The organism is Bradyrhizobium sp. BRP56 (genome assembly GCF_020194035.1).
Classification (GTDB): domain Bacteria; phylum Pseudomonadota; class Alphaproteobacteria; order Rhizobiales; family Xanthobacteraceae; genus Bradyrhizobium; species Bradyrhizobium australafricanum.
In genome coordinates this window covers 1-54,597 of sequence record NZ_JADYVV010000009.1, presented here as the reverse complement: position 1 = coordinate 54,597, position 54,597 = coordinate 1, and the positions used below count along the sequence as shown (strand labels likewise).

57 protein-coding genes, 1 tRNA gene and 1 pseudogene (1 of these 59 only partly in view) are annotated in these 54,597 nt (G+C 64.7%); 26 read left to right on the top strand and 33 right to left on the bottom strand.

From position 1 onward, the window contains the following. From I6F38_RS08850 to sfnG, 3 genes and pseudogenes are all read right to left on the bottom strand, one after another. Positions 1-830: the 5' portion of a branched-chain amino acid ABC transporter permease gene (locus I6F38_RS08850; RefSeq protein ID WP_018273351.1), read on the bottom strand. 61 nt of this gene lie to the left of the window's left edge; 830 of the gene's 891 nt are visible here — the first part of the coding sequence; it begins with the start codon at positions 828-830; its stop codon lies off the left edge, out of view. Beyond that, a pseudogene (locus tag I6F38_RS08845) lies at positions 830-1,742 on the bottom strand (ABC transporter ATP-binding protein). The gene I6F38_RS08850 and the pseudogene I6F38_RS08845 overlap by 1 nt, the downstream one beginning before the upstream one ends. Positions 1,743-1,764: 22 nt before the next feature. Beyond that, positions 1,765-2,865, bottom strand: a complete 1,101-nt coding sequence (sfnG, locus tag I6F38_RS08840; RefSeq protein WP_225160042.1) for a dimethylsulfone monooxygenase SfnG — start codon at positions 2,863-2,865, stop codon at positions 1,765-1,767. A 117-nt stretch (positions 2,866-2,982) separates the two neighbouring features. On the opposite strand from sfnG, the gene I6F38_RS08835 reads away from it, so the two are divergent. Both I6F38_RS08835 and I6F38_RS08830 read left to right on the top strand, forming a co-directional pair. After that, positions 2,983-3,381, top strand: coding sequence for a hypothetical protein (locus tag I6F38_RS08835; protein WP_143279022.1), 399 nt, complete (start codon positions 2,983-2,985; stop codon positions 3,379-3,381). 1,057 nt (positions 3,382-4,438) lie between these two features. After that, complete coding sequence (locus I6F38_RS08830) at positions 4,439-5,695, top strand: tyrosine-type recombinase/integrase (RefSeq protein ID WP_097672841.1); 1,257 nt, start codon at positions 4,439-4,441, stop codon at positions 5,693-5,695. Positions 5,696-5,993: 298 nt separating this feature from the next. On the opposite strand, the gene I6F38_RS08825 is transcribed toward I6F38_RS08830, so the two are convergent. Beyond that, positions 5,994-6,070: transfer RNA gene (locus I6F38_RS08825), tRNA-Pro, on the bottom strand. Positions 6,071-6,175: 105 nt separating this feature from the next. Here I6F38_RS08825 and I6F38_RS08820 point away from each other — a divergent pair. The 4 genes from I6F38_RS08820 to I6F38_RS08805 all read left to right on the top strand — a co-directional run bounded on the left by I6F38_RS08820 (position 6,176) and on the right by I6F38_RS08805 (position 9,762). Further along, positions 6,176-7,135, top strand: coding sequence for an L-threonylcarbamoyladenylate synthase (locus I6F38_RS08820; protein ID WP_225160041.1), 960 nt, complete (start codon positions 6,176-6,178; stop codon positions 7,133-7,135). A 134-nt stretch (positions 7,136-7,269) separates the two neighbouring features. Then, positions 7,270-8,697: an FAD-binding oxidoreductase gene (locus I6F38_RS08815; protein WP_225160040.1), complete on the top strand. Its 1,428-nt coding sequence runs from the start codon at positions 7,270-7,272 to the stop codon at positions 8,695-8,697. A gap of 14 nt (positions 8,698-8,711) precedes the next feature. Next, entirely contained in the window at positions 8,712-9,161 is a 450-nt protein-coding gene (locus I6F38_RS08810) for a GNAT family acetyltransferase (protein WP_225160039.1), read from the top strand. Positions 9,162-9,180: 19 nt separating this feature from the next. Then, entirely contained in the window at positions 9,181-9,762 is a 582-nt protein-coding gene (locus I6F38_RS08805) for an NUDIX domain-containing protein (RefSeq protein ID WP_225160038.1), read from the top strand. Between the two features lie 197 nt (positions 9,763-9,959). On the opposite strand, the gene I6F38_RS08800 is transcribed toward I6F38_RS08805, so the two are convergent. Continuing rightward, entirely contained in the window at positions 9,960-10,400 is a 441-nt protein-coding gene (locus I6F38_RS08800) for a hypothetical protein (RefSeq protein WP_225160036.1), read from the bottom strand. Positions 10,401-10,673: 273 nt separating this feature from the next. Here I6F38_RS08800 and I6F38_RS08795 point away from each other — a divergent pair, with 273 nt between their 5' ends. Then, positions 10,674-10,928: a hypothetical protein gene (locus I6F38_RS08795; protein WP_225160034.1), complete on the top strand. Its 255-nt coding sequence runs from the start codon at positions 10,674-10,676 to the stop codon at positions 10,926-10,928. Between the two features lie 88 nt (positions 10,929-11,016). On the opposite strand, the gene I6F38_RS08790 is transcribed toward I6F38_RS08795, so the two are convergent. Next, on the bottom strand, positions 11,017-11,490 hold the full coding sequence (locus I6F38_RS08790; protein WP_225160033.1) for a hypothetical protein: 474 nt from the start codon (positions 11,488-11,490) through the stop codon (positions 11,017-11,019). A gap of 127 nt (positions 11,491-11,617) precedes the next feature. Between I6F38_RS08790 and I6F38_RS08785 the strand changes: the two genes are divergently transcribed. Continuing rightward, positions 11,618-12,385, top strand: a complete 768-nt coding sequence (locus I6F38_RS08785; protein WP_225160032.1) for an SDR family oxidoreductase — start codon at positions 11,618-11,620, stop codon at positions 12,383-12,385. A gap of 169 nt (positions 12,386-12,554) precedes the next feature. After that, a complete protein-coding gene (locus I6F38_RS08780) occupies positions 12,555-12,815 on the top strand; it encodes a helix-turn-helix domain-containing protein (RefSeq protein ID WP_016840962.1) in 261 nt (86 codons plus the stop codon). A 112-nt stretch (positions 12,816-12,927) separates the two neighbouring features. Here I6F38_RS08780 and I6F38_RS08775 read toward each other — a convergent pair whose 3' ends face one another. Next, positions 12,928-13,923, bottom strand: a complete 996-nt coding sequence (locus I6F38_RS08775) for a hypothetical protein (protein WP_225160031.1) — start codon at positions 13,921-13,923, stop codon at positions 12,928-12,930. 130 nt (positions 13,924-14,053) lie between these two features. On the opposite strand from I6F38_RS08775, the gene I6F38_RS08770 reads away from it, so the two are divergent. After that, positions 14,054-14,581 carry a collagen-like protein gene (locus tag I6F38_RS08770; protein ID WP_057019139.1) on the top strand — a complete coding sequence of 176 codons (528 nt, stop codon included), beginning with the start codon at positions 14,054-14,056 and terminating at the stop codon, positions 14,579-14,581. A gap of 56 nt (positions 14,582-14,637) precedes the next feature. Here the strand turns inward: I6F38_RS08770 and I6F38_RS08765 are convergent, their stop codons facing one another. Both I6F38_RS08765 and I6F38_RS08760 read right to left on the bottom strand, forming a co-directional pair. Beyond that, positions 14,638-14,862, bottom strand: coding sequence for a hypothetical protein (locus tag I6F38_RS08765; protein WP_092087309.1), 225 nt, complete (start codon positions 14,860-14,862; stop codon positions 14,638-14,640). Between the two features lie 85 nt (positions 14,863-14,947). Next, a complete protein-coding gene (locus tag I6F38_RS08760) occupies positions 14,948-15,214 on the bottom strand; it encodes a DUF2277 domain-containing protein (RefSeq protein WP_225160030.1) in 267 nt (88 codons plus the stop codon). A gap of 119 nt (positions 15,215-15,333) precedes the next feature. Here I6F38_RS08760 and I6F38_RS08755 point away from each other — a divergent pair, with 119 nt between their 5' ends. Further along, complete coding sequence (locus I6F38_RS08755; RefSeq protein WP_016840968.1) at positions 15,334-15,579, top strand: DUF2188 domain-containing protein; 246 nt, start codon at positions 15,334-15,336, stop codon at positions 15,577-15,579. 15 nt (positions 15,580-15,594) lie between these two features. Here I6F38_RS08755 and I6F38_RS08750 read toward each other — a convergent pair whose 3' ends face one another. Continuing rightward, positions 15,595-16,284 carry a metalloregulator ArsR/SmtB family transcription factor gene (locus I6F38_RS08750; protein WP_225160029.1) on the bottom strand — a complete coding sequence of 230 codons (690 nt, stop codon included), beginning with the start codon at positions 16,282-16,284 and terminating at the stop codon, positions 15,595-15,597. A gap of 139 nt (positions 16,285-16,423) precedes the next feature. On the opposite strand from I6F38_RS08750, the gene I6F38_RS08745 reads away from it, so the two are divergent. The 5 genes from I6F38_RS08745 (at position 16,424) to I6F38_RS08725 (ending at position 19,460) form a co-directional block, all read left to right on the top strand. Next, positions 16,424-16,825 carry a nuclear transport factor 2 family protein gene (locus I6F38_RS08745; RefSeq protein WP_225160028.1) on the top strand — a complete coding sequence of 134 codons (402 nt, stop codon included), beginning with the start codon at positions 16,424-16,426 and terminating at the stop codon, positions 16,823-16,825. A 111-nt stretch (positions 16,826-16,936) separates the two neighbouring features. Further along, complete coding sequence (locus I6F38_RS08740; RefSeq protein WP_225160122.1) at positions 16,937-17,992, top strand: alpha/beta fold hydrolase; 1,056 nt, start codon at positions 16,937-16,939, stop codon at positions 17,990-17,992. 17 nt (positions 17,993-18,009) lie between these two features. Beyond that, the gene (locus I6F38_RS08735) at positions 18,010-18,357 is read left to right on the top strand and encodes an MmcQ/YjbR family DNA-binding protein (protein ID WP_225160121.1); all 348 of its coding nucleotides are present in this window, start codon (positions 18,010-18,012) and stop codon (positions 18,355-18,357) included. Positions 18,358-18,508: 151 nt separating this feature from the next. Continuing rightward, on the top strand, positions 18,509-18,862 hold the full coding sequence (locus tag I6F38_RS08730) for a hypothetical protein (protein WP_225160027.1): 354 nt from the start codon (positions 18,509-18,511) through the stop codon (positions 18,860-18,862). A gap of 187 nt (positions 18,863-19,049) precedes the next feature. Then, positions 19,050-19,460, top strand: coding sequence for a hypothetical protein (locus I6F38_RS08725; RefSeq protein ID WP_225160025.1), 411 nt, complete (start codon positions 19,050-19,052; stop codon positions 19,458-19,460). A 97-nt stretch (positions 19,461-19,557) separates the two neighbouring features. Here I6F38_RS08725 and bfr read toward each other — a convergent pair whose 3' ends face one another. The 3 genes from bfr to I6F38_RS08710 form a co-directional block, all read right to left on the bottom strand. After that, a complete protein-coding gene (gene bfr / locus I6F38_RS08720) occupies positions 19,558-20,046 on the bottom strand; it encodes a bacterioferritin (RefSeq protein WP_026193251.1) in 489 nt (162 codons plus the stop codon). Positions 20,047-20,236: 190 nt separating this feature from the next. Beyond that, positions 20,237-20,509, bottom strand: coding sequence for a (2Fe-2S)-binding protein (locus I6F38_RS08715; RefSeq protein ID WP_016843730.1), 273 nt, complete (start codon positions 20,507-20,509; stop codon positions 20,237-20,239). A gap of 143 nt (positions 20,510-20,652) precedes the next feature. After that, positions 20,653-20,814 carry a hypothetical protein gene (locus I6F38_RS08710; RefSeq protein WP_225160023.1) on the bottom strand — a complete coding sequence of 54 codons (162 nt, stop codon included), beginning with the start codon at positions 20,812-20,814 and terminating at the stop codon, positions 20,653-20,655. Positions 20,815-20,899: 85 nt separating this feature from the next. Here I6F38_RS08710 and I6F38_RS08705 point away from each other — a divergent pair, with 85 nt between their 5' ends. Next, a complete protein-coding gene (locus I6F38_RS08705) occupies positions 20,900-21,205 on the top strand; it encodes a hypothetical protein (RefSeq protein ID WP_016843729.1) in 306 nt (101 codons plus the stop codon). Between the two features lie 236 nt (positions 21,206-21,441). Beyond that, entirely contained in the window at positions 21,442-21,726 is a 285-nt protein-coding gene (locus I6F38_RS08700; protein WP_016843728.1) for a hypothetical protein, read from the top strand. Between the two features lie 94 nt (positions 21,727-21,820). On the opposite strand, the gene I6F38_RS08695 is transcribed toward I6F38_RS08700, so the two are convergent. From I6F38_RS08695 to ettA, 3 genes are all read right to left on the bottom strand, one after another. Continuing rightward, positions 21,821-23,047 carry a lytic murein transglycosylase gene (locus I6F38_RS08695; RefSeq protein WP_225160120.1) on the bottom strand — a complete coding sequence of 409 codons (1,227 nt, stop codon included), beginning with the start codon at positions 23,045-23,047 and terminating at the stop codon, positions 21,821-21,823. A 117-nt stretch (positions 23,048-23,164) separates the two neighbouring features. Further along, positions 23,165-23,746: a TIGR00645 family protein gene (locus tag I6F38_RS08690; RefSeq protein ID WP_225160021.1), complete on the bottom strand. Its 582-nt coding sequence runs from the start codon at positions 23,744-23,746 to the stop codon at positions 23,165-23,167. Positions 23,747-23,912: 166 nt separating this feature from the next. Continuing rightward, positions 23,913-25,562, bottom strand: coding sequence for an energy-dependent translational throttle protein EttA (gene ettA, locus I6F38_RS08685; protein ID WP_057019129.1), 1,650 nt, complete (start codon positions 25,560-25,562; stop codon positions 23,913-23,915). Positions 25,563-25,835: 273 nt separating this feature from the next. Between ettA and I6F38_RS08680 the strand changes: the two genes are divergently transcribed. After that, positions 25,836-26,081 (top strand): hypothetical protein, encoded by a 246-nt coding sequence (locus tag I6F38_RS08680; protein ID WP_225160020.1) that lies wholly within the window; start codon positions 25,836-25,838, stop codon positions 26,079-26,081. A 117-nt stretch (positions 26,082-26,198) separates the two neighbouring features. After that, entirely contained in the window at positions 26,199-27,161 is a 963-nt protein-coding gene (locus I6F38_RS08675) for a D-2-hydroxyacid dehydrogenase family protein (RefSeq protein ID WP_225160019.1), read from the top strand. 18 nt (positions 27,162-27,179) lie between these two features. Here I6F38_RS08675 and I6F38_RS08670 read toward each other — a convergent pair whose 3' ends face one another. Both I6F38_RS08670 and I6F38_RS08665 read right to left on the bottom strand, forming a co-directional pair. After that, positions 27,180-27,923 carry a DUF4336 domain-containing protein gene (locus tag I6F38_RS08670; RefSeq protein ID WP_225160018.1) on the bottom strand — a complete coding sequence of 248 codons (744 nt, stop codon included), beginning with the start codon at positions 27,921-27,923 and terminating at the stop codon, positions 27,180-27,182. A 102-nt stretch (positions 27,924-28,025) separates the two neighbouring features. Beyond that, positions 28,026-29,270: a L,D-transpeptidase gene (locus tag I6F38_RS08665; RefSeq protein ID WP_225160017.1), complete on the bottom strand. Its 1,245-nt coding sequence runs from the start codon at positions 29,268-29,270 to the stop codon at positions 28,026-28,028. Between the two features lie 330 nt (positions 29,271-29,600). Here I6F38_RS08665 and I6F38_RS08660 point away from each other — a divergent pair, with 330 nt between their 5' ends. Beyond that, a complete protein-coding gene (locus I6F38_RS08660) occupies positions 29,601-30,446 on the top strand; it encodes a hypothetical protein (RefSeq protein WP_225160016.1) in 846 nt (281 codons plus the stop codon). Positions 30,447-30,463: 17 nt separating this feature from the next. On the opposite strand, the gene sseA is transcribed toward I6F38_RS08660, so the two are convergent. The 3 genes from sseA to I6F38_RS08645 form a co-directional block, all read right to left on the bottom strand. Further along, the gene (gene sseA / locus I6F38_RS08655; protein ID WP_225160015.1) at positions 30,464-31,321 is read right to left on the bottom strand and encodes a 3-mercaptopyruvate sulfurtransferase; all 858 of its coding nucleotides are present in this window, start codon (positions 31,319-31,321) and stop codon (positions 30,464-30,466) included. A gap of 99 nt (positions 31,322-31,420) precedes the next feature. Then, a complete protein-coding gene (locus I6F38_RS08650) occupies positions 31,421-31,834 on the bottom strand; it encodes a rhodanese-like domain-containing protein (RefSeq protein WP_016847778.1) in 414 nt (137 codons plus the stop codon). A 112-nt stretch (positions 31,835-31,946) separates the two neighbouring features. After that, positions 31,947-33,122, bottom strand: coding sequence for a VWA domain-containing protein (locus I6F38_RS08645; RefSeq protein WP_225160119.1), 1,176 nt, complete (start codon positions 33,120-33,122; stop codon positions 31,947-31,949). Positions 33,123-33,486: 364 nt separating this feature from the next. Between I6F38_RS08645 and I6F38_RS08640 the strand changes: the two genes are divergently transcribed. Both I6F38_RS08640 and I6F38_RS08635 read left to right on the top strand, forming a co-directional pair. After that, a complete protein-coding gene (locus I6F38_RS08640) occupies positions 33,487-34,329 on the top strand; it encodes a MoxR family ATPase (RefSeq protein WP_016847781.1) in 843 nt (280 codons plus the stop codon). Between the two features lie 90 nt (positions 34,330-34,419). Continuing rightward, positions 34,420-35,922, top strand: a complete 1,503-nt coding sequence (locus tag I6F38_RS08635; protein ID WP_225160014.1) for an NAD(P)/FAD-dependent oxidoreductase — start codon at positions 34,420-34,422, stop codon at positions 35,920-35,922. Positions 35,923-36,097: 175 nt separating this feature from the next. Here I6F38_RS08635 and I6F38_RS08630 read toward each other — a convergent pair whose 3' ends face one another. The 6 genes from I6F38_RS08630 to I6F38_RS08605 all read right to left on the bottom strand — a co-directional run bounded on the left by I6F38_RS08630 (position 36,098) and on the right by I6F38_RS08605 (position 45,464). After that, positions 36,098-37,741: a GMC family oxidoreductase N-terminal domain-containing protein gene (locus I6F38_RS08630; protein WP_225160013.1), complete on the bottom strand. Its 1,644-nt coding sequence runs from the start codon at positions 37,739-37,741 to the stop codon at positions 36,098-36,100. Between the two features lie 28 nt (positions 37,742-37,769). After that, positions 37,770-38,363, bottom strand: coding sequence for a GNAT family protein (locus I6F38_RS08625; protein ID WP_225160012.1), 594 nt, complete (start codon positions 38,361-38,363; stop codon positions 37,770-37,772). 133 nt (positions 38,364-38,496) lie between these two features. Beyond that, the gene (locus I6F38_RS08620) at positions 38,497-39,423 is read right to left on the bottom strand and encodes an SMP-30/gluconolactonase/LRE family protein (RefSeq protein WP_225160011.1); all 927 of its coding nucleotides are present in this window, start codon (positions 39,421-39,423) and stop codon (positions 38,497-38,499) included. A 954-nt stretch (positions 39,424-40,377) separates the two neighbouring features. Further along, complete coding sequence (locus tag I6F38_RS08615; RefSeq protein ID WP_057019120.1) at positions 40,378-41,265, bottom strand: 4-(cytidine 5'-diphospho)-2-C-methyl-D-erythritol kinase; 888 nt, start codon at positions 41,263-41,265, stop codon at positions 40,378-40,380. A 321-nt stretch (positions 41,266-41,586) separates the two neighbouring features. Then, a complete protein-coding gene (locus tag I6F38_RS08610) occupies positions 41,587-43,371 on the bottom strand; it encodes a tetratricopeptide repeat protein (RefSeq protein ID WP_225160009.1) in 1,785 nt (594 codons plus the stop codon). Positions 43,372-43,805: 434 nt separating this feature from the next. Beyond that, entirely contained in the window at positions 43,806-45,464 is a 1,659-nt protein-coding gene (locus I6F38_RS08605; protein ID WP_225160007.1) for an electron transfer flavoprotein-ubiquinone oxidoreductase, read from the bottom strand. 194 nt (positions 45,465-45,658) lie between these two features. Between I6F38_RS08605 and I6F38_RS08600 the strand changes: the two genes are divergently transcribed. Then, complete coding sequence (locus tag I6F38_RS08600; protein WP_225160118.1) at positions 45,659-46,480, top strand: uracil-DNA glycosylase; 822 nt, start codon at positions 45,659-45,661, stop codon at positions 46,478-46,480. Positions 46,481-46,621: 141 nt separating this feature from the next. Here the strand turns inward: I6F38_RS08600 and I6F38_RS08595 are convergent, their stop codons facing one another. From I6F38_RS08595 to I6F38_RS08580, 4 genes are all read right to left on the bottom strand, one after another. Next, a complete protein-coding gene (locus I6F38_RS08595; protein ID WP_225160005.1) occupies positions 46,622-48,130 on the bottom strand; it encodes a glycosyltransferase family 39 protein in 1,509 nt (502 codons plus the stop codon). A 321-nt stretch (positions 48,131-48,451) separates the two neighbouring features. Continuing rightward, entirely contained in the window at positions 48,452-49,228 is a 777-nt protein-coding gene (locus I6F38_RS08590; RefSeq protein WP_225160004.1) for a ribonuclease HII, read from the bottom strand. A gap of 94 nt (positions 49,229-49,322) precedes the next feature. Further along, a complete protein-coding gene (locus I6F38_RS08585) occupies positions 49,323-49,769 on the bottom strand; it encodes a VOC family protein (RefSeq protein ID WP_018273372.1) in 447 nt (148 codons plus the stop codon). Between the two features lie 122 nt (positions 49,770-49,891). Next, on the bottom strand, positions 49,892-51,058 hold the full coding sequence (locus I6F38_RS08580; RefSeq protein ID WP_225160003.1) for a PA0069 family radical SAM protein: 1,167 nt from the start codon (positions 51,056-51,058) through the stop codon (positions 49,892-49,894). A 164-nt stretch (positions 51,059-51,222) separates the two neighbouring features. Here I6F38_RS08580 and I6F38_RS08575 point away from each other — a divergent pair, with 164 nt between their 5' ends. After that, complete coding sequence (locus tag I6F38_RS08575) at positions 51,223-51,792, top strand: glycosyl transferase (protein ID WP_225160002.1); 570 nt, start codon at positions 51,223-51,225, stop codon at positions 51,790-51,792. A gap of 45 nt (positions 51,793-51,837) precedes the next feature. After that, complete coding sequence (locus tag I6F38_RS08570; RefSeq protein ID WP_225160001.1) at positions 51,838-52,779, top strand: helix-turn-helix domain-containing GNAT family N-acetyltransferase; 942 nt, start codon at positions 51,838-51,840, stop codon at positions 52,777-52,779. Positions 52,780-52,979: 200 nt separating this feature from the next. On the opposite strand, the gene moaB is transcribed toward I6F38_RS08570, so the two are convergent. Together moaB and I6F38_RS08560 are read right to left on the bottom strand one after the other, a co-directional pair. Beyond that, on the bottom strand, positions 52,980-53,543 hold the full coding sequence (gene moaB, locus I6F38_RS08565) for a molybdenum cofactor biosynthesis protein B (protein ID WP_028342967.1): 564 nt from the start codon (positions 53,541-53,543) through the stop codon (positions 52,980-52,982). A gap of 184 nt (positions 53,544-53,727) precedes the next feature. After that, positions 53,728-54,570, bottom strand: a complete 843-nt coding sequence (locus I6F38_RS08560; RefSeq protein WP_225160000.1) for a neutral zinc metallopeptidase — start codon at positions 54,568-54,570, stop codon at positions 53,728-53,730. Between the last annotated feature and the right edge of the window lie 27 nt (positions 54,571-54,597).

Genomic DNA, 54,597 nt, shown 5'->3' with positions numbered 1-54,597 from the left:
AGCGCGACGACATAGCCCGCCCAAGCCTCGATGCCGCCGCCGACCAACGGGCCGACATAGACCTCGGCGAGCTTCTCGATCGCGCCGATTAGGAGGCCCCCGACGATGGCGCCGGCGATCGAATCGAAGCCGCCGAGCACGAGCACCGGCAGCGCCTTGAGCACCACCAGCGACAGCGAGAACTGCACGCCGAGCCGCGCGCCCCACAGCAATCCGGCGACCAGCGCAACGATGCCGGCGACCGTCCACACGATGGCCCACACCCGCGGCAGGCGAAGGCCGACCGCAAGTGCTGCAAACGGATCGTCGGCGACGGCGCGGAACGACAGCCCTGTCCGCGTGGTGCGGAAGAACAGCGCGAACAGCGCAACCAGGCTGCCCGCCACCGCCGCCGCGAACAGATCGAACCGGCTGATGAAGACGCCGACGATATCGAGCGGCACGTCGCTGATGCCGATGTCGAGGCCGTGGACTTGGGTGCCCCACAACAGCTGCGCCGCGCCTTCGATCACATAGGACAGCCCCAGCGTCGCCATGAACAAGGTGATCGGCGGCTGGTTGACCAGCGGCCGCAACACCGTGCGCTCGACCGCGACACCGAGCGCGACCATGATCGCGAGTGTCGCCAGCAGCGCAAGCGGAAGCGCGACGCCGCGCTCGACCAGACTGACGAAGGTCAGCGCCGCGAACAGCAGCATCGCGCCCTGCGCGAAGTTGAGCACCCCCGAAGTCTTGTAAATCACCACGAAGCCGATCGCGACCAGCGAATACATCACGCCCGACAGCAGGCCGCCCACCAGCACTTCGATGAGGAATTGATAGTCAAACATCAAAGTGCGAGCTCCGTTTCGTCCGCATGCGCGACGCCGAGATAGGCATCGACCACCGCCTGGTCGGACCGCACCTGGTCCGGCGTGCCGTCGGCTGCGGCCATAGTCGAGCACCGCGACGCGATCGGACAGCCCCATCACCACACCGATGTCATGCTCGATTAGGACGATGGTGGCGCCATAGCTGTCGCGGGCGTTGCGGACATGCGCGGCCAATTCGTGCTTCTCGCCGAGCGTGACGCCCGCAAAGGGCTCGTCGAGCAGCAAAAGCGACGGCCGCGCCACCAGCGCACGCGCCAACTCGACGCACTTCTGCAAACCATAGGGCAAGGTTCCGGCGGCGCGGTCGCACACCTCGCGAAGGTGCAGGAAGCCGATGACGTCTTCTGCGGCGGCGCGGTTCTCCGCTTCGATCCGCCGTGCCAGAGGCGAGCCGGCGATCTGGCGCAGAAAGCCGGCGCGGACCCGGTGCGCCACTCCCATCAGGACGTTGTCGCGCACCGAGAGGCCCTTGAACACAGCGAGATTCTGGAACGTCCGCGCCACACCATGCTGCGCCAGCCGCGCCGTAGGTACATGGCCGAAGGAATGCTCGCCGAGCCAGACCCGGCCCCGGTCCGGCCGGTAGAGCCCGCTGATGACATTGAGCAGCGAGCTCTTGCCGGCACCGTTGGGGCCGATCACCGCGCGGATCTCGCCTTGTGCGACCTCGAGATCGATGTCGCGCAGTGCGGCGACGCCGCCGAACGAGAGCGAGATGTCAGCAAGCGCGAGCACCGGCTGGATCTCGCCACTGCCTCGTTTCACGAGCGCACGGTCCGCGACGTCCGCGCGCGCGGACAAGGGCGCAGAGAGAGCCGGCTCGACAAGGGCGCCATCCAATGGAAGCACACCCGCGCTTGCTGCGATCATGGTCACGCCAATGTTTCCCGAATCACTCGGCGGCCTGGACGTGCCGCGCCGCGTCCGCTTCCAGTGCACGCACCAGCGGAATGACGCGGCGGCCGAAATACTCGACCTCTTCCTGGAAATGGAGGAAGCCGAGCAGCACCAGGTCGACCCCGATCTTCTTGAGCGCGATGATGCGCTCGGCGATCTGCTCGGGCCTGCCTATCAGGTTGGTCTTGAAGCCGTCATTATACTGGACGAGATCCTCGAAGCTCGATTTGGCCCAATTGCCCTGACCTTCCGGCGAGGCTTTGCCGGCGTTCTTAACCTCGTGACCGAAGGCATTGACGGCCTCCGGATCGGCCTTGGCGATGATCTCGTTGAGGACGCTGCGCGCCTCAACCTCGCTGTCGCGCGCGATCGCGAACGCATTGACGCCGATCCTGACCGAATGGTTGTTGGCCCTTGCCTTGGCCCTGATGTCATCGACCTGCTTCTTGATCTCATCGACCGAATTGCCGTTAGTGAAGTACCAGTCCGACACCCGCGCGGCCATGTCGCGCGCCGCGCGTGAGCTGCCGCCCTGGAAGATCTCGGGCAGCGGCTGGGCCGGCTTCGGCTTCAGCGTGTAGTCGCTGAAGCGATAGAAATCGCCGCGGAAGGTGAAGCTGTCCTGGGTCCAGATCCCGCGCAGCGACCGGATGAACTCTTCCGAGCGCCGGTAGCGTTCGTCGTGATCGAGCCAAGGTTCGCCGATCGCGGTGAACTCGCCACGGAACCATCCAGAGACGATATTAACCGCAACGCGGCCCTCGGTGAGCTGGCTGATGGTGGCAATCTGCTTGGCGGCAACCGCCGGATTCCAAGGCCCGGGCAGCAGCGCCGCGATCACCTTCAGCTTCGTGGTCGCCGCGAGCAGCGCGTGGCTGAAGGCGACCGGCTCGTGCTGGAACTCGGCGCCATAGCCGGCCGTGAAGCGGATCTGGCTCAGGGCATAGTCGAACCCCGCCTGTTCCGCGATCTGCGCCAGTCGGCGATTGTAATCGATATCCCAGCCGGTTCGCTGCTCGATCTTGCTGATCACGAGGCCGCCGGAAACGTTCGGCACCCAATAGGCGAATTTGATCTGATCATGGTTCGCGGTCATAGGAATGTCCTTCTGAAGTTTGGATTTGCAAGTGTAACGCAAGCAGCACGATGCATTCACGCTGCGGCTGGTCAGCGGGTTACGACACAGTTCGTTCAAGCCGTCACTGAGATCGGGATGATGGGAAACTTTGCGCGATCAGCCCTGATCCGCGCCGGCGCGCAATCGGTGCGTCAACAACACGGTGCGCGATACGACATCAGCTGCGCAACGCAGGTTCGAGATCGGTCAAAGAGGCCCCTGAAAGTCATCCGCGTTCCCCTCGCAAGCATCATCGGCGAGCAACCAATACTCTCAGAGAAAGTTGGGACCAGCGAGTCCAAGCCAAACTCTTTTTCAGCGCGTCCGGGAAAGCGGTATTCTTTTGTTGACGCGAAACGCGACGATTGTTGCCATGCGGGCGAAAACTCGGCTGCGAATACTCACCTGCTGAAGTTAATGGCAAGCGGTTTTGATAGCAAAATCGAGAGCCGTCCAACAAGTGTATCGCTGGACCTCCATTGCATCAGCAGTTGAATTTCCTGCCGTCGGAATAACACAAGCGCGAAGACTGTGGTTATCCATTTGCCAAATCCAAGCAGTTCCTTGCGATGCGGTGTCGCTGGCATAGTTTATCCAATAGGAGGTTGCGGCCGCCGTCGATCGATAGGTTGGATTGGACAGATTACGTTGACCCCCTCTATTCAGAAACGAAATGATCGGCGCTGTCGGGCAGCGAGGGTCTACTTCGCCGCTGAATCTCCCTCATACAGCGAGGCACGTTTGTTTTTCATTTGGTATGCTATCTCGCGGTGAGATCCTTCTCCGTCGAGGCTGGTTCGAAGAACGCCTTTGCCTTTAGATGATTTCGCAGAGCGACTGGCCTGTACGGGCCAAAGCTCGTAAAGTTGCGGACCGAGCTCATCGCAAGCCTTTGATAGGCCGTCTCGTGAAGTAGCGCGTTTTCTAGCACGTCGCGGACCACTTTCGACCAACGGAATGCGGTTCGGTGTTGAATTCCACCATCCAGTCGGGTGTGATGTCAGACAGCCGAGAGGATAGCTTCGGCTGTCACAGGTTGTTGAGATTGCAGAACCTGCGATAAGGCGGCGCCACCTCAAGTTCGAATAAGATCCTCCCGGCTATTGAGCTGCTCCCCACTGTCCCCGGAGCAAAGGGCCGCCGCCACTCCACTGCGCTTCAGGACTGCAAGCAAAATTGTCCGATTCGCAGTCGTAAGCCGCCGATTACCCCATCCACGCGCCGGTAGGACTGCTCGACGAGTGGTTTCGTCTACACTTAGGACCTAACGCTCTGATCCAAAGGCAGCGCGCCCCCACGAGCAACGCGTTCAAGGAATGCCGAAGCGCAAGATCGACAAGCTCGCTCGCGCAAAAGCGCGGCCCGATCCTGCCCAATGGGGTGAGGATGAAGTAATGACCCTTGTCGAGGCCGCGGCAGTGTTCTTCCCACTCGGTCCGTTGACAATATCATCGTTGCGCAGAGCCGCGGCCACCGGGACTCTTGAAATCGCCAAAGTTGCGGGCAAGGATCTGACAACCCCTCGAGCGATCTGCAAATTGGTCAAGCCGTCATGCCGGGCCGCAGAGCCAAGCCGCCACGACTCTGGTTTAGAGAGGACGATGAAACCTGGATCATCCTCGATCGTGGCCGGCAAATCCGCACAGGCTGCAGCCGCGACGACATTGACGGAGCTGCGAAGGCGCTCGAGACCTATATCGGCGAGCGACATACCAGCACCATCGGGGCAACTGACCCGAACGTCCTCGCGATAGCCGACGTCCTCACAGCCTACGAAATTTCAAAGCGGCCCAAGGACACGAGCGATGAACGCGCGTGGGCACAACATGACCTGCTGCTCATTCGCTTGCTCGATCTTAACAACTTTTTTGGCGATAAAACCGTCAGTCAGCTCAAAGCTCAGCTTTGTCGCGACTTTGTCGATTGGTCCACCGGTACTGCGAACGACAATCATAGGAAAGCCGGCATCAAGCCACGCAACGGGACAGTCTCTGATCAAACCGCACGACGCCGACTCGAAGATCTACGCGCTGCCGTGAACGCCTACCACGCCGAGCATACGCTCACCGTCGTTCCAAAGGTCACTCTTCCTCCTAAAGCCGAAGGACGACACCGATGGCTAACGCGCAACGAGGCAGCGCGCCTACTCGGAGCAACAATCGGCTACGTGTGGGACACGGAGCAGGAAACGTGGAAGCGCAGCGAGGATGGCGAGCTCGCGCGCCGGGAGCGGTGGATCATTCGCCGTCGCTATCCCGCGGCGCGCTTCTGCCTGATCGGTATCTACAGTGCTCGTCGCGAAGAGACCATCCGGCGCACCCAGTGGCTGCCAACAACGACCCATCCATGGATGAACCTTGACGCGATGGTCTACCAGGGCAAAGGGGCGCTGGAGCAGTCGACCAAGAAACGGCGGCCGCCGGCAAAGATCGCTAGCCGCCTGCGTCCGCATCTGATTCGATGGCGCAGGATCGACCAAGCTCGATCTGCAGAACTCCGCGCCTCAGGGGTTATGAGAGACGGTGAACAAATCCGGTTCGTCGTGAACCGCATGCACGACGGCCAGCCGCTTGCCGGCAAGATCAGGTCAGCCTGGAATGGTATTCTGGAGGACGCCGGGCTGGGCGACGACGTCGTCCGGCATTCACTGCGCCATACAGCGGCGACATGGTTGATGCAGGCGGGCGTCGACATGTGGGAAGCCGCTGGCTGGCTCGGCATGACCGTTGAGCAATTAGAGGCCAACTATGGCCATCACCACCCGGACTTTCAGGAAGAGGCGGCGGAAGCTTTTGGGGCAAGGCGCTGAGCTGACCACTACTCTGCGCGAGCTATTCGTGCTTTGATATCCGCCAAATCAGCTCGTAGGTCCGAAGGGAGGACTTGTGGTGCTCGATGGTGTTCAATGTAACATCCCGACAGGGGCTAGTTCCCTCGCGCTTCCCGATCGTCTTTTTTCCGATTTAGAACAGTACAAGTCCGACGCGGACCGCTGTTCGACGTCCTTGACGGGTGCTTCGAGGGCGACAGACATGGCTGCCGAGCTTCAAATCGTTGCGCATTTCGTTGCGCACAAAAAACACAGAACCTATAAGTGCTTGAAAGAATGGTCGGAGTGGCAGGATTCGAACCTGCGACCCCTGCGTCCCGAACGCAGTGCTCTACCGGGCTGAGCCACACTCCGACTGAGGGCCGGCTTATAGCGTCGGGTTTCGGGGACCGCAAGGGACCACGAGCCACCCAATTGAGGAATCTAGTCACAGTGGATACAGGTCTGAAAACGCACGTTTTGTCCGCAGGCGCCGCCGCCACGGCGACCGCCGCCGGGGTCCTGGCCGAGGGCGGCCTGGTGGCGTTTCCGACCGAGACGGTTTACGGCCTCGGCGCCGATGCCGGCAACGCCGCCGCGATCGCCCGGCTTTACGAGGCCAAGGGCCGGCCGGCCTTCAATCCCCTGATTGCCCATGTCGCCGATCTGGGCGCCGCCCGCCGGATTGCCCTGTTCAATGGGCAGGCCCTGCGATTGGCGGACGCGTTCTGGCCGGGTCCCCTGACCCTGGTGCTGCCGAAGGCGCTGTCCTGCCCGGTTGCGGAACTCGCGACCGCCGGGCTCGACACGGTCGCCATACGCATCCCGGCCCACAAGGTGGCGCGCGACATCATCAAGGCTTTCGGCGGTGCCGTGGTAGCGCCGTCGGCCAATCTCTCCGGCCATGTCTCGCCGACCACCGCCGAGCATGTGAACGGCGATCTCGCGGGCCGCATCGACCTGATCGTCGACGGCGGGCCGGTCGAGGTCGGCGTCGAATCCACCATCGTCGGCTGCTTCTCCGATCCGGTACTGCTGCGACCGGGCGGGCTGACGCGCGCAGAGATCGAGCGTGTGCTCGGCCAGCCCTTGCAGTCGCCGCCGCAAGACGCGGAAAGCGACGTCCAGCCGGTCGCCCCCGGCATGCTCGCGTCGCACTACGCACCGCGGACACCGGTCCGGCTCAATGCCAGCGACGTCCATGTCGGCGAAGCCTTGCTGTCGTTCGGGCCGGCGAAGGTCGCGCGGCGCGAATGCGCCTCCGTGGAGATGAACCTGTCCGAGCGCGGCGATCTTGCCGAGGCCGCCGCCAATCTGTTCGGCTACCTTCGCACCCTCGACAAGAGAAACGCGGATGCGATCGCGGTGACGCCGATTCCCGAGGAGGGATTGGGCGAAGCCATCAATGACCGGCTGCGCCGCGCAGCCGTTGGGCGGTAACAAGCATGACCCGGACCGGAACGGCCGCGTTGGCGCCAAGCGGGAACCGGTTTTCCCTCGCGACAAACGCGAAGCGTTTGCGCGAAGGGCATGCTTAGGCAAAGATCCCCGACTGAGTGAAAGACCAAGAAAAAATGAACATCGTCCAATCAGCGGTGCCGCCGCTTCCGCCCGAATTGCTTGAAAAATTCCGCGCCATCGTCGGCGCGAAATATGCGGTGACCGACGCCGCCGACATCGAGCCTTATGTCACCGAGGAGCGTGACCTGTTCCACGGCCGCTCGCCGCTGGTGCTGCGCCCCGGTTCGACCGCCGAAGTCGCTGCGATCTGCAAGCTCGCGACCGAGCACAGGATCGCGCTGGTGCCGCAGGGCGGCAATACCGGCCTGGTCGGCGGCCAGACGCCGCACAATGGCGAGGTCGTGGTCTCGCTGCGGCGTCTCGACAAGATCCGCGATATCGATGTCGAATCCAACACCATGACCTGCGAGGCCGGCGTGGTGCTGCAAATCGCGCAGCAGAAGGCAGCCGAGGTCGACCGGCTGTTTCCGCTGTCGCTCGGCGCAGAAGGCAGCTGCACGATCGGCGGCAACCTCTCGACCAATGCCGGCGGCACCGGAGCGCTCGCCTATGGCGTGGCGCGCGAAATGGCGCTCGGGGTTGAAGTCGTGCTGGCTGACGGCCGGGTGCTGAACGCGCTGTCGAAGCTGAAAAAGGACAACACCGGCTACGATTTGCGCAACCTCTTCATCGGCGCCGAAGGCACGCTCGGCATCATCACCGCGGCAACGCTAAAGCTGTTTCCGCGGCCGCGTGCGGTCGAGACCGCCTATGTCGGCTTGGCTTCGCCGGCGGCCGCACTCAAGCTGCTGTCGATCTCGCGCGATCAAGCGGCCGGTGCGTTGACGAGTTTCGAGCTGCTCGCCGACGTCGCGGTCGACTTCTCGATCCGCCACGGCATCGATATCCGCGATCCGCTTGAGAGCAAGCACCCCTGGTACGTGCTGATGGAATTGTCGTCGTCGCGCGACGACGCACGCGACACGCTGGAGGCGATCCTGGCCCAGGGCATGGAGGACAGCATCGTCGATGACGCTGTCATCGCCGCCAATCTGAGCCAGCGCCAGGCGTTCTGGAAGCTGCGCGACGAGATGTCGGCGGCGCAAAAGCCGGAAGGCGGCTCGATCAAGCACGACATCTCGGTGCCGGTCGCCGCCGTGCCCGCCTTCATCGAGGAAGCCAATGCTGCCGTGGTGAAGCTGATCCCGGGTTCGCGGCCGGTGCCGTTCGGCCATCTCGGCGACGGCAACATCCACTACAATGTCAGCCAGCCGGTCGGCGCCAACGCGGCCGACTTCCTCGCGCGCTGGCACGACGTGAATGCCGTCGTGTTCGAGATCGTGCTGCGGATGGGCGGCTCGATCTCTGCCGAGCACGGCATCGGCGTGCTCAAGCGCGACGAACTGCCCGACGTAAAGGACAAGGTCGCGATCGAGCTGATGCGGCAGGTCAAGGCGATGCTCGATCCGCTCGGCATCATGAACCCGGGCAAGGTGCTGTGACCGAGCAGGCGACGATGCCCTCCTCCTCTGCCTCCCTCACCATTGCACCGATCACCGATAACGACATCGCCGATGTCGTCGCGCTGTGGCAGGGCTGCGGCCTGACGCGGCCGTGGAACGATCCCGCCGCCGACATCGCGCTGGCGCGGCGCGGACCGAACTCGGCCGTGCTGGTCGGCCGCGACGCCAACGCGATCGTCGCGACCGCGATGGTCGGCCACGACGGCCATCGCGGCTGGGTCTATTACGTCGCGGTCGATCCCAACCGCCAGGGCAAGGGACTTGGCCGCACCATCATGGCGGCGGCCGAGGACTGGCTGCGCGCCGCCGGCGTGCCGAAGCTGCAACTGCTGGTGCGGCGGGAGAACGCCAAGGCCGGCGCGTTCTACCAATCGCTCGGCTATGACGAGTCGACCTCGGTGATGCTGGCCAAATGGCTCGACGGGCGCGAAGCGACTCCCTGAGAGCGTTGAGGACCGACGCATGAGCATCGCCGACCGCGTCCGCGTCAAGCACGTCGAGCTGCTTTCGAAGCGCCGCTACGAGCTGAAGAGCGCGACGTTCGACTACCGGCGCGCCAACGGCGAATGGCAGACCCAGGTGCGCGAGGTCTACGACCGCGGCAACGGTGCGGCGCTGTTGCCCTACAACCTGACGACCCGCAGCGTCGTGCTGGTGCGCCAGTTCCGCTACCCCGCTTTCGCCAACGGCTATGACGATCTCCTGATCGAGGTTGCCGCCGGCATGCTCGACGATGCCGAGCCGGAAGCACGCATCCGCGCCGAAGCGGAGGAAGAGATCGGCTACCGGCTCGTGCATGTGCGCAAGGTGTTCGAGGCTTTCACGTCTCCGGGCGCGGTGACCGAGATGCTGCATTGCTTCGTCGCCGAATACGATGCCGCGATGCGCATCGGTGACGGCGGCGGGCTCGCCGACGAGGGCGAGGACATCGAGGTGCTCGAACTCTCGATCGACGACGCGCTCGCCATGATCAGCGACGGCCGCATCGTCGACGCCAAGACCATCATGCTGCTGCAATACGCCGCGCTGCATCTGTTCAGGTGAACGCGGCTTCGCGCACTCAACGCTTTGGACTAGTTGTCCCCGTCATCCCTGCGCAATGGCTATGCCATTGTCGCTGGAGGTGCGAGCCACTTCGGCGAGCCTCGAAGGATGAATCGGCCACCAGCCGGGCCGTGCATCCTTCGAGACGCGCGAAGACGCGCTCCTCAGGATGACGGGGATAAACTGAACGAAATGCTCTACCGCATCGTGATCGCAAGGCCGCTCAGATCGGCGTTGGCCATCAGACCGACCTGGTGGCCGGTCAGTTCGAGCACCGCGCCCTTCTGGTTGGTCAGCACGATCGCGCGCGCCCCGCGGCCGACGGCAAGCCCTGCGCCGGCCGCACCGTAGACGCCGGCAACGTCGGACGGACGGTTGATGTTGCTGACCCGGCCGCGCAGCACGGTCTTGGAGCCGCCGAACACCAGGCCGTAGTCGAGGCCGCCGGTGGAGAGCCGGTAGGAGCGGCCGCGGAAGGTCAACACGCCGCTGCCGCCGGAGCCGCCGATGATCCAGCCGGCCTTGTAGATCGTGAGAGTCACGAAGCCGCTGTCGGCGCGGGCCGCGGAAGAGAACGCAAGGCCGGTGAACGCCAGCAGCGCGACAAGCGCAGCACGCAGGGTGGATGAAGATTTCATGTGCGGTCTCCCCAGGATTTACTCACGTCGATTTGCTCTCGTCGATTTGCTCGCGTCGTGACACGGCTGCGAATCGCGATGCTCCGACTGTAGCAAGCGCGTAAACAGGCGCAATTTGGCACAGCGATGGCCGATTTGTTGACGGGTGCTTTCGCACGACCGGTGTTGAACCTGTTCCCGGGGTTGCAATACTCACTGCATGTCCGGGGCGATCGGCCCCTGAGCTCCAGGATTGCCCCGTGGAGCATTCATTTTTCAAACCGGAGATTTCCCATGCGTCGTCTTGCGATTGCCTGTGCCGCCATTGCCGCCACCGTGTCCGTGCTTGCTGCGGCAAGCCCGGCAAGCGCCACGCCCTATCATCTGATCCGCTGGCAGGACACCGGCTTCTGCCAGATCTGGGACCAGAGCATCCCGACCACGCCGTGGCCGGCGAACTTCTCCATCGTCAGCGAGGAGCTGCCGACCTTCGACGCTGCGTTCAGCTACAAGACCGGCCTCCTGAACAACGGCACCTGCGCGTTCTGAGCGAACGCCATTCGATCACGCACAGGGCGGACACGCGGCAACAGCGCGGCGTCCGTCCTTGTGCTGTCAGATATGACGCGATCCAGCGTCAGTGATGCTTGATCAGGGCGTCGCGCGCGGCGGCGAGTTCGAGGAATGCCGCGCCGTTGCCGCCACCGTCGGGATGCACCGTCTTGGCGGCGCGCTTGAAAGCCTGATGGACTTCGGTCGCTGCGAGCCGGCGGCCGAACGGCAGGCCGAGCAATTGCCGGTACTGCTCCTCCTGCGTCAGCGCCTTCGGCGCCAAGCCGCGCCGGCCGAACCGCGGCGCCGACAGCATGTGCAGTGCGTCGTTGACGATGCCGAGACGGCGCAGCGCCATCGCTTTGGTGCGGCGGTCGGCCGATTTCATCGCCGCCTGGCGCAGGATCGGCAGCACCTGTGCGGCCGCATGCCGCAGCGTCTCGTCGATGTCGGTCGCGGCGATCTCCGCGACCATTTTGGCCATCTCGCGGTAGTCGGGATCCGGCGCCGCGCAAAAGCGCTCGATCGCAACTTTCCAGTGTCTGATATTCGGGTCCATGTCCGCGGTCCGTAACTGTCATCCGAATCCGGATAACAGCAACGCGCAAACGCGGCTTGGCGTTTCGGTTGGCGCAGTTTTGAATAGTGTTGTCGACAACGCTCACAAATCAGAACGAGGAAACGCCATGGCCCTTCTCGACAATCAAATCGCCGTCATCACCGGTGCGGGCTCGGGCATCGGGCGCGCCATCGCACTGGGCTACGGCCGCGAGGGCGCGCGCGTGGTGCTGCTCGACATGAACGGCGATGCGGCGGCGGAAGCGGCCAGGGAGATCCGCAATGCCGGCGGCAAGGCGGAGAGCTTTGCGCTCGACGTGACCGATCGCGACGCCTGCGTCGCGATGGCAAAGCAAGTGGCCGACAAGGTCGGGCCGGTCTCGATCCTGGTCAACAATGCCGGCATCGCGCGCCGCAACGGCATGCTCGGCACCGACGAGGAAGTGATCAAGGATTGGGAAGACATCATCTCAATCAATCTCACCGGCGTGTTCAACGTGACGCATTCGTTCCTCGCGCCGCTGCGCAAGAACAAGGGGCGCATCGTCAACATCGGCTCGATCCAGTCCTTCGTGCATCTGCGCACGCCGAGTTCGCCAGCCTATACTGCCTCCAAGCACGGCGTGCTCGGCTTCACCAAGGCGTTGGCCGCCGAGCTCGGCAAGGATGGTGTGCGCGTCAATGCAATCGGGCCGGGCTTCATCGAGACGCCGTTGAACGAGAAGGTGCGCGCCACCAATCCCGACCTCGTCAAGGTCTTCATGGACCACACCCCGCTCGGCCGCGCCGGCAAGCCGGAGGACATCGTCGGCCCCTCCATCTTCCTCGCCTCGGACCTGTCGGCCTATGTCTCGGGATCGATCGTGATGGTCGATGGCGGCTACCGCACATTGTGACGGATGGAACCGCAATCGTGGCGATTTCTGGGTATTTTGCTTACAGAGCAGGGAGTTAGGGGCGCGTTAAGGGCTTGTTAACCAAACCGGCACACCGTGGATCTACGGGGTAGTTGGTTCTCGATGTCTTCGCTTCACCGACGAAGCGGGCGTTGATCGGGAGGAGTTCATGTCTTACGCGTCCACCGTACCGTCGCCGGAAGCTCTGCTGCCGTCGCTGGCTCCAAATGAAATCGTCCCACTGCTGATCGGCGCGACCGTCGATGAAGTCGAGCGCGAGCTCGTGCTGCAAACGCTTGCGCGCTGCGACGGCAACCGCACCCGCGCCGCGCGCGTGCTCGGGCTGTCGGTTCGGACGTTGCGGAACAAGATCCGCGAATATTCGGCCGACGGCATCGACGTGCCGCTGAGCGAGCACGCCGCAGCCTAGAGCAAGATCCGGGAGCGCGCGAAGCGGCTTTCCGGGAAGATCGTGCTTGGACAACGAGCTAAGCGTGATGACGATTCAACCGGATCGCATCACGCTTTGCGGCACGTCGACGCTAGATCGGCAGGTCGATCGAAAGCCGCCGCCAGCGCGACAATAGCTCGCTGCCGTCGGCATCGAGGCAGCGAGCGAGACGCACCTCGGTCGTCGCGGCCTGTTGCAGCGTCTGCGCGACCAGCGCCGTCGCATAGTCCCAATAGTCGCGCCGTCCCTTCGGATCGTCGTCGACCAGCGATTTTGCGAGGATCTCGACATAGATCGCAGCGACGGCTCTTTGCCAGAGCTCACCTGCGCGCTCGCCCTCCGCCGAGGGCGCGCCGGTCCGCGACTGCCAGGCCAACCAATAATTTTCCTCCGCGCCGCCCCAAGCGGATGGCAATAGCGATGGATCGAGGCATGGCGAGCGACACTCAAGCGGCTGCATGCCGCGCGCGTCGCAGAAGAAGCAATAGCCAAGCTTGTCGTACCAGCTGACGCGCAGCAATCTGCGAATCTCGGTCTGTTGATCCGCTGCGAGCTGCCTGATGCCGGTCCGTTCGAGATCGCCGATGATCGCCGCCAAGCGATCGCGATCATACGGCTCGACCTCGAGCACCACGCCGATATTGCGCGGAAACAGCCCGTCGAGCATCTCGATCATTTCGCGATAGAACCGGCCCGCCAGGCCGCCGCCGCGCCACGCCTTCGCGACGCCGACATAGTTGCAGTAGATCAGCTCGCTTGCGTGATCGTAGGTGAAGAAGCCGAGGCCGATCGCGCGCCCTTCCGCGCGCAGGATGAAGCAGCGCGAGTCGAGGCAGTATGACAGCTTCCGACCGCCGACGCTGAACTCTCGTCGTTCGCCGACATCATCTGACAGCACCCAGCGCACAATGTCGTCGGGGGCGTCGCGCTCGTTCGGAGGAAACAGCCCGGCATATAGATCGAGGACGCCGGTGTTGCGAAACGCCGCTTCGTCGCGCAGATCGTGCCGCGTCACCACGATGTCGAACGTCAGCGCCCCTGTTGCGTCGCCTGCAACTGCCCCGCGCCTGTCGTTCAGAATCCGCAACGCGTCCTCCCGTCACGATCTTCGCATCGAATTATGACTGTTGATCGCTTGCATCAGCCGCGCCCGGCAGAATTGAAGCCGTCATCCAACCTCTGTTACAAGCGGCTTGAAATCGCGACGGAGCATATCAGTGGCTGACGAGACAATCTCCCGCCAGGGGTCACGAGGGGCGCAGGGGCCGCAGGGCCGTCAGGGCGAGCCGGGTCGGCCCGGTCCGCAAGGACATCCGGGGCGGCCGGGGCCGGAAGGTGCGCGCGGCAAGCCGGGTCCGCAGGGCAAGCCCGGACTGGTTGGGAAGGCGGGGCCCCAGGGCAAGCCGGGAGCGCAAGGCAAGGCGGGCGTGCAGGGTCCGCGCGGCGAGGCTGGCCCACAGGGACCGCAGGGACCGGCCGGTCCGCGCGGTGAAGCCGGCCCGCCCGGACAATTGCCGTCGATCGAACAGGTGATGCCGTGGCTGCACATGATCTTCGACGCCTGGGAAGACTACAAGCGCACCAAGGAGCGTGAAGCCGCCGAGTTCGCCGAGCGCGATGCCGCCGAGCGCGCGGCAGCGGAAGCGATCGCGCTTGACGTCGACGCCATCGACTTCGCGGAAGATGACGACGAGGACGACGATCACAAGAAAAAGAAGAAGCACCGCAAGAAGGACAAGAAGTAATCCTTCTTGTCCTCGCGCGGCGACACGGCCAGCTCTGTCCGTGCCGCGCCCGATGCCTACGGCTCCGCGCCCGGATTGGCCGGAGGATCGGAGGGTCGAGCGAGGTGCATGAGCTGGAAGACCCAGCGCATGGCGTAATACCAGGCAACGCCCGCGAGCGCCCCGCAAGCCGACAGGATGATGACGTTGGCAAGGTCGATCGTCCCGCTCGACCACAGCATGCCGCAGGTCCAGAGCACGGCGAACGCAATCGAACAGGACGTGAGCAGGGCAGGCTTCATGGCGTTGCTCCGGGATCGGGTGAACGACACCGATGCCCGGACGCGTGGCGCCGTACCGTGATCTGCATCACGGTGCGCCCCGCCCTCAGCTAAACCGCAGGCGCGAACGCTCCCTCGCCTTCTCCGCCTCCACCTCGCGATCGCGCGCCGGTGCCGTGGTCTGCAACGAGATCAGGAGCCTGCGCGCGGCATTCGAGACCTCGGTCACGGCCAGGTTGAAGGCGGCCTCATTGGACTGCGACGGCTTGTTGAAGCCGGACAGTTTGCGCACGAACTGCAGCGCCGAGGCGTGGATCTCGTCCTCGGTGGCGGGCGGCTCGAAGTTGAACAGCGTCTTGATATTGCGGCACATGTCGGTCTCCCTCGCCCGCGGCAACGGGGCGGCTCTCTCAAGGACGATCGGCTGCTGCAAAATACGACATCGTGGTCTATTCTGGCAGTGTCATCGTCCACGGTGGAGCGAGGTTCCGGATGAGCCACGTGATCTACAAGGTCGTCCAGCACGACGGCGGCTGGGCCTATACCGTCAACGGGGTGTTCTCGGAACCATTTCCTACCCATGCCGCGGCACTCGCCGCTGCCCGACGCGCCGCCAACGAGCAGCGCGTCCCCGGCCGCACCGAGGCGATCCAGTACGAGACGTCGGACGGCAAATGGTTGACCGAAACCGCATCCGGCAACGACCGCCCGGAGACCGAGGTCGAGGACGGCCGCTAGTTCACCTCGTCGCCTTCAGAACGGAACCTGGACGCCGAGCCGGTCGAAGAACGCCCGCCCCCGGTCGGTGATCCGCAATGCGCGCGGAATCCGATGCGGCGCAACGCCGCGCATCTCGACCAGCCGCGCCAGCACGGCATTGGCAAACGGACCGGCGAGATGCGGCACGCGCTCGGTCCAGTCGTTGCAGAGCCGCAGATGCGGCTGCCGCGCCGAATCGAAATCGATTGCCTCGGCCCGGCACCAGGCCAACCCCTGCTCGGTCACGCGACCATCGCGGCCGTCGATCACGACGAGGCGGCGGCGGATCAGCGCATTCGACAACAGCACGCCGAGCTGACCCGCAAGGTGGTGGTAGCAGGTCCGCGATCGCCTGAGCTGCTCGGCCGGCATCGCACGCCGCCGCCCGACGGTGGCCTTGGCCGCAAGATCGACGAGGTTCTCGATCAGCGCCGCGACGTCGTCGTCCCTGATCCGGTAATATCTGAACCTGCCCTGTGCCCACACCGACAGCACGCGGGCGTCGACCAGCTTCTGCAAATGCGCGCTGGCGCCTTGCGGCGAAATGCCGGCGACCGCAGCAAGCTCGCCCGCCGGCAGCGCCTTGCCGTCGGCCAGCGCACTGACCATGGCCTCGCGGACCGGATCGCCCAAGGCCTCGGCGATCCGCGAAAATCCTGTCTGCAAGCCCTGGGATGATCCCACCGCATCGTCCTCCAGATCGCGCCGAAACGTCCTACCCGCATGCGCCGTGCCACGCAGCTCATTTCAGATTTTCCTGAAACGTTGCGGCGGCCTGTTCCGTTCAAATGGGCGGCAGTCGACCAAACACAAGGGAACGATCATGACAGCTGGCAGCAACGACGCGGAACGCATCTACAGGCTCTGGGATGAAGCGCTCGGCAACAAGGACCTCGAGGCGGCGCTCGCGCTCTACGCAGCCGACGCCTCGATCGAGAGCCCGCTGGTCCAGCATTTGATGCAGACCAAAGACGGGATCGTCCGCGGCCGCGACGCGCTGCGCGAGTTCATCACGCGCGTGTTCCGCACCAACCCGCCGCAACGGCGGCGCTTCAAGCAGGGCTTCTTCAGCGACGGTCGCCTTCTCACCTGGGAGTATCCGCGGCAGTCTCCGGACGGCGATCAGATGGATCTGGTCGAGGTGATGGAGATCGATGACGGCCTGATCGAGCGTCATCGGGTCTATTGGGGATGGTACGCGCTGAACGTACTCAAGGAGAGCTAGCCGAACACATCTTTGCCAGCCGCGCCGCGCAGCTCTCGGACAACGCTTTCGGTCATGCTAGGCTTGCACCGAAGCGGCTGGACAAACGCGCCGCGCGTGGGAAGAAGCATGATGATCCGTTGGTGCGCGGCGCTTGTGGCCGCTCTCGTCTCGATATCGGTACCGACCATGGCTGCAGATTACCCCACGCCGCAGGACGGCGAGTGGACCGCAAAGGACTTCAAGTTTCACAGCGGGGAGGTGATGCCGGAACTGCGGCTGCACTACACCACGGTCGGCGCACCGACCGGACAGCCGGTGCTGGTGCTGCACGGCTCCGGCGGCTCGGCCGCCAGCATGCTGACGCCGAGCTTTGCCGGCCAGTTGTTCGGCCCCGGCCAGCCGCTTGACGCGGCGAAATACTACATCATCATCCCTGACGGCATCGGGCACGGCAAATCGTCGAAGCCGTCGGACGCGATGCGGACGAGCTTTCCGAAATACGACTACAACGACATGGTCGACGCGCAGTATAGGCTTGTCACCGAGGGGTTCGGCATCAAGCATCTGCGGCTCGTGATCGGCAATTCGATGGGCGGCATGCACACCTGGATCTGGGGCGTGCGCTATCCGCGGATGATGGACGTGCTGGTGCCGATGGCCTCGCAGCCGACCGCGATGGCCGCGCGCAACTGGATGCTGCGGCGGACGATGCTGGACACGATCCGCAACGATCCCGACTACAATGGCGGCAACTACACCCGCCAACCGCGGATGATGAAATACGCCATCGCCGCCTATCGCTTCGCCAGCGCCGGCGGCACGCTCAATTACCAGACGCTGGCGCCGACCGCAGCGCAGGCCGACAAGATGGTCGACGACCAGCTGGCGCTGCCGGTCGCATCAGATGCCAACGACTACATCTATCAATGGGAGGCCTCGCACGACTACGATCCTTCCGCCGGAATGGAGAAGATCGAGGCCACCCTGTATGCCATCAATGCCGCCGACGATGAACGCAACCCGCCGGAGACCGGCGTCACTGAAGCTGCAGTGAAGCGGATCAAGAACGGCAGGATTGATCTGATCCCGGCAAGCAGCGAGACACGCGGCCATCTCACCACCGGCGATGCGAAGTTCTATGCCAGGCAATTGCAGGGACTGTTGCAGACGGCGCCGACGATGTAGCGATCGAGGTCATGGCAATGTCCGCTGATCGCTTCCGCCGCATTGCGCTGAGCCTGCCCGAGGTCGTTGAAGGCGCGCATCACGGCACAACCGATTTCCGCGTCGGCAAGCGCATCTTCGCAACCCTCGGCTATCCCGACCAGGATTGGGGCATGGTGAAGCTGACACCTGAGCAGCAGGCGATGCTGGTCGAGGCCGAGCCGGAGATCTTCCGGCCGGTGCCGGGCGGCTGGGGCAAGAGCGGCAGCACCAATGTCCGCCTCGCGAAAGCGGATCAGGTCACGCTACGCAGCGTGCTCGAAATGGCGCGGGACAATATCGCGGTGAAAGCCGCGAAGAAGGCGCGCGCAAAGAAATCATCCTGAGCGCGACCATCCCGCACTGCATCAAGCAAAGCGCGGTTTCGCTGATTCTTTGAGCATGCATCCCGCGCGCGGTTCGTGCCTAATCGCGCGAACACCGGATTCGCGTGACGCTACGCGCGGGTCACGTAGAAATTTTCGCCGGAGGAAGGCAATGCGAAGGCTCACGCATGTCGCGGTGCTTGCGTGGCTCGCCATGATGGCGGGCGCCGCACTGGCGTTCGACAACGGCCAATATGACAACGTGCCGCCCGATATCCGCGCCTGGTTCAAGAGCGTGATCGCGCCGAATGGCGTGCCGTGCTGCGACATCTCCGACGGCCATCGCACCAGCTACGACGTTCGGGGCGGCGCCTATTGGGTGCCGATCGAGGGCGAGTGGATGATGGTGCCGGAGCGCGCCGTGATCCGCGATCGCGGCAACCCGGTCGGCGAGGCCGTGGTGTGGTACGTGCACCACCGCGGCAGCATCATCATCAGCTGCTTCGTTCCGGCGGATGCGGTCTGAACGGCGCCCGCCGCCTGCGCGGGAAGCCTGCGCGCGAGGTCGCGTCAATTTGAAACAGTTACTCCCTGTTAACCTTACTTTTTAACCAATAATTAAGGATGAGTTTGCGGGCGCCATGAGGCGCGGCCTAGCGTCTGCAGAAATGCTCCGTAACCGCGAGTTGGTGCGTGCCATGGCTCTTCGAAGAATGGCGTATCGAACAACTGGGGCGCTGATGGCGTCCCTTGGCATTGCAGCGCTGCTGCTTGCTTCCCCGACCGAGACCTATGCGAGATCCGGATCCGCAGCGCGCGGCACGTTCTCCTCGCATCATCCAGCCTTCCGCCATCATGTGCGGGTGCCCGGCATCGTGTTGCCGGACGCGGGCGGATATTATGATGGCGCGGCGAGCGTTCCTTTCGCCGCCGAGGTCCCGGCGCCGGTCTCGAGCGACGTCCGCTACACCTACACCCAGGACGTGCCGTGGGATTGGGCGCATCGCTATCCGCCGGCCGTGGTGCCGTCGGATCGGCCCTATGTGTCGAGCTGCCCCACCGAGAGCGTCACGGTGCCCGGCCGGGGCGGCGACCGCACGGTCAACATCACGCGGTGCTACTGACGAATAGCTCGATCCCGTCCGCAAAAACAAAAGAGGCCGCCCGCAAGGACGGCCTCTCGTATTTTGGCAGACGCTCGGCGCGCCGGCAGACAGCTGGTCAGGAATCCTCGCCCTTCAGATGGCCGACGTGCTTCTGGGTGTAGAGCTCAAGGCCGATGCGCTTGATCAGGTCGAGCTGGGTCTCGAGGAAGTCGATGTGGTCTTCCTCGTCCTTCATCAGCTGCTCGAACAGGTCGCGGCTGACATAGTCCTTGACGCCATGGCAGTAGGTCGCCGCCTCCTGGTAGAGCGTGCGCGCGCCGATCTCGGCGGCGAGGTCACACTCGATGATCTCCTTGACGTCCTGGCCGATCTTCAGGGGATCAAGCACCTGCAGATTCGGAAAGCCGTCGAGGAAGAGGATGCGATCGACGAATTTGTCGGCGTGCTCCATCTCCTCGATGGACTCCTTGCGCCAGACCTTGGCCATCTCCAGGAGGCCCCAATTGTTGAGCATCCGGTAGTGCAGCCAGTACTGATTGATGGCGGTCAGTTCGCTGCGCAGCCCCTTGTTCAGATAATCGATGACCTTCGGGTCGCCTTGCATGATCCACTCCACCTGTCGCGGCCAACCTAGGCCGGCCCTAAACTTAGAACGTTTCTAAATCAGATTGCCGGCAAGAGCAACCCTTCGCAGAAGCAGCGCGTGGATAACCGGGTTCGAAGGATTTGGCGCAGCGTCTTGCAGCGAAGCGGAAGCCCGTTCGCCGTCAGGAAGCGCGTCGAAACGAGAAGCGTTAGCAGGCCGCGAGCGCGAATTCGGCCGGCTCGGCGTCCTCGTTGGCGGCGTGCGGATGGCCGCTGTGGGGGCAGCCGGAGCAGCAGGCCTTGGCGCAGGGACCGAGCGCCTCGTCGATGATCGCCTTGATGGTGCGCGCGCAGCGGCCGCATTCGGCACTGCAGCCGAGGCAGCCGTACACCTGCTTGGCATTTCGTGTCACGGACCCACCGCCATTGACGGCATTGCGGACATCGTGGTCGCTGAGGACGTTACAGGAACAGACAATCATCGGAGAAAGGCGGGGTCCAACGGTGATGCTTCCCAATATGGATATTGTCGGCTCCCGCGTGATGCAAAAGGAAAAAGCGGTTTTTGTAGCAATTCCAAACTGATGCGGGATTCATATTGGAATGAGTCTAAATCGGTCGGAGGTCAGGAATCCGACACCCGCCGGATGGCTGACGAGCCAATAACCGCTGCCTTCGCCGCCGGCCCCATGAGCAGGCGCCTCGCCGCGGCGCTGTCAGGCTTGTGCGTTGCAAGATATTGCAAAAGCTGCAAGCATTTGGTCGCGAATGCGGCAGCGTCGTTCATTGATCATTCAAGCTGAATATGGAACCCTCCGGCGAGACAGATCGCCAATGCACGCTGTCCCTGCTGCCGCGAGAAAGGTGAGGCCATGAAGAAGACATTGCTGGCGCTTTGCGCCGTTGCCGCTGTGGCGGCTTCGACTGTGGCGGTGCCCGCCCCCGCCCAGGCACAACGCGGTGTCGCCGCCGGCGTCGCTGCGGGATTGATCGGTGGCGCCATTGTCGGTGGCGCGATCGCATCGCAGAACCGCTATTACGGTCCCGGATACGGCTACTATGCGCCCGGTCCGGCCTATGTCGCCGAGCCCGGTTATGGTCCCGACTGCTTCTGGCAGCGCCAGCGGTTCTGGGACGGCTACACCTGGCGCGTTCGCAGCGTCCGCGTTTGCGATTGATCGCCGTTCATCTCGATTAAATCGAACCAGATGTCCCGGAAAACCGACTGTTTCTCCGGGACATCTGCTGCAGATGGCCAGAAAAAACCGCTTTTCTGCGCGATCAGCCTGCGGACGTTTACTTTCGGTTGACTGTTCTGCGCTGTTTAGCAAGACAGCAGTTCGAGATCAGCGTGTGAGTCACCTCAACCCGGCGCCGAACCACGACGCCACCACCTTCCAGGAGAGCCAAAGACATGAAGAAGACTTTAGCTGCCCTTGTCGCCGTTACCACGATTGCCGGTTCGCTGGCCGTTGCTCCGGCTGCCAAGGCTGGTGACGGCGGCGCCGTCGCGGCCGGCGTTGCCGGCGGCCTGATCGGCGGCGCCCTGCTGGGCGGCGCTATCGCAGGCGCTCGCCCCGCCCCGGTCTATGTCGCACCGGCGCCGGTTTACGTCGAAGAGGCCCCGTGCCGCATGGTTCGTGAGCGCTTCTGGGATGGCTACGGCTGGCGCTTCCGTCGCATCCAGGTTTGCGACTGATCGACCGACACGTTTTCAGCATCACATTCGAAAACCCGGCCTCGCGGCCGGGTTTTTGCTTTACGCCACCAGGCGGCCCTGCGAGCCGGCCCGATCAGCGCTGCCCGTTCATCGCGCGCAGCACCGCCTCGCTCGGCCAGCAATCGACCTTCAGCCCGGCCTGCTTCTGATAGGCGCCGAGCGCCGCGCGGGTCTGCATCCCGGCCTTGCCGTCGAGCTTGTCCTTGTAGAGACCGATCTTCGTCAGCTGCTGCTGCATCGCCTCGACATCGGCGGAGCGCAGCTGCTTCGACGCCGACCATGGCGTCGCGAATGGCTGCGGGCTCGTCATGCGGTCGGCGAGGTGGCCGACGAACAGCACGTAGAGATCGGAGAAATTGTATTCCTTGATCACGAAGTAGTTCGGCGTGGTCAGGAAGGCGGGACCGTAGCTGCCTTCCGGCTGCAGCAGCGACGCCGATTGCGCCTGCTCGGCGGCGCTGAGCTTCTGCCCGCGCACCGGCACGAAGCCTGCGCGCAGCCACTGGCTGATCGGCTTCGTCACTTCAGGCACGCCCATCGTGCAGTCGGCATTGGCCGGCGCCTGCACCTCATAAGCCCAGCGCACGCCGGGCTGCCAGCCCTTGTTGACCAGCTGCTGCGCGGCGGAGGCGAGCGCGTCCGGCACCGAATGCCAGATGTCGACGCGGCCGTCGCCGTCGAGATCGACGCCGTGCTTGTAATATTCCGACGGCAGGAACTGGGTGTAGCCGGTCGCTCCCGCCCACGATGAGCGCATCTCCTTGCGCGTCACCGCGCCCTCGCCGAGGATCTTCAGCGCCAGGATGAATTCGGTGCGGTACTGATCCTTGCGACGGCCGACATAGGCCTGCGTCGCCACCACGCGCAGCGTGTCGTAGGGCAGCGAATAGCGGCCGTAGTCGGTCTCGCGGCCCCAGATCGCCAGCACGACGGCGGCCGGGACGCCGAACCGCTTCTCGATCGCATCGAGCGAGGAGCGATACTTCTGCATCAGCCGCTGCCCTTCGGCGGCGAGCCGCGCGATCGAGGCTTCCCTGATGTAATCGGCCGGCACCTGCACGAACTCGGCCTGCGCCGGTGCGCCGGTCTTCGGACGTCCGGGCAGGATCAGGTCGGGCAGCTTGTAGTCGGGCTCGAGCGAGCGCGTCTCGCGATCGAAGGTCTCGCGCGACACGCCGGCGGCCTTGGCCTCCGGCCACAGCGAGGCGATGAACTGGGTGAACGCGGCGTCGACCGCGCGCGCGGGTGAGACGACGGATGCGAGCAGAAGCCCGAGGGCAAGCGCGCGGAGGAATGTCAAATCCAACAACCTGTTCACGCAGCGGACCAATGGGCGCGCCATCAGGCCAACGCCCGCGATATCAGTGTCGTGAGCCTTACCACGACACCGGATTGCTGTGAACCTTGGCGGCCGCGCTCAATGCGTGGCCTGCTTGGCGCCTTCGATCGAGTCGTTCGACAGCTTGTCGACGATGGCGATGCCGATCGCCGACAGGATGAAGACGCAGTGGATGATGGTCTGCCACATCACGCCGGTCTCGGTGTAGTTGCCCTTGCCTGACGACAGCGCGCCGGCCTCGATGAAGGTGCGCAGCAAATGGATCGAGGAAATGCCGATGATCGCCATCGCCAGCTTGATCTTCAGCACGCTGGCATTGACGTGGCTCAGCCATTCCGGCTCGTCCGGATGGCCCTGCAGATTGAGGCGCGAGACGAAGGTCTCGTAGCCGCCGACGATCACCATCACCAACAGGTTCGAGATCATGACGACGTCGATCAGGCCGAGGACGGCCAGCATGATCTGCTGTTCGCTGAAATCGAAGGAATGGGCGAACAGGTGCCATAGTTCCTTGAGGAACAGCACGACATAGACGCCCTGGGCGATGATCAGGCCGACATAGAGCGGCAATTGCAGCCAGCGCGATCCGAAGATCAGCATGGGAACGGGACGCAGCGAGCGGCCCTTCAGGGGGGCACGCGCGTCGGAAAGTGCGGACATGGTGGAGTGCTCGCAGAATTTGATTTGCGGGAGCGCTCTATCTACGCAATCCCGCGCGCTTGAAAAGCGACAACTGGCCGCAGATTGCGCCGCGATGCCGTCACGATCCTGCCAACGAGCAACGGTCGAACGCGGCGCGATGGCCGCGCTCGACCGCTTGAACAGATCAGCGCGTCAGCTTCTTGTATTTCACGCGATGAGGAATGATGCTGTCCTGGCCGAGCCGGCGCATCTTGTCCTTTTCGTAATCCTGGAAGTTGCCCTCGAACCATTCGACATGGCTGTCGCCCTCGAAGGCCAGGATATGGGTCGCGATGCGGTCGAGGAACCAGCGGTCATGGCTGATGATGACGGCGCAACCGGCGAAATCCTCGAGCGCCTCTTCCAGCGCGCGCAGCGTGTCGACGTCGAGGTCGTTGGTCGGTTCGTCGAGCAGCAGCACGTTGGCGCCCGACTTCAGCATCTTGGCGAGATGCACGCGGTTGCGCTCACCGCCCGACAGCGCGCCGACCTTCTTCTGCTGGTCGGCGCCCTTGAAGTTGAACGCCGAGCAGTAGCCGCGCGAATTGACTTCCTTCTTGCCGAGCAGGATCAGCTCGTTGCCGCCGGAGATCTCCTCCCACACCGTCTTGTTGCCCTCGAGCGCGTCGCGCGACTGGTCGACATAGCCGAGATGCACGGTCTCGCCGACCGTGATGGTGCCCTTGTCCGGCGTCTCCTGCTCGGTGATCATCTTGAACAGCGTGGTCTTGCCGGCGCCGTTGGCACCGATCACGCCGACGATGCCGCCGGGCGGCAGCTTGAAGGTGAGATCGTCGATCAGCAGGCGATCGCCAAATCCCTTGCTGAGACCTTCGAAGTCGACGACGTTGGCGCCGAGCCGCTCGGCGACCGGAATGATGATCTGCGCGGTCTGGGTCTGCTTCTCGCTCGCCTTCTTGAGCAGATCCTCATAGCGCTGGTAGCGGGCCTTCGACTTGGCCTGGCGCGCCTTCGGCGAGGACGCCACCCATTCCTGCTCGCGGGCCAGCGTCTTCTGATGCGCGGCATCCTCGCGGCCTTCCTGCTCGAGTCGCTTCTGCTTCTGCACCAGCCAGGACGAGTAATTGCCCTCGTACGGGATGCCGCGGCCGCGGTCGAGCTCGAGGATCCAGCCCGTGACGTTGTCGAGGAAGTAACGGTCGTGGGTCACGATCAGGATCGCGCCGGGATAGTTGCGCAGATGGCCTTCCAGCCACGACACCGATTCGGCGTCGAGATGGTTGGTCGGCTCGTCCAGCAGCAGCAATTCCGGCTGGTCGAGCAGCAGGCGGCACAGCGCCACGCGGCGGCGTTCACCGCCGGACAGTTTTGTGACATCGGCATCGTCGGGCGGGCAGCGCAGCGCGTCCATCGCCTGGTCGACCTTGCTGTCGAGATCCCACAGGCCCTGGGCCTCGATCTCGTCCTGGAGCTTGGTCATCTCGTCGGCGGTCTCGTCCGAATAGTTGACCGCAAGCTCGTTGTAGCGGTCGAGGATCGCCTTCTGCTTGGCGACGCCCTGCATGACGTTCTCACGAACGTTGAGTGCCGGATCGAGGTGCGGCTCCTGCTCGAGATAGCCGACGCGGGCGCCCTCGGCGACCCAGGCCTCGCCGTTATACTCCTTGTCGAGGCCGGCCATGATCTTGAGCAGCGTCGACTTGCCCGAGCCGTTGACGCCGAGCACGCCGATCTTGGCGTCCGGGTAGAAGCTCAGATGGATGTTATCGAGCACCTTGCGGGTCGGGTACGCCTTGGTCAGACCCTGCATGAAATAGATGAACTGGCGAGCCATCCGCTGTCCCTGGAATTGATCCGATTTGTGGAAATTTTGCTGCCGCCGATGTAACGGCCGGCCCCCGAAAGCGCAACCGCGGGACCTCTGTTTTCCGTCCGTTCACCACGTTTCGCGGCTTCACCACGGGTGATTACGGGTTCGACGTCATGTGTGCGCCGAATCACGACAATTGAAACCATCTTTTAATAAATCAGGCCAAAACTCGTTCTCAACGCCGAAAAACGGCGATTTTCGCGGCAGAACCGCGGCCAAAACAGTTGAGGCCACGTCATGGCTACCATCATTTCAGCACCCCTTTCGCGCCCGGCGACCAAAGGCGAGGCGACGCTGTTCGCCGAATTCCGCGCCTTTTGGCGCGCCTTCGTCGCCAAGGCTTTCAATCCCTACCGGCCGGAACTGCACTATATGCGCGGCCCGGGTCCGGCCTGCCGTGCCAAGCAGATGGCGCTGTCGCCGGCGGTCCGCTCGATGCTCGCCGATATCCGCGCCACGAAGAAGCCGTCGCCGCGCGTGTGACAATCGCCGCTTTTTGAAACCGCGGCCGCTTGCGCGCCTGCCGATTGCGCGCGACCATGACGGGTATCCCGACGGTTGACCTCCCGCCGTCGTCCTCACCCTGAATGGACCTCCCCGATGACGCGGCTCCGCTGTGCAATCCTCGACGACTATTTTGACATCGCGCTTTCGGTGGCCGACTGGCCGAAGGTCAAGGACCGGGTCGACGTCACCGTGTTCGACAAGCCGTTCGCGAGCGAGGCGGAAGCGGCGACGAAGCTGAAGGATTTCGAGATCATCTGCGCGATGCGCGAGCGCACCCCGTTCCCGAAGAGCCTGCTCGACGCGCTGCCCAGGCTGCAGCTCCTGATCACGTCAGGCATGCGCAACGCGGCGATCGACATGGAGGCCGCCAAGAACCGCAAGGTGGTGTTGTGCGGCACCCAATATAGCCGCGATCCCACCGCGCCGCTGACCATGGGCCTGATCCTGGAACTGACGCGCGGCATCGGCCGCGAGAATGCGCGCATGCACGCCGGCGAGGCCTGGCAGACCTTTGCCGGTACCGAGATCGAGGGCAAGACGCTCGGCATCATCGGCCTCGGCAAGCTCGGCAGCAAGGTCGCCGGCATGGCCAAAGTGTTCGGCATGAACGTCATCGCCTGGAGTCCCAATCTGACGCCGGAGAAGTGCAAGGAGGCCGGCGTCGGCTATGCCAGCAAGGACGAGCTGTTCGCGACATCAGACATCATCACCATCCATGTCGTGCTGAGCCCGCGCTCGCGCGGACTGGTCGGCGCCGCCGATCTCGCCCGCATGAAGCCGTCGGCCTATCTCGTCAACACCGCGCGCGGGCCGATCGTCGATGAGGACGCCCTGTTCGCGGCGCTGCGCGACAAGACGATCGCCGGCGCCGGCATCGACGTGTTTTCGGTCGAGCCGCTGCCGTCGGATCACCCGCTGCGCAAGCTCGACAACGTCGTGATCACGCCGCATCTCGGCTACGCGACGCGCGAGAGCCTGCAGGCGCATTATCAGCAGATGGTCGAGTGCATCGATGCTTTCACCAAGGGCAACGAGCCGCCGCGGCGCCTAGCCTGACAGCGGCATTCACTGCGGCTAGCCGAGCCAGCGGAACGCGCGTTCGAGCTCGGCGCGGCCGTCCCGGTCGTACCAGCGCCCGTGGGCGAGAATGATCCGCTCCGGATCCCATTCGATCATGCGGGCGACGGCGGCCTTCATCGCGTCCCTGTCCTGCAGGAAGGTCGAGCGCAGATCGGTTGGCGTGCTGCCGTCGGGATCGCGCACGCCGCCGAGCCAGATCAGGAACCGCATCAACGGCGAGCGGACTCGTCCGGCCTCAAAATTCTCGATCAGGTCCGTCAGCAGCAATGTCCGCGACGGCAGATGGAAGAACACGACCTCCGTCATGTAGCTGCCTGCCACCGGCAGCGTCGCGATCCACTCATCCCAGGGATAGCCGGATGATCGTTCCAGTGGCTCGCATTCGAAGGTCAGCCGATTGTCCGCCTGTTGCTTGATCCCGGGCGCAAGGAAGATGCGCGCGTCGGGATAGGCAGCATTCCATTCCGGAATCCACCAGTAATGCAGACGGTTCGGACCGATGATCCAGCGCGGTACGCCCAGCTCAACGATTGCGGCCTTGAGCTCGGCCAGCAATGGTGTCGGCGAGTGAATGAACAGCCGCCCACCCGGCAGACGAACGATCGTCGCGCGCGTTGGAAACGGCATCTTGAACCAGCGCGGGCCGAACCGGATGATCGGACCATCGATCATCCATACGTCATCGGCGACAGGCTTTGGCGCATTCAGCGGCGGATAGGTCTCGCAGACGTCCTGCATCGCATTGCTTCCCAAGCTGCAACGTCGAAATGCGCGGCTTGTTGCAACAAAAAAAGGCGCGCTGTTCGCGCGCCTTTTTCAATGATGAACTTGCCGGTTGGCCTAGCGCACCGTGACCGGTGCGGGCAGCGGCTGCACCGTGGTCGGCTGCGTGCCGGGCAGCGGCGCGGCCGCCTGAGCCTGGGCCGCAGAGGGAGCCATCGGGTTCGCGGGCGCGGCAGAAGCCGTCGCCGTTCCCGGCGGCGGACCACCGGGCAGCACGACCACCCGGGTGCCGACCTTGGCGCGCTCGAACAGATCGGAGACGTCTTCGTTCAGCATGCCGATGCAGCCCGACGAGACGAACTTGCCGATGGTCGACGGCTGGTTGGTGCCGTGAATACGGTACACGGTCGAGCCGAGATACATCGCGCGGGCGCCGAGCGGGTTGCCGGGTCCGCCGGCCATGAAGCGCGGCAGATAGGGCTGACGCTCGATCATCTCGGTCGGCGGATGCCAATCCGGCCACTCGGCCTTGCGCGTGATCTTCTGTACGCCGGTCCAGGTGAAGCCGTCGCGGCCGACACGGACGCCGTAACGAACCGCCCGGCCGTTGCCCAGGATGTAATAGAGGTAGGTGTTCGACGTATCGACGACGATCGTGCCTGCCGGCTCCTTGGTCGCGAACGACACTTCCTGGCGACGCAGATTCGGCGGCAGTTGCGCCGGGGCGTCTTCGGGCTGCTCGTCCGGCGGCAGCGCCGCGATCTGCACCGGCTTGCCATTGGCATCGACCGGTGCCTGCTGCTGCGGCACGGCTCCGGTAACGCCCTCGGGCGGGCGCATGCCGCCGCGGTCGTCGCCATAGGAAACGCCGGCGGCCGGAACGCCATTGTCGCGATTGGCTTGTTGCGCACCCGGACGGTCGCCGTAGATCACCGGCGGCGGCCCCATCGGACGGCCGTAGCGGGGATCATCGGGCGACATCACTGGCCCAGTCGGCGCGCCACGGTCGGAATAGACCGGAGGAGCATTCATCGGGCGGCCATAGCGCGGATCGTCCGGCGACATCACGGGGCCGGTCGGCGCGCCACGATCGGAATAGGTGGGCGCATTCGCCGGACGGCCATAGCGCGGGTCGTTCGGCGACAGCACCGGGCCGGGCGGCGGCAGTGCAGCCGAATCCTGCCCGTCATCGTCGTTGAGAGCGTCGAAATCCGGCATGCTGCCCTGGGGGTAGGGCTGGGGCGCCGTCGAATAGGCGGTGCCCTGGGGCGCCGGATAACCCTGCTGCGCATGCGCGAGCGAGGTTCCTGCCACGCCGAGAGCCGCGGCAGCGCAAATCGTCAGAATGCGGTTGATCATCATTGCTCTGTTATAGTCCCCAAGCCACACCGGACTGTTAACGGCCCAATGCAGGAAGATAGCGGCGCATTCAAGACAAATCCGCGAAACCCGGGCTATTCCGGGCCTTTTGTGATTTCGCGTCAACGCTGCGGCAAAGATGTCTCACGGGTCGGGAATGTTTGTCCACGTGGCCAAAGTCATCAATCACCCGCATTTTGTAACAAACAGTCGCGGGACGTTGCGATATCTTCGATATCGGCCTGATTCGCGCGCGCGACGCCGGCTTTCTTGTGTGGTCACCGCGTTCCCTCGACATCGAAGACCCTCCCGCAGAAGGGGGAACCCGCGCCCATGCTCCCCGGCCTTCGTTTTCTGTTCGCCGCGATCGTGCTGGCGACCTCGCTTCTGGTGTTCGGGTTAGGGGCGGCCGCGCTGTTTCGCGCGGCGCATGAAGAGTTCTCCAGCATTCCGGCCCGCCGGGCGCCGCCCCCCGAGCCGCAATTCGCGCAGCAGCCCGAGACCCCGCCAGTGCTTGCCATGGTCCGGGTCGACCCGCCCGCCGCCGACAAGGTGACGACCGAGACTCCGGCGGCCCCGCCCCCGTCCGAGCCGGCCGCGTCCGAACCGGCTGCTCCCGCTGAGATCACCCCTGCAGCCGAGCCGGAGAAGGTCGCCGCCGTGACGGCGGATGATCGGGTCCCACCCGCTCCGCCGAAGCCGGAGGCCCAAGCCACGGAGACCCCCGCGCCAGCTCAGCCCGCCGACGGCGCGGCGCAGATTCCGACCGCAGATCCTTCGGCGGCATCGGAGCCGACGCCCGCTGCCGCCGAAGCCGCACCGGCGGCCACCGAGGCCAAGGTCGCCGCCGTCGCCGATCCGCCCGGCCCCAGCGAGCCCGCGCTTCCGCCGCCGGCACCCGCGATGGCAGCGCCCGAGCCCGCCGCGCCGCCATCACCCGAGGCGATCGCGGCCGCGACCAAGATCGCGACGCTGGGCGGGCCTGAAGTTATTGTCGAGACGCCGGTGGCGCCGAAGGCCGCTGAGACGAAGAAGCCGGAGCGCAGCGCGGTCAGCAAGCCGGCACATCGCAAGGAGCGGCGGCGGATTGTCCGCGCGCCGCCGGTTCGGCAGGTCGTTCAGCAGCAGCAGCTCGATCCGTTCGGCCAGCCGACCCTGGTGCCGCTCACCCGGCGCTAGCAAGCAGGAATGACCTGTCAGGCCGGCCCCGTTGCGATCGGCGGGCCGCTCGCCTGCCCCCATTCCGACCACGAGCCGTCATAGAGCGCGCTCTCGGTGACGCCGAGCCGGTAGAGCGCAAACGTCAGCACGCCAGCCGAGACGCCCGAGCCGCAGCTCGTGACGATGGGCGCATCGAGCTTCACGCCGGCGCCGGTGAACGACTTGCGCAGGTCATCGAGCGGCTTCATCTCGCCGGTCGCGGCATCGAACAATTGGTTGTAGGGCACGTTGCGGGCGCCGGGGATGTGGCCGGCGCGGATGCCCGGACGCGGCTCCGGCGCGCGGCCTTCGAAGCGGTCGGCGGCGCGCGCATCGATCACCTGCTCGGCACGGCTTTCGACATTGGCGATCATCTGCTCGATGCTGCGCACGCGCTGCGGATCGTAGCTCGCCTTGAAGGTCGCAGGCTTCGGCTTCACCTCGCCGCTCTCGACCGCCCTGCCCTCGGCGCGCCACTTCTTCAGGCCGCCGTTGAGAATGCGCACGTTGCGATGGCCGTAGGACAGGAACATCCACCAGGCGCGCGGCGCCGCAACCCAGCCGCCGGAATCGTAGATCACCACGGTGTCGGCATTGCCGATGCCAAGCACGCCGATGTCGCGGCCGAACTGCTCGGCGCTCGGAAACATGTGCGGCAGCGGATTGGCATGGTCGGACACCGCGTCGACATCGAAGAACACAGCAGCCGGCAGATGCGCGGCGAGATAATCGTCCTTCGGCAGCGGCAGCACGCCGGGCAGCTTGAAGGTCGCGTCGAGCACCTTGACGTTGGCATCGCCGAGATGCGCAGCCAGCCATTCGGTCGAAACGAGCGGATCGTCGGTCGTCGTCATCTTGCGTGTCTCTCCATCGTCATTGCCGGACTTGATCCGGCAATCCATATTGCTTTGAAGCGATGGACACGCGGGTCAAGCCCGCGTGTGACATCCTGCCTAGCCCTTCTTCTTCGGCTCCCATGCCTCGATCGGCCCGCCGGCCTCGCGCCAGGCGGCAAAGCCGCCGCCCATATGCGCGACCGGCTTCAGGCCCATGTCCTTCGCGGTCTTGGCGGCGAGTGCCGAGCGCAGGCCGCCGGCGCAGTGGAAGATGAACTTCTTGTCTTCCTGGAAGATCGGCTTGGCGTAGGGGCTGTTCGGATCGATCCAGAACTCGAGCATGCCGCGGGTGCAGGAGAACGCGCCGGGGATCTTGCCGTCGCGCTCGATCTCGCGGGGATCGCGGATGTCGACGATGACGACGTCGTTCTTGCCGATCAGCGTGATCGCATCGGCCGCGCTGATGGTCTCGATCTCGGCATTTGCCTCGTCGATCATCACCTTGATGCCGCGGTGGATGTTCTGGGGCATGGGGCTCCTCCCTTGGTCTTTGTTGTTTGCCACCGTCATTCCGGACAGACGCGAAGCGGCTGATCCGGAATCTCGAGATTCCGGGTTCGCTTCGCGCCCCGGAATGACGAGGTCAGCGCACCAGCTCCCGCATCGCGTTCTCCAGACCTTCGATCGTGATCGGATACATGCGCTCGGAGAACAGGCGGCGGATGATGGTGGTCGATTCCGAATAGTCCCAGTGCTTCTGCGCCACCGGATTGAGCCACACCGCGTGCGGATAGGTGCGGATGATGCGATCGAGCCAGACCGAGCCGGCCTCTTCATTGACATGCTCGACCGAGCCGCCGGGAACCATGATCTCGTAAGGCGACATCGAGGCGTCGCCCACGAACACCACCTTGTAGTCGTGCGGATATTTGTGCAGCACGTCCCAGGTCGGCGTGCGATCGGTGAAGCGCCGCTTGTTCTGCTTCCAGACGCCTTCATAGAGGCAGTTGTGGAAGTAGAAATACTCCATGTGCTTGAATTCGCTCTTGGCGGCCGAGAACAGTTCCTCGACCTGCTCGATATGCGAATCCATCGAGCCGCCGATATCGAAGAACACCAGCACCTTGACCGCGTTGCGCCGCTCGGGGCGCATGTGCACGTCGAGATAGCCGTGGTTGGCGGTCTCCTTGATCGTGGTGTCGAGGTCGAGCTCGTCTGGCGCGCCGGTGCGCGCGAACTTGCGCAGCCGCCGCAGCGCCACCTTGATGTTGCGGATGCCGAGCTCGACATTGCCGTCGAGATCCTTGAACTCGCGCTTGTCCCACACCTTCACGGCGCGGTTGTTGCGGTTCTTCTCCTGCCCAATGCGGACGCCCTCGGGATTATAGCCATGGGCGCCGAACGGCGACGTGCCGGCGGTGCCGATCCACTTGCTGCCGCCCTGGTGGCGGCCCTTCTGTTCCTCGAGCCGCTTCTTCAGGGTATCCATGAGCTTGTCCCAGCCCATGGCCTCGATCTGCTTCTTCTCTTCCTCGGTAAGATATTTCTCAGCGAGCTTCTTCAGCCACTCCTCGGGGATCTCCGCCTTGCCCATTGCATCGAGCAGGCTCTCGAGCCCCTTGAACACGGTGCCGAACACGCGGTCGAACTTGTCGAGATTGCGTTCGTCCTTCACCAGCGCGGCGCGCGACAAATAGTAGAAGTTCTCGACCGTCTGCTCGGCGAGATCGGCGTCAAGCGCTTCCATCAAGGTCAGATATTCCCGTAGCGTCACGGGGACCTGGGCGTCGCGCAGCGATGTGAAAAACTGCAGGAACATACCCACCTAGATCGCCCGCTGGGCCGGTGGCGTCAAGGGCCCCCGGCCGTGCTTCATCCCGAGATCAGCCATCCACTTTCACCGGGTTACCTCCGCCGCCGTCGGTCCGTGGCGGCGCCCGCGCCATCGCGGCAAGGTCGCGCCACGCCGGCGATCATTCCGCAGAGCGGAAAGATGATGCATGACATTCCATGCGGAAGCCCACATCGGTACCGCTGCGCTGCGGAATCCGCGCTAGACCGCCCGGCTTTTTCAATTAGAATTGTACCGGACAAGATATCGGAGAGGACATGCGACGCTGCGAGAGCGGTCGTTTCGTGTGGGGGCCCGGGCCGCCGACGAACGAAGCAAGGCAAACAGATAGATGAAATTCACGGGTACCAAGGACTACGTCGCCACCGATGACCTCAAGGTCGCCGTCAATGCCGCCATCGTGCTCGAGCGCCCGCTGCTGGTGAAGGGCGAGCCCGGCACCGGCAAGACCGTACTGGCCGAGGAAGTCGCCAAGGCGATCGACGCGCCGCTTTTGACCTGGCACATCAAGTCGACCACCAAGGCGCAGCAGGGCCTCTACGAATACGATGCCGTCTCGCGACTGCGCGACAGCCAGCTCGGCGACGCCCGCGTGTCCGACATCAAGAACTACATCAAGCGCGGCAAGCTGTGGGAGGCCTTCACCAACGAGAAGCGCCCGGTGCTGCTGATCGACGAGATCGACAAGGCCGACATCGAATTCCCCAACGATCTGCTGCTCGAACTCGACCGCATGGAATTCCACGTCTACGAGACCGGCGAGACCATCAAGGCGAAGCTGCGCCCGATCGTGATGATCACGTCGAACAACGAGAAGGAACTGCCGGACGCCTTCCTGCGCCGCTGCTTCTTCCACTACATCAAGTTCCCCGACAACGAGACGATGGGCAAGATCGTCGACGTGCATTTCCCCGGCATCAAGAAGCGCCTGGTGGAAGAGGCGCTGCGGATCTTCTTCGAAGTCCGCGAGGTGCCGGGCCTGAAGAAGAAGCCCTCGACCTCGGAACTGCTCGACTGGCTCAAGCTGCTGTTGAACGAGGACATCACCCCCGAGATGCTGCGCGAGCGCGATCCGCGCAAGCTGATCCCGCCGCTGCATGGCGCGCTGCTCAAGAACGAGCAGGATGTGCATCTGTTCGAGCGGCTGGCTTTCCTCAGCCGCCGCGAAGTCTAGTTCCGATATCGGCAAACGCCGGGGCGATGGCTCCGGCGTTTTGCTTCTGCAGCTCAACAAACAAGCCAACAAGCAAGAAGACCAGGGAAGATGAACGTCCAAACCCAGATCCGGGCCGCCGAGCCCGTCACGACAGAGCACTTCGACGTCCTGATCGCAGGCGCCGGCATCTCCGGCGTCGGCGCCGCCTACCACCTCACCACGCAATGCCCCGGCACCAGCTTCGTGGTGCTGGAGACGCAGAAGACTTTTGGCGGTACCTGGTCCACCCACCGCTATCCCGGCATCCGCTCCGACAGCGACCTGCACACCTTCGGCTATCGCTTCAAGCCGTGGACCAGCGCGCCGATCGCGACCGCGGCCGAGATCCTGAAGTACATGGGCGAGGTGATCGAGGAGAACGACATCGCCCGTCACATCCGCTATCGCCACACCATCACCGCGGCGAAGTGGTCGAACGAAACCAATCTCTGGACCATCGATGCGACGCGCATCGACACCGGCGAGCGGCTGCGCTTCACCACCAACTTCTTCTGGATGTGCCAGGGCTATTATCGCCACGATGCGGGCTATACGCCCGAATGGACCGACATGGCGAAGTTCAAGGGCACCGTCGTGCATCCGCAGACCTGGCCCGACGACCTCGACTACAAGGGCAAGCGCGTGGTCGTGATCGGCTCCGGCGCCACCGCCGCAACCCTTATCCCGGCGATGGCGAAGGACGCCGGCCATGTCACCATGCTGCAGCGTTCGCCGACCTATTTCCGCACCGGCCGCAACGCCATCGAGATCGCCGAGGAGCTGCGCAGGCTGCAGGTCGACGAGCACTGGATCCACGAGATCACCCGCCGCAAGATCCTGTTCGAGCAGGACGCCTTCACCAGGCGGACCTTCGCCGAGCCCGAGGGCGCCAAGAAGGACCTGCTGGCAGCGGTCGAAGCCGTCCTCGGCAAGGACTACGACATCGCCACGCATTTCACGCCGAGCTACCGGCCGTGGCGGCAGCGCATCGCCTTCGTGCCGGATGCCGACCTGTTCCACGCCATCAAGGGCGGCAAGGCGTCGGTCGTCACCGACGAGATCGACCGCTTCACCGAGACGGGCATCCTGCTCAAGTCCGGCAAGCAGCTCGAGGCCGACATCATCATCACCGCGACCGGCTTCCACCTCTCCGCCAACGGCGGCATCGACTTCGAGATCGACGGCAAGCCGCTCGACTTCGCCGATACCGTGACCTATCGCGGCATGATGTTCACCGGCGTGCCGAACCTCGTCTGGGTGTTCGGCTATTTCCGCGCCAGCTGGACCTTGCGTGTCGATCTGGTCGGCGACTTCGTCTGCCGCCTGTTGCAGCACATGAAGGCGACCGGCGCGAAGAAGGTGACGCCGGAGCTGCGCCCCGAAGACCACAACATGCCGCTGCTGCCGTGGATCGATCCGGAGAACTTCAACCCCGGCTACATGATGCGCGGTATGCACCTCTTGCCGAAGCGCGGCGACAAGCCGGAGTGGCAGCACAACCAGGACTACTGGGCCGAGAAGGACGAATTCCCGGCGATCGACCTCAAGGACAACACGTTCGTCTACGGCTGAGCCCCTGATATTAGTCCCGTCATCCTGAGGAGCACGTAGCGCGTCTCGAAGGATGCACGGCCCTATTCGGGCCGTCGCGCTTCGAGACGGCCGCTTCGCGGCCTCCTCAGCATGACGGTGTTAGACACAGCGCGCTGATCAAGAAGCAGCATCCATCGCGCTCGCCTCGATCCCCTCACGCATACTCCGGCAGCTTCGCGGCGGCCTCGGGCGCCTTGCCGCGGATCATGTCGGAGGCCTTGTCGGCGATCATCAGGGTCGAGGCGTTGAGATTGGCGGAGATCATCCGCGGCATGATCGAAGCGTCGATCACGCGCAGGCCCTCCATGCCATGGACCCGAAGCTGGTCGTCGACCACCGCCCACGGCGCGTCCGCCGGTCCCATCCGGCAGGTGCAGCCGGGATGGAAGGTCGTGGTGCCGCGCTGGGTCGCGGCCGCGAGCAGTTCGTCGTCGCTCGTGACCTTCGGGCCCGGAAAGTCCTCATAGGCGTAATACGGACTGAGCGGCTCGGAGGCGAGCAGCCGGCGCGCCAGCTTCATGCCGGCGACGACGACGCGGCGGTCGATCTCCTCGGCGAGGTAGTTGGTCTGGATGATCGGCGGCGCGAACGGATCGGCGGAGCGGATCCGGACATAGCCGCGGCTCTCCGGCCGCTGCTGCCATGACGCCACCGTCATGCCGGGCTCGTCCTCGAGCTGGCCCTGCACGCCTTCCTTGTAGCTCGCCGGCGTGAAGGTGAGCTGCAAATCGGAGCTCTCGGTGGTCTCGCCGGAATGCCAGAAGCAGTAGACCATGGTCGGCGACAGCGACAGCAGGCCGCGCCGCGTCGTCGCCCATTTGATCGCCTCGCCCCACAGGCTGAAGCCGCGGCGAAGCTCGTTGATGGTCCTGATATTCTTGACCCGCGCCACCGAGCGCGGCGCGTAGTGATCTTGCAGGCCTTCACCGACGCCGGGGAGCGCGTGGCGCACCTCGATGCCGTGCGCCTGCAACAGCTCGGGCGCGCCGACGCCGGAGAGCTGCAACAGCTGCGGCGAGTTGTAGGCGCCGCCGGAGAGGATGACCTCCTTGGTGGCGCGAATCTCCATGGGATCGCCGTGCTTGCCGCCGCGGTTGTAGCGCACGCCGACCGCGCGCTTGCCCTCGAAGATGATCCCCGTGACATGGGCATGCGTGCGCACGTCGACATTGGGCCGCCGCCGCGCCGGATGCAGGAACGCGGTCGCGGCGCTGACCCGGCGGCCGTTCAGGATGGTGCGCTGGCAGTACGACACGCCCTCCTGGATCTGGCCGTTGTAATCGGGATTGCGCGGAATGCCGAGGCTGACCGCGCCCGCCATGAAGGCCTCGCAGAGCGGGTCCTGCCAGTCCATGGTGGTGACGGTGAGGTTGCCGTCGCGGCCGCGATAGGTGTCGTCGCCCTCGCCGATCCGCCTCTCCATGCGCCGGAAATAGGGCAGCACGTCGGGATAGCCCCAGCCGCGATTGCCGAGTTGCGCCCAGGTGTCGAAGTCCTGGCGCTGGCCGCGATTATAGATGTGGCCGTTGATCGAGGACGAGCCGCCGAGCGTCTTGCCGCGCGGCGCATAGATGCTGCGCCCGCCGGTGTAGGGACCCACCTCCTGCTGATAGGCCCAGTTCACGCTCTTCATATGGAAGGTCTTGATGAAGCCGGCCGGCAGATGGATGTAGGGATGCCAGTCGCTCGGCCCCGCCTCGAGCACGCACACCCTGGTGCCCGCGTCTTCGCTCAAGCGGTTGGTCAGCACGCTCCCGGCGGAGCCTGCGCCGATGATCACATAATCGAACGTTTCCATCGTCTCGTTTCTGGCGCCGACTATCGTGTCAGCGCGGCTTTTCGTTGAGTTGATAGGTCAGATGCGCCTTCACCGTCGGCCATTCGCTGGCGATGATGCTGTAAACCACGGTGTCGCGCAACGTGCCGTTGGGCGCGATCTGATGGCTGCGCAGAATGCCGTCCTGCTTCGCACCCAGACGCTCGATGCCACGCCGGCTCTGGTGATTGAAGAAATGCGTGCGGAACTCGACCGCGATGCAATCAAGCTTCTCGAAGGCATGGGTCAGCAGTAGCAGTTTGCACTGCGTATTGACCGCGCTGCGCTGCACACGCTTGGCGTACCAGGTCGAGCCGATCTCAACGCGACGGTTCGACGTGTCGACGTTCATGTAGGTCGTCATGCCCGAGATCCGCCCCTCGGCGTCGAACACCGTGAACGGCAGCATCGATCCGGCCATTTGCAGGCCGAGCCGGCGGTCGATCTCCTTGGCCATGTTCTCCGGCTGCGGGATGGCGGTGTACCAGAGCTTTGACAGCTCGCCGTCCTTCACCGCCTCGACCAGCCCGTCGCGATGATCGTGTGACAACGGCTCCAGCCGCGCATGCGCGCCGCGAAGGGTGACCGATTCAAGCCAGGGCATCTTGTATCCTTTATCTGTGACCCGGTACGACCTTAGCCGTCATTGCGAGCGAAGCGAAGCAATCCATCTGTCCACACAAGCGGATGAGTGGATTGCTTCGTCGCTTCGCTTCTCGCAATGACGTTGGCTGCGATCATCTATTCAGAAAGTTCAGCGGCAATCCCGGCCGCGGCCAGTCCATCGCGATCAGCTCGCCCTTGCCCGACAGCGTGATGTAGGCGGTCTTCAGCTCGGGGCCGCCGAAGGCGATGTTGGTGGTGACGCGGTCGCCGGTCGGCACCTGCTCGACCACGGTGCCGTCGGGCGCGATCACCGAGATGCAGCCCGAGACCAGCGTCGCGACGCAGACATTGCCGTTCGCTTCCACGGCGAGCGAGTCGAACATCTGGTAGCCGCCGAGGCCGGCGATCGGCTTGCCGCGCTCGCCGCGATAGATCACGTCGCGCGGCTTGACGGTGCCGGGCTCTGAAACTTCATACGCCCACAGCCGCGCGGTCGGCGTCTCCGCGATGTAGACGGTCTTCTCGTCCGGCGACAGGCCGATGCCGTTGGCCGGCAGGATGCCGTGCACCGCCTCGACGATCTCGTTCATGCCGGGCTTCAGATAGTAGAACGCGCCGACATCCATGTCGCGGGCACGGCGCTTGCCGAGGTCCGAGAACCACAGGCCGCCTTGCCTGTCGAACACCAGGTCATTCGGCCCGCGCAGCGCGTGCTCGCCGCATTTCGTCACCACGGTCTCGACCTTGCCGGATTGCAGATCGACGCGCTGGATCGAGCCGCCGAGATAATCCTCGGGCTGCGGCCCCGGCATGATCATGTTGCGGGTCGGAATCCAGGAGAAGCCGCCATTGTTGCAGATGTACATCTTGCCGTCGGGACCGAGCGCCGCGCCGTTCGGGCCGCCCGGCACCTTGGCGACGATCTCCTTGCGCCCGTCGGGATAGACCCGCGTCAGCCGCTGGCCGCGGATTTCGACCAGCACGACCGAACCGTCGGGCATGACGACGGGACCTTCGGGAAACTCCAGATCGGTGGCGACAACTCGGATATTGGCCATGGCATCCTCCCGGCTCTTTGGCTGCAGGCGGATTCCGAACGGCCCCGCACGCGCAACGTTGTTGTTTCATCCTGTTATGGCAAACGGGGTTTGGCTTGCCAAGCAATGGCCCCGCAAGGCTGCCCGGCGTTGAGGTGGGATGATGCCGCACTGATGCTGTCGTCGCCGCGAAGCCCCGATGTCGCGCCAAGTCCGCTACTGTCGTCCCGGCGAAGGCCGGGACCCATACTCCGCGGCGGTTGTTATGAGCGGGACTCGTCGTTCCGGCTTCGTGTAACAACTTGCATTTGTGGTTATGCGTCCCTGCTCCCGTGCGCAATTGCGCACTAGGCAGGGACGACACTGAATATGTTGCGCAGCCAGAGGGTCACACATCCGCATTCTCGCGACATATTGTGCCCGAGCTTTGCGCTTCGTTCCGCCCTCTCCTGAACAGAGGGCGCAGGGAAAGCCGGGTGCCGATCGCACCCATGGGCCCCGTGCAAAAAGGTAGAAAGCACGGGGGTAGGACCACAGGTGTAACCGGAAACACTCCGGCTTTCCCTGCGCGATGGGCTACGGCTTATACGTGCTCTCCCCGGTGAGACTGGGCTTTTTTGTCACCGTCTTCACAAAACGCGTTTGCGCTTTGCGAAAAGACACCTGCCGCTAGGGCGTCAGGCCTGCACGACTTCGCCGTCCGCTTCATGCGCACTCGTCCGTTGCGCAATCGGCGTCCACCGCATCTCCACCCACGTTCGTGACGACCGCGAAGCGCCCCTCGATCGGGTGAGACGAACGAACCATATACTGGGTTACGCTTCGGATAAAGCGAAATATTTTCGCGCGCAAGGATTGACAGGTTTTTGCTGAGTTGCCCGTCGGGGCAGTTTGTCGCACCACGCTGTCGCGTTCTGTCGCCGTCATACCCCGGTGCGCGATTTCATACCGAGGAATGAAAGGGAGAGGCGCGCGCTAGCTCAGCGTGCCCGCATGCACCCACCAGCCGGGGTGACCGGCGCGGAGTTGTTCGCCGGCCGCCTCGGCGTCGGCGTCGGTTCCGAACACGGCAAAGCAGGTCGCGCCCGAGCCCGACATGCGCACCAGACGAACGCCCCGGGTCTCACGCAGCGCGGACAGCACGTCACTGATGACGGGCTGGATGCGCGCCGCGGGGGCTTCGAGATCGTTGGTGCCGCGCTCCAGCGCCGCGATCCAATCGTCGATCGCGCGGCCGGCTTCCGGCCATGACGGCGCCTGCATCACGACGTCGGTGGCGCCGATCAGGAGCTCGCCATTGCGCAGGCCGAGCGCATTGAAGACGTCCCTGGTCGCAACCGGCACGCGCGGATTGACCAGCACGCACGGCATTTTCGGCAGGTCGAGCGGCAGCAGGCCTTCGCCGACGCCGGTCATGTCGCAGGCCCGCGAGGCGACGCACACCGGCACGTCGGCGCCGGTCTGCAGCGCGACCTCCATGATCCGGCTATCGTCGAGCGAGAGCTCATTGAGCCGCGCCAACAGCCGCAGCGCCGCCGCGGCGTCCGCTGAGCCGCCGCCGATGCCGGCCGCAACCGGCAGCACCTTCTCCAGCGTGAAGTGGCCGACCTCGAGGTCCGCGACGCGCTCGCCGAGCAGCCGCGCGGCCTTCAGCACCAGATTGTCAGAGGTGTCGCCGCAGGCATCGGCCAGCGGCCCCGCCATCGAAAGCGACAGCTCGGGTCCCGGCTCGAGCATCAGGCGATCGGCGCAATCGGCAAACGCGACGACGCTCTCCAAGTCGTGAAACCCGTCGACGCGCCGCCCGACAACCTTCAGCGTCAGGTTGACCTTGGCACGCCCTTCTTCAATCAGCGCCGGCACGGCGATAAACCCCTAAAAAACAAACATCGTGATGCGATTAGCGTAAATCGCCGTACGATCCTATCCCTTTGTTTGGATGGAAATTCCGCCATGACTCGTCATGCCCGGGCATAGCCGTCTGAAGGACGGCGTCGCTTCCGCTCGCCTATGCCCCGGGCATCTATCAACCAAGAACGAATTTCTCGAAGGGATGGATGGCCGGGTCAAGCCCGGCCATGACGGGCAAACGTCAATGCCCGGGACATCTTGCGCGAAGACGCGCTTCGCGCTTTTGCCCGGGCATCACGGTATTTTATGAAGATGCAGCGCGACGACCGCCGCTCAGCCGCCCTTGCCGTCGTCGTCCTTCTTCTTCTCGGCGGCGGCGGCGTTGGAGGTGTCATCCGGCAGCCCGTTGTCGATCTTGGCCTGGATCTTCGGCAGCTCTTCCGGCTCGGGCTTGAGGTCGCGGGCATGCGCCCACTGGAACTTGGCTTCCAGGGTGCGGCCGACGCGCCAGTAGGCGTCGCCGAGATGGTCGTTGATGGTCGGATCTTCCGGCTTCAGATCGATCGCGCGCTCGAGGTTCTTCACCGCCTCCTCGTAATTGCCGATCCGGTAATAGGCCCAACCGAGCGAGTCCACGATGTAGCCGTCGTCGGGGCGCTGATCGACGGCACGCTTGATCATCTTCATGCCTTCGTCGAGGTTGATGCCCTGGTCGATCCAGGAATAGCCGAGATAGTTCAGCACATGCGGCTGCTCGGGCTGCAGCTCGAGCGCCTTGCGCATGTCGGCCTCGGCCTTGTTCCACTGCTTGGAGCGCTCCTCGCAGATGCCGCGATAGTAATAGGTGACCCAGGCGTTCTTGTCGCCGCCGGCCGGCAGCGCGTCGATCGCCTGCGAATAGGTGGTGGCACAGTCGGCGAACTTCTTGCGGCCGCGCTCGATATTGCCGAGCGCCAGGATCGCCTCAATGTCCTTCGGCTGATCCGAGGTGACTTCCTTGAGGATCTTGATCGCCTCGTCGCTGCGGTCGGCGGCATCGAGATTGGTCGCGAGCTGGATCTGCGCGTTGCGCTTCAGCGGCGAGGACGCCGGCATCCGCTCATAGACCTTGATCGCCATCTGCGGCTTCTTCACCGATTCATAGAGATCGGCGAGCGACAGCAGCGCCAGCGGATGGTTGGGCTGCAGATAGAGCGCGAGCTGCAGATAGACCAGCGCGAGGTCCTCGCCGCCGCGGCGGGTCAGCGTCGCGCCGATGCCGTAGAGCGCCTCGGCCGCGCCGGCCTGCGGTGACTCGACCAGCGGCGGCAGCTTCTTGCCGGCCTTGGTCTCCTTGATGCCTTCCAGCACCAGCGGGTGACGCGGCAGCTTCTTGTCGAAGGCTTCGTACATCGCGGTCGCGGCGGCCGCGTCCTTGTTGCGCGAGGTCCAGCGCGCATATTCGTCGACCGTGCGCAGCATCGAATCGTCGAGCTTGTAGACGCGCTCGAAGCGGGCGCCGGCATCCTTCTCCTTGCCGGACAGCTCGTAGATCATGCCGGCATGGAGGTCCTTGAAGATCGGGTACCACTCGGGGCCGGTCAGCTTGTCGATCGAGGCGACCGCGGCCTTGCTGTCGCCGGCGCCATAGGCGGCCCAGGCCGACAGCAGCGTCGCGACGAGATCGGTGATCGGGCCGCGCACCGACTGGTTGATGTTGGACTGCGCGGCGGCATATTTCTTCAGCTTGAGATCGCGCACGCCGACGACCAGGCGCGCGACGCGGTTGGCCTTGTCCTGGGTCAGGATGCGGTCGGCAAGCTTGACCGCCTCCTCGATGTCGCCGTCGGCGAGCGAGGAGATGAAGGCGCGGTCGAGCAACTCGGAATTCTTCGGGTCGGTGCGCAGCGCCGAGCGGTAGAATGTCGCGGCCGAGGTCGCATCGCGCTCGACGCTGGCGTGGCGGGCGGCGAGATAGCTGCCGGCGGTGGTCAGCGACTTCAGGTCGTTCTTGGACGGGAATTGCGCGGTATTGTCGGTCGGATGGTCCGGCGTTTGCGCTGCAAGCTGCGCAGGCACGGCAAGCGCCGCGGCAGCGAGAACGGCAATCGTCAGGCGGTGGAATCGGGTGGACAGCATCACGGTCGCCTTGCTCCAGGGATTTACGCCAAGATGGATTTTATGGCCAAGATCTTGCGATCAGTCTCAAAATGCGAACCCAAGCGGCGGCATCACGGCGGGGGACAATGCCGCTTTTGGCGCTCATCCGCAAGGATCGCCCAAAGGCAACCCATGACGAATCAATTGGCAGATTAGGCCTTTAGGCCCGCCGATCCAGCCAGCCCCCGCAAGACGCTTCCACTATGGCGGTATCGTGACCGGGCCGGGCATATTCGCGCGCGGACGCAAAAAGGCGCGAGATAAGGGCGCCACGGCACCCCTTTTCGCGCCTTCTGTTGTAACCGGGGGTGCAATCCGGCCGCTCCACGCGCGGAGAGGCCAAGCGGAGGTTGCGGCAACTCGCGCAGCCGCCTCACGCAAATGTGGTCGGCCGCCTTGAGCTCACCCTGGCCTTACATCGCCTCGTAGTTCGGACCGCCGCCGCCCTCCGGCGGAACCCAGGTGATGTTGCCGTTGGGGTCCTTCACGTCGCAGGTTTTGCAGTGGACGCAGTTCTGGGCGTTGATCTGAAAGCGCGGACCCGTCGATTCCTCGACCCATTCATAAACGCCGGCCGGGCAATAGCGGTTGGAAGGACCGGCGAACACGTCGTGTTCGGAGGTCTTCTGCAGATTGAGATCGGCGACCTTGAGATGGACCGGCTGGTCCTCCTCATGGTTGGTGTTGGACAGGAACACCGACGACAGCTTGTCGAACGAGATCTTGCCGTCCGGCTTCGGATAGGCGATCGGCTGGTGCTGCTTGGACGGATCGAGCGTCTTGCGGTCCGGCTTGGCGTGCGACTGGGTGCCGAACAGCGAGAAGCCGAGCGTGTTGCACCACATGTCGAAGCCGGAGAGCGCCATGCCGAGCAGGTTGCCGAACTTCGACAGCAACGGCTTGGCATTGCGGACTTTGAACAGGTCCTTGCCGATCGCCGACGAGCGCCAGGCGTTCTCGTATTCGACGAGCTCGTCATTGGCGCGGCCGGCGCCGAGCGCGGCCGCGACATGCTCGGCGGCGAGCATGCCGGAGCCCATCGCATTGTGGACGCCCTTGATGCGCGGCACGTTGACGAAGCCCGCCGCGCAGCCGATCAGCGCGCCGCCGGGGAACGAGAGCCGCGGCACCGACTGATAGCCGCCCTCGGTGATGGCGCGCGCGCCATAGGCGAGCCGCTTGCCGCCCTCGAACAGCTCGCGGACATCGGGATGGGTCTTGAAGCGCTGGAATTCGTCGAACGGCGACAGATAGGGGTCGTTGTAGTTCAGATGCACCACGAAGCCGACCGCGACGCGGTTGTCGTCGTAGTGATAGAGGAACGAGCCGCCGCCGGTCTTGTCGTTCAGCGGCCATCCGAGCGTGTGCTGAACCCGACCCTTCTTGTGCTTCGCCGGGTCGATCTGCCAGACCTCCTTGAGGCCGATGCCGAACTTCGGCGGCTCGGAGTTGGCATCGAGATTGAACTTCGCGATCAGCTGCTTGGACAGCGAGCCGCGTGCGCCTTCGGCGAACAGCGTGTACTTGCCGAGCAGCTCCATGCCGCGGGTGTAGGAATCCTTGTGGCTGCCGTCCCTGGCGATGCCCATGTCGCCGGTGGCGATGCCGCGCACCGCGCCGTTGTCGTCATAAAGCACTTCGGCCGCGGCAAAGCCCGGATAGATCTCGACGCCGAGCGCTTCCGCCTTCGGCGCCAGCCAGCGGCAGACATTGCCGAGCGAGCCGATGTAGTTGTGATGATTGTGCATCAACGGCGGCATGATGAAGTTCGGGATGCGGAACCAGCCCTGCGACGTCGTCCAGTAGAAGCGGTCGTCCTTGACCTGCGTCTTCAGCGGACAATCGGCGTCGTCGCGCCAGTCGGGCACGAGCTTGTCGAGCCCGGCCGGATCGATCACCGCACCCGAGAGGATGTGCGCGCCGACCTCCGAGCCCTTCTCCACCACGACGATCGAGAGCTCCGGATTGAGCTGCTTCAGCCGGATCGCGGCCGACAGGCCCGACGGGCCGGCGCCGACGATGACGACGTCGAATTCCATAGACTCGCGCGGAGGAAGGTCTTCAGCACTCATGATCTTTGATCTCAGCCCATTGAGAACGCTTCTAAGCTTTTCACGGGTCGTTGTTTCCGATTTTTGGCGGAAGGACAACCATGGAATTGCGCTCCCATGGGTTTGCACGGCCCGGGTACCGCAAGAGAATAATCTTTTCCGAAATCGAGCCTGCACTTTTCTGGTCGATGCTCTAGATTGCGCCCATGATGGCCCTGCCGCCCGAGCCCACCCCTACACTGCAGCAATTGCTGGCCTTTTACCTCGAGGCCGGGGTCGATTGCGCGCTCGGCGATGCGCCGATCAACCGGCTCGAGGAGCCGGAGCCAGTTCCCGCCCCAGCCGCACCGCGCCCATCAGTTGCACTCAATCCGCTGCGTCCGCCGCCGATGCCGTCAGTTCCGCGCAGCGAAATCACCGTGGCGCCGGATGCCGCGATCGCTTCCGCGCGCGAGGCTGCGCGGACTGCGCCGACGCTTGAAGCCCTGCGCACGCTGATGGAGAATTTCGACGGCTGCGCGCTCAAGCACACCGCAACCAGGCTGGTGTTCGCCGACGGCAATCCGAAGGCGCGCGTAATGTTCGTCGGCGAGGCACCGGGCCGCGACGAGGACATCGAGGGCCTGCCGTTCGTCGGCCGCTCCGGCAAGCTGCTCGACCGCATGATCGCCGCGATCGGGCTCGACCGCAGCAAAGCCTATATCGCCAACGTGATCCCGTGGCGGCCGCCCGGCAACCGTACGCCGACGCCGCAGGAGACGCAGGTGTGCCTGCCCTTCATCCAGCGCCATATCGAACTCGTGAATCCCGACGTGCTGGTGACGCTCGGCAATCCCTCGACGCAGGCGCTGCTCGGAACGCGCGAGGGCATCATGCGCACGCGCGGCAAATGGATCGACTACGACACCGGCACCCGCACAATCCGCGCCGTCGCCACCTTCCATCCGGCCTATCTGCTGCGCTCGCCGTCGTATAAGCGGCTGTCGTGGCAGGATCTGCGCGCGATCGCGAAGGTGCTGCAGCAGGCGAGCGCGTAGCTTCGTAGCCCGGATGGAGCCAACGGGTCGCGCGGACGCGCGCCCGATGACAGGCTCCGCGCAATCCGGGTGGATCAAGTCGAGTGAAAGAGCGGCCCCGGATTTCGCTCCGCTTCATCCGGGCTGCGGCTCCACGTCAAATCACGTCCCCTTCGGCCGCACGATCGCCCAGCCGATCCGCAGCACCGGCTGCCGTCCGTTGACCAGCCGGTCGAACGAACGCGGCACTTCCGGCACGAGGCCGGGGAAGCGCTGCGCGATGTCGGGCGGCGGCGTGCCGGCGGTGTCCTGTGCGCGCCACACCACGACACCGCCGGTCTCGTTGAATTTTGCGACCGACAGCCACGGCGTCCGCTGCGGCGTGGCGTCGAGCAAAAGATGCGGGCGGCGGCGGTTCATTGCAATCAGGCTGGCAAGTTCGGGATCGCCGGCCACCGCGCGCAGGCGCTGGTTGGTGCGGCGCTCATAGCTATCATCGAAGAAGCGGCCCATCGCGGCTGCCGGCAGCGAGGTGGACGCCTCCGTGGTGCTGGTCCAGGGCAGGAACAGCGCCGCCGCCAGCGCGAGCGCCGCAGGCGCCGCGACCGCCAGGGCCCAGACCGAACGCAGCAGCCGCTGCCGCCTGAGCGGGATCAGTTCGCCGGTCGCGACCACGACGGCGAGCCCGGACATCAACAGCGCCACGCCGGCGCCGCCGAAGGCGCGATCGAGATTGAACAGCCCGGAGACGAAGCTGCTCGCGATCGCCGGCGCGAACGCGAAGAAATACACGAATTGCCGCGCCAGCGGACTGACCGGCGGACGGTAGATGATCGGGGCATCCTCCGTATCGCGGGCGAACCAGCGCGAATTGAGGATCGCCAGCAGCGCGATCGCGGCGGTCGCCACGATCAGCCCGCCGAGCACCACGCCCCAGCGCAGCGCGTGCGCCTTGAGATCGGCGAGTGCCGGCAGGACCGGCAGCGCCAGCACGTCGGCGCGGAGCAGCCAGATCAGGTAGGGCAGCGCCAGCACGATGATGACGAGCAGCGCGTAGATCGGATCGACCGATTTGAGCATGCGCCGCCCGCGCTCGGTTGCGAGCGCAAAGCCGATCACGAGCAGGATCATGCCGATCGCTGCCGGCGTCGTCAGCAGCAGGAGGCCGCAATCGATCGACCAGGCGAACCAGGCGCTGCGCCGGTTCTGCCCGATCAGTTGCCAGGAATGCAGCAGCAGCAGCGCCCAGAGCGGCCGCGCCAGGATCAGCGGGCCGAACTCGACGCTTGGCGAGGAGAACACCACGACCGTCATCGACAGCAGCACCGCCAGCACGCCCTGCGGGCCGCCGACGATGGCGCGCGCCAGGGCGTAGAAGGCGATGAAGGTGACGATCTCGCAGACCTGCGCCAGGAGATAGACGCCGAACACGTGATTGCCGACGGCGCGGAAGGCGATGTCGGCGAGCCAGAACGCGAGCGGCGGCCCCATGTCGGTGCCGACCTGATATTCGCGGCCGAAGGCGAGGATGGTGGCGAGATTGCCGGGCGGACTGCCGTAGAAGATGGCCGGCAGGAACAGCCAGATCGCGGCCTGCGCCAGCACCACGATCCAGACCACGAGGCGGGGCCGGGCGCGGATCAGTTCGACAACCAGGGAGGTAAACCGCATGAAACGCCTGAAATGCCCCAGCCACCCGTATCAAGCGGCGCCATCTGATCCCGAGGTTTTTTGATAAACGGCGGCGGCGATGGAGGCAACCGGGCTGGATGTGTCCACGGTGCAAAGTCAAACATCGCTGTCATGCCCCGCGAAGGCGGGCATCCAGTACGCCGCGGCGGCCAGGCTTGAGCACAACGGTCTCTGGAATACTGGATCGCCCGGTCCCGTCTTCGCCAAGGCTTCGACGAGGCCACGGCCCCCTGGCGCGCCGAAGCTTTAGCGGAGGCGGCGAGCCGGGCGATGACACCGAGAGTGCGGAGCCGCCGCGCTTTACGCCGCTTCGGATGCCGCGGCTTCGCTTTCGGCGTCCACCGTGAACAGGTCGGGCTCCGCCGGGACCGGGAAATGCTTCAGCCGCGCCGCGACGACGGGCGCGAAGAAGCTACGGTGATGGCTGCTGGGGCCGAGCCGGTCGAGCGCCTCGAGGTGCTCGGGGACGGCATAGCCCTTGTGCTGCTCGAAGCCGTAGCCGGGACAATCCAGCGCCAGCGCGCACATCAGGCGGTCGCGCGTCACCTTGGCGATGATCGAGGCCGCCGCGATCGAGGCCACGATGCCGTCGCCGCCGATCACGGCATCGCAGTCGCAGGACGTGGCGAGCTTGTCGCGGCCGTCGACGAAGACGTGCTTCGGCATTTCCGGCAGCGCATGCACCGCGCGCGCCAGCGCCCACAGCGAGGCGCGCAGGATGTTGTCGCGGTCGATCCGCGCCCGTGACGCCACCGCGACCGAGAACGCTGCTGTCGCGCAGATTTCCTCGAACAGATCCTCGCGGCGCTCGACGGTCAGCCGCTTCGAATCATCGAGGCCCTTGGGTATCCGATTTGGGTCCAGCACCACGGCGGCGGCGACCACCGGACCCGCCAGCGGCCCGCGCCCGGCCTCGTCGCAGCCGGCAACCGGCCAGACACCGCGCTTGATCAGCGCGCGCTCGCGCCGAAAGCTCGGCCGCGTCACCACGATGACGCGCTTGTCCGGCTTGGCCGGCTCGGCCGGTTTCTTCTTCGACGCGGTCTTTGACGTGCTATTGGACTTGTCCCGAATCATGCGGGGATCGTGATCAAGCCCGGCCCGTGGCGCAACCGGGAACCTGGCGCCCTTCCCCGTTATTCAATCCGCCACCCTCATCGGGGTCGGCGCTCTAATCGGGAATTGACACCCGGCGGTCGTCGCGAACCTCAAAGCCCGGCGCGCGCACCACTTCCCAGGCGTGGCCGTCGGGATCGCCGAAATAACCGCAATAGCCGCCATAGCTGGTCGGCTGCGCGGGTTTCAGCAGCCTGGCGCCTTTCGACAGCGCGAACGCCATCACACGATCGACCTCGGCGTCGTCGTTGCAGTTCCAGGCGATCGCGACGCCGCGGAACGCTGACGGCCGTGGCTGATCCGGCAGCCCGGCATCGGCGGCGAGCAGATGCCACGGGAACAGGCCGAGCACGGTGCCGCCGGTCTCGAAGAAGGCGACCTCCTCGCCGGTCGCGCGCATCTTCCTGGTGAAGCCAAGCGATTCATAAAAGCCGATGCTGGCGCGCATGTCGCTGACGCCGAGCGTGAGGACGGTGAAGCGTGCGGTCGGGGTGTTACTCATTGCTGCACTCACTGTTTGACGTCTTCGTAGCCCGGATGGAGCGAAGCGCAATCCGGGAAGTCTTCGGCCACGGGTCGAACAGACCCGGATTTCGCTGCGCTCCATCCGGGCTACGGGTCCGCCTAAAATAGACTGAGTTGCTGCCCGTTACGCTTCGGCTTGGCGAAGTGATCGGTGGTCAGCTTGGTCCGCCGCTTGTTGAGGCCGAGCTTTTCGCAGGCGATCTCGAAGCGGCGGCCGATCATCCAGGCCATCGGGCCGGTGCCCTTCATCCTGGTACCCCATTGCGAGTCGTAGTCGCGGCCGCCGCGCATGTCGCGGATCAGCGTGAAGACGTGACGGTAGCGGTCGGGATAGTTCGCCATCAACCATTCGCGGAACAGATCGCGCACTTCGAGCGGCAGCCGCAGCAGCACGTAGCTCGCCTCCCTGGCGCCGGCATGCGCGGCGGCGTCGAGGATGCGCTCGATCTCGGAGTCGTTCAGCGCCGGGATCACGGGTGCGACCATCACCGTGGTCGGGATGCCGGCATCCGTGAGCCGCTTGATCGCCTCGAGCCGCTTCGGCGGGGTCGAGGCCCGCGGCTCCATGGTGCGGGCGAGCTTAGGGTCGAGCGTCGTCACCGAGAGCGCGACCTTGGCGAGATTGCGCTTGGCCATCCGCGCCAGGATGTCGATGTCGCGGGTGACCAGCGCCGACTTGGTGACGATGCCGACCGGATGGCCGGCGCGCTCCAGCACCTCGAGGATGCCGCGCATGATCTTCCGGTCGCGCTCGATCGGCTGATAGGGATCGGTGTTGGTGCCGATCGCGATCATCCGCGCCTCGTAGTCCGGTGCCGCCAGCTCCTTCTCGAGCAGCGCGGGTGCGTCCGGCTTGGCGAACAGCTTCGATTCGAAGTCCAGCCCCGGCGACAGGCCGAGATAGGCGTGGGTCGGCCGCGCGAAGCAATAGACGCAGCCATGCTCACAGCCGCGATAGGGATTGATCGAACGGTCGAAGCCGATGTCGGGCGAGTCGTTGCGGGTGATCACCTTGCGTGAGGTGTCGAGCGCCACGCTGGTCGCAAATGGCGGTAGGTCCTCGAGGCTCTGCCAACCGTCGTCGAAGGCAACGCGCGCCTCTGCCTCGTAGCGGCCGCTGGCGTTGGACTGCGCGCCGCGGCCGCGCCGCCGCTCGCGCTCGATCGCGACCGCAAGCTCGGGAAAAGGGGAAGGTGCACCCGCCGGGTTATCGGAGGGCGCCGTTACCGGCGGGTGCTTGAGGGCATGAGAGGATGCTCGGCTCATGCTTTGAAGCTAACACAGCACGAGAACAAATCAAGAACATGAACGGAGAAATTCCACAGAACCTTGCTACAAAATTCTGCAGGCGAACAGGCTGCTTTGAATATGACAAGGTGATAACACGGCCGGAGTTTCTCCATCGTTTGAGCCATCGAAGCCTCAAAATCATGCTGAGCGTGATCATTCCAACCGACGGCGTCGAGCGCACCGCGGTCGCAACCCTGGCGGCGCTGGTGCCGGGCGCGGCCGCCGGCGTCATCCGCGAAGTGCTGCTGGTCGACCGCAGCCACAGCGATGTGATGGAGCGCGTCGCCGACGTTGCCGGCTGCCGCTTCCTGCGCTTCGAGGGCACGCGCGCCGCCGCGCTTGCGGCAGGCGCGCGGCAGGCGCGGTCGCCCTGGCTGATGTTCCTGCATCCGGGCGCGGTGCTCGATGCCGGCTGGATCGAGGAAACCACACAGTTCATCCAGATGGTGGCGGCGAGCGGCAAGGACCGCGCCGGCATCTTCCGCTACGCCCGTGCACCCTACGCCGACCCGGGCCTGCGCGACGGCCTCAAATTCGTTGCCCGGATGATCACCGGGCCCTCGGCCGAACAGGGCCTTTTGATCGCCCGCGAGCATTACGAGCGGATCGGCGGCTACCGGCCCGACGCCCGCCGCTCCGAGGCGCGCCTGCTGCGCCGGCTCGGCCGCTCCTCGCGCACCATGCTGCGCAGCCGGATCATGGTGGCCTGAACAAAGCGCTTGCGGATTATTTGATTCCGTCAAATAATATATTTGATGAAATCAAATTCCTATGACACCACGCTCGAGAACCAGGTCGCCGCGGTCCGCGGCTTCAGCCGGTTCTATACCCGCAAGCTCGGCATCATCGAGCCGAAGCTGCTGCACTCGACATTCACGCTGCAGGAAGCGCGGATCATCTACGAGCTCGCACACCGCGAAAATTGCACCGCAACCGACCTTGTGCGCGATCTCGACCTCGATGCCGGCTTCGTCAGCCGCACGCTGGCGGCGCTGCAAAGGCGCCAGATCGTGACCCGGAGGCCGTCGAAGGCCGACAAACGCGTCAACGAGGTGACCCTCACCGCCAAGGGCCGCACCGCAGCCGCCGATCTCGACCGCCGCTCGCGCAGCGAGGTCGGGGCGCTATTGAAGCAGATGGACGGCGACCGTCGCGCGGCGGTGGTGCGCGCGATGGGCACGATCGAGCAATCGCTGGAGCCACCGACCGAGAAGCCGGTCGGCTTCCTGCTGCGCAGCCATCGCGTCGGCGACATGGGCTGGGTCGTCTCGCGGCAGGGACAAGCCTACGCAGAGGAATATGGCTGGGACATCAGCTACGAGGCGTTGGTGGCCGAGATCTGCGCGCAGTTTCTGCGATCGTTCGATCCCGCCCGCGAGCATTGCTGGATCGCTGAGGTCGACGGCGAGCCGGTCGGCTCGGTCTTCCTGGTCGACGGCGGCGACGGGGTCGCCAAGCTGCGGCTGCTGCTGGTGGAAGAAAAGGCGCGCGGGCTCGGCGTCGGCCGCGCCCTGGTGGAGCAATGCATCCGCGCCGCGCGCGAGAAGGGCTACACGAAGATGACGCTGTGGACCCAGAGCATCCTGGTCGCCGCGCGCGGCATCTACGCCCGCGCCGGCTTCCAGCGGGTCAAGGAAGAGAAGCATCACAGTTTTGGCGTCGACCTGGTCGGCGAGACCTGGGAGCTGGAGTTGTGAAGCCGCAGCGCCGAGACGTCTGGACTGCGTAGCCCGGATAGAGCGAAGCGCAATCCGGGAGCGGTGCTGCCGCGGAAGAGACTGCCCCGGATTTCGCTTCGCTCCATCCGGGCCACGGAAGCTCACCCTTGAGATTCGGGTTCGTGGTTCACACGCCCTCAGATGCGCAATTGCGCGTCGGGATGGCAAAAAAGCAGCGGCTACGCGCTCGCGCCTTTCGCCTTTGGGCGGCGCAGATGTTCATCCAGCCGCGGCATGATCTCGACGAAATTGCAGGGCCGCGTGCGGTAGTCGAGCTGCGCGGCCAAAATGCCGTCCCAGCCGTCGCGGCAGGCGCCGGGCGAGCCGGGCAGGCAGAAGATGAAGGTCGCGCCCGCAACGCCGGCGGTGGCGCGGCTCTGGATCGTCGACGCCCCGATCTTGGCGTGGCTCAGCATGTGGAAGGCGATCGAAAAGCCGTCCATCCGCTTCTCGAACAACGGCTCGACCGCCTCCGGCGTCACGTCGCGGCCGGTAAAGCCGGTGCCGCCGGTGGTGATGACGGCATCGACGGCGGGATCGGCGATCCAGCGCCGGATCACGGCGCGGATCGCCTCGACATCGTCGGTGACGATCTCGCGCGCCGCAAGCTTGTGGCCGGCCGCGGTGAGACGGTCGGCCAGCGTGGTGCCCGACTTGTCATCCGCCAGCGAGCGGGTGTCGGAAATCGTCAGCACCGCGATGTTGAGCGGGATGAATGATTTGGATTCGTCGAGTGAGGACATTTACACCTCTTTCCATCCCGCTGACGTCATCCTGAGGTGCCCGCCTTGCGGTGCACTTGCACCGCTGGGCGAGCCTCGAAGGATGGGCCACGGGCTCCGTCATCCTTCGAGGCTCACCAACAGGCGAACATATCCCGAGTGAGCGCATTCGCGCTCATCCGGGGATGACGCTACCGGCACACGGCTACAAGCTACCGCCGAACGTGTTGCAGGCTTGCACGGTGCCCTGTTGGTAGCCCCTCATGAACCACTCCTTGCGCTGCGCGGCGGAGCCGTGGGTGAAGGAATCGGGCACCACCCTGCCCGTGGCCTGCCGCTGCAGCGTGTCGTCGCCGATCGCGTTCGCTGTGGTCAGCGCGGCGTCGATGTCGCCAGCCTCAAGGAAGCCCGGCCGCTTCTTCTCCTCGCGGTTGACCCAGACGCCGGAAAGGCAATCGGCCTGCAGCTCGACCTTGACCTGCAGCGCGTTGGCCTCGGCCTTGCTGCCGGCCTGCTGCTGCAGTCGGTTCACGCGCGGAATGATGCCGAGCAGGTTCTGGATGTGATGGCCGGCCTCATGCGCGATGATATAGGCCGCGGTGAACTTGCAGGCGTTGCCCGAGCAGCCGCGGAAGCGCGTCTCGACCTCGCGGAAGAAGCCGGTGTCGAGGAAGATGGTCTTGTCCGGCGGGCAGTAGAACGGTCCCATCGCCGATTGCGCCATGCCGCAGCGGCCGCCATTGGTGGCATTGCGGAACAGCACGATCTTCGGACCGGTGTAGGTCTGGCCACTGGCCTTGAAGATATCGCTCCAGCGATCGTCGATCTCGCCGAGGATGCCGGCGATCATGCTGCCCATCTCGTCGGTCGGCGCGCCGCGCTTGGCCTGCCCGCCCGACGACTGCCGGTCGGTCTGGTAGGTCGGCGCCTGGCCGCCGCCGGTGAGAATCTCGGCGCCGCCGATCAGGATGCGCGGGTCGATGCCGAAGGCATAGCCGAGCAGGCCGAGCACGATGATGGTGCCGATGCCGAGCCCGCCACCGCCCATCCTGTCTCTTATACACCTCTGACGCTG

Coding starts and splice junctions, on each gene's coding strand:
- sfnG (WP_225160042.1), bottom strand. CDS start 2,865: ATGACCGCGAACCATGATCAGATCAAATTCGCCTATTGGGTGCCGAAC.
- I6F38_RS08835 (WP_143279022.1), top strand. CDS start 2,983: ATGATGGGAAACTTTGCGCGATCAGCCCTGATCCGCGCCGGCGCGCAA.
- I6F38_RS08830 (WP_097672841.1), top strand. CDS start 4,439: ATGCCGGGCCGCAGAGCCAAGCCGCCACGACTCTGGTTTAGAGAGGAC.
- I6F38_RS08815 (WP_225160040.1), top strand. CDS start 7,270: ATGAACATCGTCCAATCAGCGGTGCCGCCGCTTCCGCCCGAATTGCTT.
- I6F38_RS08810 (WP_225160039.1), top strand. CDS start 8,712: ATGCCCTCCTCCTCTGCCTCCCTCACCATTGCACCGATCACCGATAAC.
- I6F38_RS08805 (WP_225160038.1), top strand. CDS start 9,181: ATGAGCATCGCCGACCGCGTCCGCGTCAAGCACGTCGAGCTGCTTTCG.
- I6F38_RS08800 (WP_225160036.1), bottom strand. CDS start 10,400: ATGAAATCTTCATCCACCCTGCGTGCTGCGCTTGTCGCGCTGCTGGCG.
- I6F38_RS08795 (WP_225160034.1), top strand. CDS start 10,674: ATGCGTCGTCTTGCGATTGCCTGTGCCGCCATTGCCGCCACCGTGTCC.
- I6F38_RS08790 (WP_225160033.1), bottom strand. CDS start 11,490: ATGGACCCGAATATCAGACACTGGAAAGTTGCGATCGAGCGCTTTTGC.
- I6F38_RS08785 (WP_225160032.1), top strand. CDS start 11,618: ATGGCCCTTCTCGACAATCAAATCGCCGTCATCACCGGTGCGGGCTCG.
- I6F38_RS08780 (WP_016840962.1), top strand. CDS start 12,555: ATGTCTTACGCGTCCACCGTACCGTCGCCGGAAGCTCTGCTGCCGTCG.
- I6F38_RS08765 (WP_092087309.1), bottom strand. CDS start 14,862: ATGAAGCCTGCCCTGCTCACGTCCTGTTCGATTGCGTTCGCCGTGCTC.
- I6F38_RS08760 (WP_225160030.1), bottom strand. CDS start 15,214: ATGTGCCGCAATATCAAGACGCTGTTCAACTTCGAGCCGCCCGCCACC.
- I6F38_RS08755 (WP_016840968.1), top strand. CDS start 15,334: ATGAGCCACGTGATCTACAAGGTCGTCCAGCACGACGGCGGCTGGGCC.
- I6F38_RS08745 (WP_225160028.1), top strand. CDS start 16,424: ATGACAGCTGGCAGCAACGACGCGGAACGCATCTACAGGCTCTGGGAT.
- I6F38_RS08740 (WP_225160122.1), top strand. CDS start 16,937: ATGATCCGTTGGTGCGCGGCGCTTGTGGCCGCTCTCGTCTCGATATCG.
- I6F38_RS08735 (WP_225160121.1), top strand. CDS start 18,010: ATGTCCGCTGATCGCTTCCGCCGCATTGCGCTGAGCCTGCCCGAGGTC.
- I6F38_RS08730 (WP_225160027.1), top strand. CDS start 18,509: ATGCGAAGGCTCACGCATGTCGCGGTGCTTGCGTGGCTCGCCATGATG.
- I6F38_RS08725 (WP_225160025.1), top strand. CDS start 19,050: ATGGCGTATCGAACAACTGGGGCGCTGATGGCGTCCCTTGGCATTGCA.
- bfr (WP_026193251.1), bottom strand. CDS start 20,046: ATGCAAGGCGACCCGAAGGTCATCGATTATCTGAACAAGGGGCTGCGC.
- I6F38_RS08715 (WP_016843730.1), bottom strand. CDS start 20,509: ATGATTGTCTGTTCCTGTAACGTCCTCAGCGACCACGATGTCCGCAAT.
- I6F38_RS08710 (WP_225160023.1), bottom strand. CDS start 20,814: ATGAACGACGCTGCCGCATTCGCGACCAAATGCTTGCAGCTTTTGCAA.
- I6F38_RS08705 (WP_016843729.1), top strand. CDS start 20,900: ATGAAGAAGACATTGCTGGCGCTTTGCGCCGTTGCCGCTGTGGCGGCT.
- I6F38_RS08700 (WP_016843728.1), top strand. CDS start 21,442: ATGAAGAAGACTTTAGCTGCCCTTGTCGCCGTTACCACGATTGCCGGT.
- I6F38_RS08690 (WP_225160021.1), bottom strand. CDS start 23,746: ATGTCCGCACTTTCCGACGCGCGTGCCCCCCTGAAGGGCCGCTCGCTG.
- ettA (WP_057019129.1), bottom strand. CDS start 25,562: ATGGCTCGCCAGTTCATCTATTTCATGCAGGGTCTGACCAAGGCGTAC.
- I6F38_RS08680 (WP_225160020.1), top strand. CDS start 25,836: ATGGCTACCATCATTTCAGCACCCCTTTCGCGCCCGGCGACCAAAGGC.
- I6F38_RS08675 (WP_225160019.1), top strand. CDS start 26,199: ATGACGCGGCTCCGCTGTGCAATCCTCGACGACTATTTTGACATCGCG.
- I6F38_RS08670 (WP_225160018.1), bottom strand. CDS start 27,923: ATGCAGGACGTCTGCGAGACCTATCCGCCGCTGAATGCGCCAAAGCCT.
- I6F38_RS08665 (WP_225160017.1), bottom strand. CDS start 29,270: ATGATGATCAACCGCATTCTGACGATTTGCGCTGCCGCGGCTCTCGGC.
- I6F38_RS08660 (WP_225160016.1), top strand. CDS start 29,601: ATGCTCCCCGGCCTTCGTTTTCTGTTCGCCGCGATCGTGCTGGCGACC.
- sseA (WP_225160015.1), bottom strand. CDS start 31,321: ATGACGACGACCGACGATCCGCTCGTTTCGACCGAATGGCTGGCTGCG.
- I6F38_RS08650 (WP_016847778.1), bottom strand. CDS start 31,834: ATGCCCCAGAACATCCACCGCGGCATCAAGGTGATGATCGACGAGGCA.
- I6F38_RS08645 (WP_225160119.1), bottom strand. CDS start 33,122: ATGTTCCTGCAGTTTTTCACATCGCTGCGCGACGCCCAGGTCCCCGTG.
- I6F38_RS08640 (WP_016847781.1), top strand. CDS start 33,487: ATGAAATTCACGGGTACCAAGGACTACGTCGCCACCGATGACCTCAAG.
- I6F38_RS08635 (WP_225160014.1), top strand. CDS start 34,420: ATGAACGTCCAAACCCAGATCCGGGCCGCCGAGCCCGTCACGACAGAG.
- I6F38_RS08630 (WP_225160013.1), bottom strand. CDS start 37,741: ATGGAAACGTTCGATTATGTGATCATCGGCGCAGGCTCCGCCGGGAGC.
- I6F38_RS08625 (WP_225160012.1), bottom strand. CDS start 38,363: ATGCCCTGGCTTGAATCGGTCACCCTTCGCGGCGCGCATGCGCGGCTG.
- I6F38_RS08620 (WP_225160011.1), bottom strand. CDS start 39,423: ATGGCCAATATCCGAGTTGTCGCCACCGATCTGGAGTTTCCCGAAGGT.
- I6F38_RS08610 (WP_225160009.1), bottom strand. CDS start 43,371: ATGCTGTCCACCCGATTCCACCGCCTGACGATTGCCGTTCTCGCTGCC.
- I6F38_RS08605 (WP_225160007.1), bottom strand. CDS start 45,464: ATGAGTGCTGAAGACCTTCCTCCGCGCGAGTCTATGGAATTCGACGTC.
- I6F38_RS08595 (WP_225160005.1), bottom strand. CDS start 48,130: ATGCGGTTTACCTCCCTGGTTGTCGAACTGATCCGCGCCCGGCCCCGC.
- I6F38_RS08590 (WP_225160004.1), bottom strand. CDS start 49,228: ATGATTCGGGACAAGTCCAATAGCACGTCAAAGACCGCGTCGAAGAAG.
- I6F38_RS08585 (WP_018273372.1), bottom strand. CDS start 49,769: ATGAGTAACACCCCGACCGCACGCTTCACCGTCCTCACGCTCGGCGTC.
- I6F38_RS08580 (WP_225160003.1), bottom strand. CDS start 51,058: ATGAGCCGAGCATCCTCTCATGCCCTCAAGCACCCGCCGGTAACGGCG.
- I6F38_RS08575 (WP_225160002.1), top strand. CDS start 51,223: ATGCTGAGCGTGATCATTCCAACCGACGGCGTCGAGCGCACCGCGGTC.
- I6F38_RS08570 (WP_225160001.1), top strand. CDS start 51,838: ATGAAATCAAATTCCTATGACACCACGCTCGAGAACCAGGTCGCCGCG.
- moaB (WP_028342967.1), bottom strand. CDS start 53,543: ATGTCCTCACTCGACGAATCCAAATCATTCATCCCGCTCAACATCGCG.
- I6F38_RS08560 (WP_225160000.1), bottom strand. CDS start 54,570: ATGGGCGGTGGCGGGCTCGGCATCGGCACCATCATCGTGCTCGGCCTG.